The organism is Couchioplanes azureus (assembly GCF_014648355.1).
Lineage (GTDB): Bacteria > Actinomycetota > Actinomycetes > Mycobacteriales > Micromonosporaceae > Actinoplanes > Actinoplanes azureus.
Genome location: NZ_BMQY01000009.1, coordinates 169,213 through 224,562 on the forward strand (window position 1 = coordinate 169,213; position 55,350 = coordinate 224,562).

At 72.4% G+C, this 55,350-nt stretch carries 58 protein-coding genes, 1 tRNA gene and 1 riboswitch (2 of these 60 cut by a window edge); of the genes, 29 read left to right on the forward strand and 30 right to left on the reverse strand.

Annotated features, from left to right (window positions below; translation table 11 throughout):
• A protein-coding gene (locus tag IEY99_RS27265) for a lactonase family protein (RefSeq protein ID WP_189206942.1) crosses the window boundary here: on the forward strand, positions 1-577 show its 3' portion. Its footprint begins 575 nt before the window's first position; 577 of the gene's 1,152 nt are visible here — the last part of the coding sequence; its start codon lies off the left edge, out of view; its stop codon occupies positions 575-577.
• 259 nt (positions 578-836) lie between these two features.
• Positions 837-2,534 (forward strand): substrate-binding domain-containing protein, encoded by a 1,698-nt coding sequence (locus IEY99_RS27270; protein ID WP_189206943.1) that lies wholly within the window; start codon positions 837-839, stop codon positions 2,532-2,534.
• Between the two features lie 62 nt (positions 2,535-2,596).
• Here IEY99_RS27270 and IEY99_RS27275 read toward each other — a convergent pair whose 3' ends face one another.
• Positions 2,597-3,727: a PP2C family protein-serine/threonine phosphatase gene (locus IEY99_RS27275; protein ID WP_229799295.1), complete on the reverse strand. Its 1,131-nt coding sequence runs from the start codon at positions 3,725-3,727 to the stop codon at positions 2,597-2,599.
• Between the two features lie 49 nt (positions 3,728-3,776).
• Between IEY99_RS27275 and IEY99_RS27280 the strand changes: the two genes are divergently transcribed.
• The 4 genes from IEY99_RS27280 (at position 3,777) to IEY99_RS27295 (ending at position 8,345) form a co-directional block, all read left to right on the forward strand.
• Positions 3,777-4,250 (forward strand): MarR family winged helix-turn-helix transcriptional regulator, encoded by a 474-nt coding sequence (locus IEY99_RS27280; protein ID WP_189206945.1) that lies wholly within the window; start codon positions 3,777-3,779, stop codon positions 4,248-4,250.
• Positions 4,251-4,314: 64 nt separating this feature from the next.
• Positions 4,315-5,490: a xylose isomerase gene (xylA, locus tag IEY99_RS27285; protein WP_189206946.1), complete on the forward strand. Its 1,176-nt coding sequence runs from the start codon at positions 4,315-4,317 to the stop codon at positions 5,488-5,490.
• Positions 5,491-5,497: 7 nt separating this feature from the next.
• A complete protein-coding gene (xylB, locus tag IEY99_RS27290; RefSeq protein WP_189206947.1) occupies positions 5,498-6,913 on the forward strand; it encodes a xylulokinase in 1,416 nt (471 codons plus the stop codon).
• Positions 6,914-6,917: 4 nt separating this feature from the next.
• Complete coding sequence (locus IEY99_RS27295; RefSeq protein WP_229799314.1) at positions 6,918-8,345, forward strand: MFS transporter; 1,428 nt, start codon at positions 6,918-6,920, stop codon at positions 8,343-8,345.
• On the opposite strand, the gene IEY99_RS27300 is transcribed toward IEY99_RS27295, so the two are convergent.
• The 7 genes from IEY99_RS27300 to IEY99_RS27330 all read right to left on the reverse strand — a co-directional run bounded on the left by IEY99_RS27300 (position 8,323) and on the right by IEY99_RS27330 (position 13,644).
• Positions 8,323-9,954: a glycoside hydrolase family 13 protein gene (locus IEY99_RS27300; RefSeq protein ID WP_189206949.1), complete on the reverse strand. Its 1,632-nt coding sequence runs from the start codon at positions 9,952-9,954 to the stop codon at positions 8,323-8,325. The genes IEY99_RS27295 and IEY99_RS27300 overlap by 23 nt on opposite strands.
• A gap of 9 nt (positions 9,955-9,963) precedes the next feature.
• Positions 9,964-10,659, reverse strand: a complete 696-nt coding sequence (locus tag IEY99_RS27305; RefSeq protein WP_189206950.1) for an HD domain-containing protein — start codon at positions 10,657-10,659, stop codon at positions 9,964-9,966.
• Between the two features lie 66 nt (positions 10,660-10,725).
• Entirely contained in the window at positions 10,726-11,634 is a 909-nt protein-coding gene (locus tag IEY99_RS27310; protein WP_189206951.1) for an MHYT domain-containing protein, read from the reverse strand.
• A gap of 183 nt (positions 11,635-11,817) precedes the next feature.
• On the reverse strand, positions 11,818-11,964 hold the full coding sequence (locus IEY99_RS27315) for a GPGG-motif small membrane protein (protein WP_170047466.1): 147 nt from the start codon (positions 11,962-11,964) through the stop codon (positions 11,818-11,820).
• A 99-nt stretch (positions 11,965-12,063) separates the two neighbouring features.
• Positions 12,064-12,807 carry a metallophosphoesterase family protein gene (locus IEY99_RS27320; RefSeq protein ID WP_189206952.1) on the reverse strand — a complete coding sequence of 248 codons (744 nt, stop codon included), beginning with the start codon at positions 12,805-12,807 and terminating at the stop codon, positions 12,064-12,066.
• Entirely contained in the window at positions 12,804-13,058 is a 255-nt protein-coding gene (locus IEY99_RS27325; protein ID WP_189206953.1) for a hypothetical protein, read from the reverse strand. Before IEY99_RS27325 ends, IEY99_RS27320 begins: the two co-directional genes overlap by 4 nt.
• A gap of 1 nt (position 13,059) precedes the next feature.
• Positions 13,060-13,644: a nucleotidyltransferase family protein gene (locus IEY99_RS27330; protein ID WP_189206954.1), complete on the reverse strand. Its 585-nt coding sequence runs from the start codon at positions 13,642-13,644 to the stop codon at positions 13,060-13,062.
• Between the two features lie 183 nt (positions 13,645-13,827).
• Here IEY99_RS27330 and IEY99_RS27335 point away from each other — a divergent pair, with 183 nt between their 5' ends.
• The gene (locus tag IEY99_RS27335) at positions 13,828-14,622 is read left to right on the forward strand and encodes a dTMP kinase (protein ID WP_189206955.1); all 795 of its coding nucleotides are present in this window, start codon (positions 13,828-13,830) and stop codon (positions 14,620-14,622) included.
• A gap of 9 nt (positions 14,623-14,631) precedes the next feature.
• On the opposite strand, the gene IEY99_RS27340 is transcribed toward IEY99_RS27335, so the two are convergent.
• A complete protein-coding gene (locus tag IEY99_RS27340; RefSeq protein ID WP_189206956.1) occupies positions 14,632-15,315 on the reverse strand; it encodes an SDR family NAD(P)-dependent oxidoreductase in 684 nt (227 codons plus the stop codon).
• Between the two features lie 596 nt (positions 15,316-15,911).
• Here IEY99_RS27340 and IEY99_RS27345 point away from each other — a divergent pair.
• Complete coding sequence (locus IEY99_RS27345; protein WP_071809785.1) at positions 15,912-16,913, forward strand: sigma-70 family RNA polymerase sigma factor; 1,002 nt, start codon at positions 15,912-15,914, stop codon at positions 16,911-16,913.
• Between the two features lie 151 nt (positions 16,914-17,064).
• Here the strand turns inward: IEY99_RS27345 and IEY99_RS27350 are convergent, their stop codons facing one another.
• From IEY99_RS27350 to IEY99_RS27360, 3 genes are all read right to left on the reverse strand, one after another.
• Entirely contained in the window at positions 17,065-17,991 is a 927-nt protein-coding gene (locus IEY99_RS27350; RefSeq protein WP_229799296.1) for a C40 family peptidase, read from the reverse strand.
• 45 nt (positions 17,992-18,036) lie between these two features.
• A riboswitch (cyclic di-AMP (ydaO/yuaA leader) is annotated at positions 18,037-18,165 on the reverse strand.
• 210 nt (positions 18,166-18,375) lie between these two features.
• Positions 18,376-18,705 carry a DUF3817 domain-containing protein gene (locus tag IEY99_RS27355; protein ID WP_189206957.1) on the reverse strand — a complete coding sequence of 110 codons (330 nt, stop codon included), beginning with the start codon at positions 18,703-18,705 and terminating at the stop codon, positions 18,376-18,378.
• Between the two features lie 11 nt (positions 18,706-18,716).
• Complete coding sequence (locus tag IEY99_RS27360; RefSeq protein WP_189206958.1) at positions 18,717-19,160, reverse strand: hypothetical protein; 444 nt, start codon at positions 19,158-19,160, stop codon at positions 18,717-18,719.
• Between the two features lie 124 nt (positions 19,161-19,284).
• On the opposite strand from IEY99_RS27360, the gene IEY99_RS27365 reads away from it, so the two are divergent.
• Both IEY99_RS27365 and IEY99_RS27370 read left to right on the forward strand, forming a co-directional pair.
• Positions 19,285-19,530 (forward strand): DUF6158 family protein, encoded by a 246-nt coding sequence (locus IEY99_RS27365; RefSeq protein WP_189206959.1) that lies wholly within the window; start codon positions 19,285-19,287, stop codon positions 19,528-19,530.
• A gap of 10 nt (positions 19,531-19,540) precedes the next feature.
• Positions 19,541-20,131 (forward strand): DUF1360 domain-containing protein, encoded by a 591-nt coding sequence (locus tag IEY99_RS27370; RefSeq protein ID WP_189206960.1) that lies wholly within the window; start codon positions 19,541-19,543, stop codon positions 20,129-20,131.
• Positions 20,132-20,219: 88 nt separating this feature from the next.
• Here the strand turns inward: IEY99_RS27370 and IEY99_RS27375 are convergent, their stop codons facing one another.
• The gene (locus tag IEY99_RS27375; protein ID WP_189206961.1) at positions 20,220-20,408 is read right to left on the reverse strand and encodes a hypothetical protein; all 189 of its coding nucleotides are present in this window, start codon (positions 20,406-20,408) and stop codon (positions 20,220-20,222) included.
• An 8-nt stretch (positions 20,409-20,416) separates the two neighbouring features.
• Positions 20,417-20,617, reverse strand: coding sequence for a hypothetical protein (locus IEY99_RS27380; RefSeq protein WP_189206962.1), 201 nt, complete (start codon positions 20,615-20,617; stop codon positions 20,417-20,419).
• 339 nt (positions 20,618-20,956) lie between these two features.
• Here IEY99_RS27380 and IEY99_RS27385 point away from each other — a divergent pair, with 339 nt between their 5' ends.
• Positions 20,957-21,160 carry a hypothetical protein gene (locus IEY99_RS27385; RefSeq protein ID WP_189206963.1) on the forward strand — a complete coding sequence of 68 codons (204 nt, stop codon included), beginning with the start codon at positions 20,957-20,959 and terminating at the stop codon, positions 21,158-21,160.
• A 47-nt stretch (positions 21,161-21,207) separates the two neighbouring features.
• Positions 21,208-22,305, forward strand: coding sequence for a GAF and ANTAR domain-containing protein (locus IEY99_RS27390; protein WP_189206964.1), 1,098 nt, complete (start codon positions 21,208-21,210; stop codon positions 22,303-22,305).
• A 22-nt stretch (positions 22,306-22,327) separates the two neighbouring features.
• On the opposite strand, the gene IEY99_RS27395 is transcribed toward IEY99_RS27390, so the two are convergent.
• From IEY99_RS27395 to IEY99_RS27415, 5 genes are read right to left on the reverse strand one after another with little or no spacing between them, the layout of a single operon-like run.
• Positions 22,328-22,630, reverse strand: coding sequence for an antibiotic biosynthesis monooxygenase family protein (locus IEY99_RS27395; RefSeq protein WP_189206965.1), 303 nt, complete (start codon positions 22,628-22,630; stop codon positions 22,328-22,330).
• Between the two features lie 48 nt (positions 22,631-22,678).
• Positions 22,679-24,319 carry an MDR family MFS transporter gene (locus IEY99_RS27400; RefSeq protein ID WP_189206966.1) on the reverse strand — a complete coding sequence of 547 codons (1,641 nt, stop codon included), beginning with the start codon at positions 24,317-24,319 and terminating at the stop codon, positions 22,679-22,681.
• Positions 24,316-24,798, reverse strand: coding sequence for a MarR family winged helix-turn-helix transcriptional regulator (locus tag IEY99_RS27405; protein WP_189206967.1), 483 nt, complete (start codon positions 24,796-24,798; stop codon positions 24,316-24,318). The genes IEY99_RS27400 and IEY99_RS27405 overlap by 4 nt, the downstream gene beginning before the upstream one ends.
• A 34-nt stretch (positions 24,799-24,832) precedes the next feature.
• Positions 24,833-25,471: a class I SAM-dependent methyltransferase gene (locus tag IEY99_RS27410; protein ID WP_189206968.1), complete on the reverse strand. Its 639-nt coding sequence runs from the start codon at positions 25,469-25,471 to the stop codon at positions 24,833-24,835.
• A 59-nt stretch (positions 25,472-25,530) separates the two neighbouring features.
• Complete coding sequence (locus IEY99_RS27415) at positions 25,531-26,196, reverse strand: AfsR/SARP family transcriptional regulator (protein ID WP_189206969.1); 666 nt, start codon at positions 26,194-26,196, stop codon at positions 25,531-25,533.
• Between the two features lie 240 nt (positions 26,197-26,436).
• On the opposite strand from IEY99_RS27415, the gene IEY99_RS27420 reads away from it, so the two are divergent.
• Positions 26,437-27,099, forward strand: a complete 663-nt coding sequence (locus IEY99_RS27420; RefSeq protein WP_189206970.1) for a response regulator — start codon at positions 26,437-26,439, stop codon at positions 27,097-27,099.
• Between the two features lie 555 nt (positions 27,100-27,654).
• On the opposite strand, the gene IEY99_RS27425 is transcribed toward IEY99_RS27420, so the two are convergent.
• The gene (locus tag IEY99_RS27425) at positions 27,655-27,966 is read right to left on the reverse strand and encodes a hypothetical protein (protein ID WP_189206971.1); all 312 of its coding nucleotides are present in this window, start codon (positions 27,964-27,966) and stop codon (positions 27,655-27,657) included.
• A gap of 37 nt (positions 27,967-28,003) precedes the next feature.
• Between IEY99_RS27425 and IEY99_RS27430 the strand changes: the two genes are divergently transcribed.
• Positions 28,004-28,972 carry a hypothetical protein gene (locus tag IEY99_RS27430; RefSeq protein WP_189206972.1) on the forward strand — a complete coding sequence of 323 codons (969 nt, stop codon included), beginning with the start codon at positions 28,004-28,006 and terminating at the stop codon, positions 28,970-28,972.
• A 58-nt stretch (positions 28,973-29,030) separates the two neighbouring features.
• Here the strand turns inward: IEY99_RS27430 and IEY99_RS27435 are convergent, their stop codons facing one another.
• Both IEY99_RS27435 and serA read right to left on the reverse strand, forming a co-directional pair.
• Positions 29,031-30,389 carry an FAD-binding oxidoreductase gene (locus IEY99_RS27435; protein WP_189206973.1) on the reverse strand — a complete coding sequence of 453 codons (1,359 nt, stop codon included), beginning with the start codon at positions 30,387-30,389 and terminating at the stop codon, positions 29,031-29,033.
• Positions 30,386-31,600 (reverse strand): phosphoglycerate dehydrogenase, encoded by a 1,215-nt coding sequence (serA, locus tag IEY99_RS27440; protein WP_189207048.1) that lies wholly within the window; start codon positions 31,598-31,600, stop codon positions 30,386-30,388. Before serA ends, IEY99_RS27435 begins: the two co-directional genes overlap by 4 nt.
• 187 nt (positions 31,601-31,787) lie before the next feature.
• Here serA and IEY99_RS27445 point away from each other — a divergent pair, with 187 nt between their 5' ends.
• From IEY99_RS27445 to IEY99_RS27455, 3 genes are read left to right on the forward strand one after another with little or no spacing between them, the layout of a single operon-like run.
• Positions 31,788-32,768 (forward strand): ATP-binding cassette domain-containing protein, encoded by a 981-nt coding sequence (locus IEY99_RS27445; RefSeq protein ID WP_189206974.1) that lies wholly within the window; start codon positions 31,788-31,790, stop codon positions 32,766-32,768.
• On the forward strand, positions 32,765-33,610 hold the full coding sequence (locus tag IEY99_RS27450) for an ABC transporter permease (protein ID WP_189206975.1): 846 nt from the start codon (positions 32,765-32,767) through the stop codon (positions 33,608-33,610). Before IEY99_RS27445 ends, IEY99_RS27450 begins: the two co-directional genes overlap by 4 nt.
• Entirely contained in the window at positions 33,607-33,819 is a 213-nt protein-coding gene (locus IEY99_RS27455; RefSeq protein WP_189206976.1) for a hypothetical protein, read from the forward strand. The genes IEY99_RS27450 and IEY99_RS27455 overlap by 4 nt, the downstream gene beginning before the upstream one ends.
• Before the next feature lie 73 nt (positions 33,820-33,892).
• On the opposite strand, the gene IEY99_RS27460 is transcribed toward IEY99_RS27455, so the two are convergent.
• The 5 genes from IEY99_RS27460 to IEY99_RS27480 form a co-directional block, all read right to left on the reverse strand.
• The gene (locus IEY99_RS27460; protein WP_189206977.1) at positions 33,893-34,087 is read right to left on the reverse strand and encodes a hypothetical protein; all 195 of its coding nucleotides are present in this window, start codon (positions 34,085-34,087) and stop codon (positions 33,893-33,895) included.
• Positions 34,088-34,248: 161 nt separating this feature from the next.
• Entirely contained in the window at positions 34,249-34,986 is a 738-nt protein-coding gene (locus IEY99_RS27465) for a DUF4352 domain-containing protein (RefSeq protein WP_189206978.1), read from the reverse strand.
• 56 nt (positions 34,987-35,042) lie between these two features.
• Entirely contained in the window at positions 35,043-36,101 is a 1,059-nt protein-coding gene (locus tag IEY99_RS27470; protein ID WP_229799297.1) for an SPFH domain-containing protein, read from the reverse strand.
• Between the two features lie 219 nt (positions 36,102-36,320).
• Positions 36,321-36,396 (reverse strand) — tRNA-Arg (locus IEY99_RS27475).
• Between the two features lie 48 nt (positions 36,397-36,444).
• Complete coding sequence (locus IEY99_RS27480; protein WP_189206980.1) at positions 36,445-37,518, reverse strand: alpha/beta hydrolase; 1,074 nt, start codon at positions 37,516-37,518, stop codon at positions 36,445-36,447.
• A 170-nt stretch (positions 37,519-37,688) separates the two neighbouring features.
• Here IEY99_RS27480 and ssb point away from each other — a divergent pair, with 170 nt between their 5' ends.
• The 9 genes from ssb to IEY99_RS27525 all read left to right on the forward strand — a co-directional run bounded on the left by ssb (position 37,689) and on the right by IEY99_RS27525 (position 48,798).
• Positions 37,689-38,642: a single-stranded DNA-binding protein gene (gene ssb / locus IEY99_RS27485; RefSeq protein ID WP_189206981.1), complete on the forward strand. Its 954-nt coding sequence runs from the start codon at positions 37,689-37,691 to the stop codon at positions 38,640-38,642.
• A 481-nt stretch (positions 38,643-39,123) separates the two neighbouring features.
• Positions 39,124-40,137 (forward strand): cobalamin biosynthesis protein, encoded by a 1,014-nt coding sequence (locus tag IEY99_RS27490; RefSeq protein ID WP_189206982.1) that lies wholly within the window; start codon positions 39,124-39,126, stop codon positions 40,135-40,137.
• Positions 40,134-41,669 carry a cobyric acid synthase gene (locus IEY99_RS27495; RefSeq protein WP_189206983.1) on the forward strand — a complete coding sequence of 512 codons (1,536 nt, stop codon included), beginning with the start codon at positions 40,134-40,136 and terminating at the stop codon, positions 41,667-41,669. Before IEY99_RS27490 ends, IEY99_RS27495 begins: the two co-directional genes overlap by 4 nt.
• Positions 41,662-42,246 (forward strand): uridine kinase family protein, encoded by a 585-nt coding sequence (locus tag IEY99_RS27500; RefSeq protein ID WP_189206984.1) that lies wholly within the window; start codon positions 41,662-41,664, stop codon positions 42,244-42,246. The genes IEY99_RS27495 and IEY99_RS27500 overlap by 8 nt, the downstream gene beginning before the upstream one ends.
• Positions 42,247-42,267: 21 nt before the next feature.
• Positions 42,268-43,338, forward strand: coding sequence for a M48 family metallopeptidase (locus IEY99_RS27505; RefSeq protein WP_189206985.1), 1,071 nt, complete (start codon positions 42,268-42,270; stop codon positions 43,336-43,338).
• A gap of 74 nt (positions 43,339-43,412) precedes the next feature.
• A complete protein-coding gene (locus tag IEY99_RS27510; RefSeq protein WP_189206986.1) occupies positions 43,413-44,765 on the forward strand; it encodes a dipeptidase in 1,353 nt (450 codons plus the stop codon).
• 1 nt (position 44,766) lies between these two features.
• Complete coding sequence (locus IEY99_RS27515) at positions 44,767-46,317, forward strand: FAD-dependent monooxygenase (RefSeq protein ID WP_189206987.1); 1,551 nt, start codon at positions 44,767-44,769, stop codon at positions 46,315-46,317.
• Positions 46,318-46,638: 321 nt separating this feature from the next.
• A complete protein-coding gene (locus IEY99_RS27520) occupies positions 46,639-46,845 on the forward strand; it encodes a hypothetical protein (RefSeq protein WP_071808124.1) in 207 nt (68 codons plus the stop codon).
• Positions 46,846-47,244: 399 nt separating this feature from the next.
• Positions 47,245-48,798 (forward strand): ATP-dependent DNA ligase, encoded by a 1,554-nt coding sequence (locus IEY99_RS27525; protein WP_189206988.1) that lies wholly within the window; start codon positions 47,245-47,247, stop codon positions 48,796-48,798.
• A gap of 219 nt (positions 48,799-49,017) precedes the next feature.
• Here IEY99_RS27525 and IEY99_RS27530 read toward each other — a convergent pair whose 3' ends face one another.
• The gene (locus IEY99_RS27530) at positions 49,018-49,341 is read right to left on the reverse strand and encodes a hypothetical protein (protein ID WP_189206989.1); all 324 of its coding nucleotides are present in this window, start codon (positions 49,339-49,341) and stop codon (positions 49,018-49,020) included.
• On the opposite strand from IEY99_RS27530, the gene IEY99_RS27535 reads away from it, so the two are divergent.
• Positions 49,325-49,699, forward strand: a complete 375-nt coding sequence (locus IEY99_RS27535) for a hypothetical protein (protein WP_189206990.1) — start codon at positions 49,325-49,327, stop codon at positions 49,697-49,699. The genes IEY99_RS27530 and IEY99_RS27535 overlap by 17 nt on opposite strands.
• On the opposite strand, the gene IEY99_RS27540 is transcribed toward IEY99_RS27535, so the two are convergent.
• Positions 49,672-50,475, reverse strand: coding sequence for an SURF1 family cytochrome oxidase biogenesis protein (locus tag IEY99_RS27540; protein WP_189206991.1), 804 nt, complete (start codon positions 50,473-50,475; stop codon positions 49,672-49,674). The genes IEY99_RS27535 and IEY99_RS27540 overlap by 28 nt on opposite strands.
• A 104-nt stretch (positions 50,476-50,579) precedes the next feature.
• On the opposite strand from IEY99_RS27540, the gene IEY99_RS27545 reads away from it, so the two are divergent.
• A complete protein-coding gene (locus IEY99_RS27545; RefSeq protein WP_229799298.1) occupies positions 50,580-52,271 on the forward strand; it encodes a cobyrinic acid a,c-diamide synthase CobB in 1,692 nt (563 codons plus the stop codon).
• 137 nt (positions 52,272-52,408) lie between these two features.
• Positions 52,409-53,011: a TIGR03086 family metal-binding protein gene (locus IEY99_RS27550; protein WP_189206992.1), complete on the forward strand. Its 603-nt coding sequence runs from the start codon at positions 52,409-52,411 to the stop codon at positions 53,009-53,011.
• Positions 53,012-53,223: 212 nt separating this feature from the next.
• Here IEY99_RS27550 and IEY99_RS27555 read toward each other — a convergent pair whose 3' ends face one another.
• Positions 53,224-55,350: the 3' portion of a transglycosylase domain-containing protein gene (locus tag IEY99_RS27555; protein WP_189206993.1), read on the reverse strand. It continues 93 nt past the right edge of the window; 2,127 of the gene's 2,220 nt are visible here — the last part of the coding sequence; the start codon falls outside the window, past its right edge; its stop codon occupies positions 53,224-53,226.

Consider the following 55,350-nt stretch of genomic DNA (forward strand, 5'->3'; position numbering starts at 1 on the left):
GGCCGTCGCGGAGCCAGGCACCGGTCCCCGGCACCTGCTGCGGACGAGGGACGGCGCGCTGCTGGTGGTCGGCGAGCTGGGCGCGGACCTGAGCTGGTTCCGGCCGGGCAGCAGCGGCGCCCTGGAACGCGCCGGCGCCTGCCCGGCGAGCACCGCGGCCGAAAAGGCGGACGCCGATGGGAGGGCGGGCGCCGATGAGAAGGTGAGCGTCGACGGGCAGAAGGCGGGCGGTGCGGGCAAGAAGGCGGGAGCTGCCCGGTGGAACCAGCCGTCGGAGCTGGTCGCGGGGCGCGACGGCCGCTTCGTCTATGTCGCCAACCGCGGCCCTGACACCGTTTCCGTCTTCGCGTGGGAACCCGCCGGCGGCACGTTCGTGGCCGAGGTGGCGGCCGGCGGGGAGGGCCCGCGGCACCTCGCGCTGCTCGCCGACCACCTCTATGTAGCAAATGAACGTTCACATTCTGTGACGAGATTCCGGATCGACCCCGACTCCGGCATTCCGCATCCGGAGGGGGGACCGGTTTCCGGCGGCAGTCCGACCTGTCTGCTGCGGTGGACGCCCACCCCGGCGCCGTAAAGGATTCGGCGGACGGAGACGGACACTGCCGGAGTGTCGTGATCTTCTGGGGATAAACGGCAAGGCCGGCGGGGGTGTCGCCACGTACCGAGATGGCGACACCACGCTGAGTTAATTGAGTATGCGGAATTTCCAATCCGAGTAAGTTTCGTCCGAACGTATATGGCATTCGGCTCGGCAGATGCGCAGTATGGAGCGCGTGTCAGGCCGCCATCGCAGAAATTTCACGCTCCGAGGAGCCGGCGTCGTCGCGTCTGCGATGGCGATCGTAGTAGTCCTTGCCGGAACCTGGCTGGGCTACCAGAAGCTCGCCGACAACGGCTGCTCGGGTCAGATCAAGCTCAACGTCGCCGCCGCGACGGAGATCGCGCCCGCCGTGGAGCGGGCCGCCCAGCGGTGGATGACCGACGGTGCCCAGGTCAACGGCACCTGTGTCGCCGTGACCGTCGCCGGCTCCAGCTCGAGCACCATGGCCGCGACGATCGCGGCCAAGCACGGTGTCGCGCTCACCGGCCTCGGCGCCGCCGGCAAGGCCACCGCCCCGCCGGACGTCTGGATCGCCGACTCCACCACCTGGCTGCTGCGCCTGCGCAACGAGGCCTCCGGCTTCGTGCCGACCGACGGCAAGTCCGTGGCCACCAGCCCGGTGGTCGTCGCCATGCCGGAGCGCGTGGCGCAGACCATCGGCTGGCCCGACCGCAAGCTCGGCTGGAACGACCTGCTCAAGAAGATCACCACCGCGAACTCGCTGCGGACCGGCATCGTCGACCCCACCCGGGACGCCGCCGGCCTGGCCGGCCTGCTCGCCCTGGGCAGCGCTGCCGGCGGCGGTGTGGAGGCCAAGACCCAGCAGGTCGGCGCGATGCGCGCCCTCGCGGCCGGCAGCTCGTCGCTGCGCGAGGACCTGCTCCAGAAGTTCCCCCGCTCGAACGACCCGGCCGACCTCGCCACCGGCATCAGCGCGGCGCCGCTGTCCGAGGAGGACGTCGTGGCGTACAACGCGGAGAAGCCGCCGGTGCCGCTCGCCGCGCTGTACCTGGACCCGCAGCCGCCGTCGCTGGACTACCCCTACGCGGTCATGCCCGGGGTCGACCTGACCAAGGCGGCCGCCGCCACGGGCCTGCGTGAGGCGCTGCAGCAGCCGGAGTTCAAGAACGAGCTCGCGAAGGTCGGGCTGCGAGCGCCGGACGGCACCGTGGGCGCCGGCTTCGCCGCTCCGGTCGGCGCGCCGAAGGCCACCCCGGCGGCCACGGCCCCGTCGACCGGCACCGAGGGCACCGCCGCCTCGGGCCTCGACGCCGGAGCGATCAACCGGGCGCTGGGCAGCTGGGCGGCCATCACGCTGCCGGGCCGGGTGCTCGCCGTCTTCGACGTGTCGGGCTCGATGAAGACGAAGGTGCCCACCGCCGGCAACCTCGACCGGGCCGCCGTGACCCGGGCCGCCGCCGTCCAGGGCCTCACCCTCTTCGACGACAAGTGGGAAGTCGGCACCTGGGTGTTCTCCACCGAGATGGACGGCGACAAGCCCTACAAGGAGATCGTGCCGATCACGCCGCTGACCTCCGGCCGGGCGCAGGTCCAGGCGTCGGTCTCGGAGATCGTGCCCAAGGAGGGCGGCAACACCGGCCTGTACGACACGGCGCTGGCCGCGTACAAGGAGATGCAGGACAACTGGGTGCAGGGCAAGGTCAACTCGGTCCTGCTGTTCACCGACGGCAAGAACGAGAACGCCAACGGCATCTCGCGGGAGACGCTGGTCGCCGAGCTCAAGAAGATCCGCAAGTCCGACAAGCCGATCCGCATGGTGATCATCGGTATCGGCACCGGGGTCGACGCCGACGAGCTGGAGGCGATCACCGCCGCGACCGGCGGCGGCGTCTTCATCGCCCCGGACCCGGCGAAGATCTCCGAGATCTTCCTCGAGGCGATCTCGTCCCGCTCCGGCGCCGCCCGCTGACCGGAGGACCGCAGAAGGCACCGACAGGACGTGGGGAAGCCGCTCCGCAACGGGGCGGCTGCTCAGTGACCGGGGCCGCTCCAGTCCAGGCAGACGGCGACCGCGTCGTCGTCCAGGTCCCCGCTCACGAAGGCCCGCAGATCGCCCAGGAGCGAGCGCACCGCCTGCAGCGGCGCCAGCGCCGCGGTCCGCCGCACGAACCGGTGCAGGGCCGAGTCGCCGTACCGCCCGCTCTGCCCGGCGGCGTCCGCCACCCCGTCGCTGACGACGACGAGGCGATCGCCCGGGGACAGCCGCAGCGAGCGGGTCTCGTAGTCCGACGTCTCGAACATGCCGAGCGGGAACTGCGACTCCAGCGGATGGTCCACCACCTCCCCGGCGCGCAGCATCATCAGCCGGGGCGACCCGGTGTCGACCATCGTCAGCGCGCCGGAGAGCGGGTCCAGCTCCAGCAGGAGCGCCTCCACGTGCGCCTCGCCGCGGTGCTGGGCGAAGATCGCCTGGTCGGCGAGGGCGGCCTGGTCGGCCAGGCAGAGCCCGGCACGGCGGGCGTTGCGCAGGGCGTTCACGGCCAGCGAGGTCAGGAGCGCGGCGGTCACGCCCTCGCCCATGCCGTTCAGCACGCTCACGAAGAGCCTGCCGTCGTGCTCGGACCAGTCGAAACCGTCGCCGCGGACGGCGTACGCCGGCTCCAGCTGTCCCGCCAGGCTGAACTCGCGCCCGACGCGGCACCGGCCGGGCAGCAACTGCCACTGCATCTCCGCCGCCAGGGTCAGCCGACGGGTCCGGGAGGCCACGGCGTAGCGGTCGGTGCCGGCGCCGGCCGCCTGCAGCTCGTGCGCGAGCAGCGTCGCGATCTCGGCGAGCTCGGCGCGTTCCACCTCGGTCGACGGTACGGGAGAGCGCCGCAGCACCCCGAGCCGTTCGCCCCGGGCGGTCACCGGCAGGTAGGCGACCTGCCCCGCCGTGACCTCGGCCTGATGGTCGAAGGAGCGCCACGCGGGGTCGCCGGGGCGGGTGATCGGCGGGCCGGTGAACAGGGGCAGCAGGGCCGCGAGCCGGTAGTCGACGAGGAGCAGTTCGAGGTCGCCGGCGGCGTACTCCTTGGCCACGACCTCGGCCAGGCATTCCACCACCCGGTCGGCGGGAGCGTCGGCCAGGGCGCGTCGTACGGCGGTGAGCCGCTCTGACACGCTTTCACCCCCTCGACATGTGCATCGTACGGGTAGTCTCTGCTGCACCATGGCCGAACACCATGGGCCGGATGGGCCACTCCATGCCGCGGCGGTCGACGACGCCGCGCCCGCCCTGCTGGCCGCGTGGGACGCCGCTCGCGAGCGGGCCACTCCGCGGCTGTCCTGGCCCCAACTCAACGCCCTGCTGGTGGTGGAGCGCCAGGAGGGTGTCAATCTGCGCGGCCTGGCCGGCGAGCTGAAGATGATCCTGTCCTCGGCGAGCCGGCTGTGCGACCGCCTGGTGGCGTCGGGCATGGTGGAACGCGTTCCGGGCCGGGCCGACCGGCGGGAGATTGCGCTCTATCTGACGCCGTCGTCGCGGCAGCTGCTGGACGACCTGCGCCGGACCCGCCGGGAGATCCTGGCCGAGGTGCTGCGCCGGATGAGCCCGACCGGCCGCGCGGCGCTGATCCGCGGCCTCACCGAGTTCGGTGCCGCCGCGGCCACCGCCGACGGGGATCCACAGGCACGGACGGCGTGAGTCGCCCTGGCGGCCGGCGCCCGGGATACTGCGGTGAGGAAGTCTCGCCCCCGTGGAGGTAGCCGTGCCGCTCCAGCCCACCCGCGACGACAAGTTCTCCTTCGGCCTGTGGACGGTCGGCTGGCAGGCCCGGGATCCGTTCGGGGAGGCGACCCGGGGCCCGCTCGACCCGGTGGAGGCCGTGCACAAGCTTGCCGAGCTGGGTGCGTACGGAATCACCTTCCACGACGACGACCTCGTGCCGTTCGGGTCCGACGCGCGCTCGCGCGACGGGATCCTCGCCGGTTTCCGCAAGGCGCTCGACGAGACCGGCATGGTCGTGCCGATGGTGACCACCAACCTCTTCACCCATCCGGCGTTCAAGGACGGCGGCTTCACCAGCAACGACCGCGGCGTGCGCCGCTACGCGCTGCGCAAGGTGCTCCGCAACATGGACCTCGCCGCCGAGCTGGGCGCGAAGACCCTGGTGCTGTGGGGCGGCCGGGAAGGCGCCGAGTACGACGTCGCCAAGGACGTCCACGCCGCCCTCGACCGCTACCGCGAGGCCCTCGACGTGATCGCGCGGTATTCCGAGGACAACGGCTACGGCCTGCGTTTCGCCATCGAGCCGAAGCCCAACGAGCCCCGCGGCGACATCCTGCTGCCCACTGCCGGGCATGCCCTCGCTTTTCTGCACGAGCTCGAGCGCCCCGAGCTGTTCGGGATCAACCCCGAGGTCGGCCACGAGCAGATGGCGAACCTGAACTTCGCCCACGGCGTCGCCCAGGCGCTCTGGCACGGCAAGCTGTTCCACATCGACCTGAACGGCCAGCACGGCCCCAAGTTCGACCAGGACCTGGTCTTCGGCCACGGCGACCTGCTCAACGCCTTCGCCCTGGTCGACCTGCTGGAGCACGGCGCGCCCGGCGGCGGCCCGCGTTACGACGGGCCCCGCCACTTCGACTACAAGCCGTCGCGCACCGAGGACTACACCGGGGTCTGGGCGTCCGCCGCGGCGAACATGCGCATGTATCTGCTGCTCAAGGAGCGCGCCCAGGCATTCCGGGCGGATCCCCGGGTGCAGGCCGCCCTGACCGAGTCCGGGGTGCTCGAGCTGGCGCGGCCGACCCTGGACGAGGGCGAGACCTACCGGGACCTGCTCGACGACGACAGGGGGTTCGACGCCGATGCGGCGGGTGCCCGCGGCTACGGCTTCGTGCGGCTGCACCAGCTCGCCGTCGACCACCTGCTGCGGGCGTGAGGACGGCATGGCCCTGGTCGCCGGGATCGACAGCTCCACGCAGTCCTGCAAGGTCGTCGTCCGCGACGCCGAGACCGGCGAGCTGGTCCGGCAGGGGCGCGCCGGCCATCCCGAGGGCACCGAGGTGCACCCCGACGCCTGGTGGGCCGCCCTGCGGCGGGCCGTCGAGGAGGCGGGCGGCCTGGACGACGTCGCCGCCGCCTCGGTGGCCGGCCAGCAGCACGGCATGGTCGTCCTCGACGAGGGCGGCGCGGTGGTCCGCCCGGCGCTGCTGTGGAACGACACCCGCAGCGCCGGCGCCGCCGCCGAGCTGATCGAGGAGCTGGGCGGCGGCGACGCCGGGCGCCGCGCCTGGGTCGACGCGGTCGGCATCGTCCCGGTCGCCAGCTTCACCCTCACCAAGCTGCGCTGGCTGGCGCGGCACGAGCCGCAGGCGGCGAAGCGCGTGGCGGCGGTGTGCCTGCCGCACGACTGGCTGACCTGGAAGCTGTGCGGCGCCACCGGCCTGGAGGTCCTGCGTACCGACCGCAGCGACGCCAGCGGCACGCTGTACTGGTCCGCCGCGACCGGCGCCTACCGTCCCGACCTGCTGGAGCTCGGTTTCGGGCGGCGCGTCCACACGCCCGAGGTGCTCGGCCCGACCGGCGTCGCCGGACGCCTGCCCACCGGCGCCCCGCTGGGTCCGGGCGCCGGGGACAACGCGGCGGCGGGGCTCGGCACCGGCGCGCTGCCCGGCGACGTCGTGATCTCCATCGGGACGTCCGGCACGGTGTTCGTCTCCTCCGACGTCGCCCCGGACGACCCGAGCGGGACGGTGGCCGGGTTCGCCGACGCCACCGGCCGGTTCCTGCCGATCGTGGTCACCCTCAACGCGGCCCGGGTGCTCGACGCGGCGGCCCGGCTGCTCGGCGTCGACCACGCGGAGCTGTCGCGGCTCGCGCTGACGGCGCCCGCCGGGGCCGACGGGCTGGTGCTGGTCCCGTACCTGGAGGGCGAGCGCACCCCGGACCGGCCGGACGCCACCGGGGCGATCCACGGCCTCACGCTGCGCACCTCGGATCCCGCCCACCTGGCCCGGGCTGCCGTCGAGGGCATGCTGTGCGCGCTGGCGGACGGGCTGGACGCCCTGGTCGCGCGGGGTGCCGCCGTCCGGCGGGCGGTGCTGGTGGGCGGCGGTGCGCGCAGCGAGGCCGTCCGCCGGATCGCCCCGGCGCTCTTCGGGCTGCCGGTGCTGGTCCCGCCGCCGGGCGAGTACGTCGCGGACGGCGCCGCCCGCCAGGCCGCCTGGGTCCTCGCGGGCGGCGCCGCGCCGCCGGGGTGGTCGTCCGCAAGCCCCCAGGTGTACGAGGACGACAGCGTTCCGTTGATCCGGGAGCAGTACGCGGCCGCCCGGGACAGGGTCGTCGACCGCGCCGCCCGCTAACCTTCTGCGAGTGACCGGAGGAGGCTCGGCGCACCGCGCGTACAGCGTGGTGGTCTTCGTCGTCCTCGCGTCGCTGGACAACGTCGCCATCGGCCTCGTCCCGCCGCTGTACGGCAGCATCGGCGCGGACTTCGGCGTCGGCGAGGCGCACATCGCGCTGGCCACCACGGTCATGTTCCTGATCAGCGCCGTCGCCGCGGTCGGGTGGGCGTACGCGGGCGACCGCACCGACCGCAAGCCGGTGCTGATCGCCGGCACCGCCATCTGGGTGGCCGGGACGGCCTGGTCCGGCCTGGCCGGGAGCTATCCGTCGTTCCTGCTGGCGCAGGTGCTCGCCGCGTTCGGCCTCGGCGGCGTGGCCAGCGTCAGCTTCTCGGTGGTCAGCGACCTCATCTCGCCCCGGCGCCGGGGCCTGGTGATGAGTTTCTGGGGACTGGCGCAGGGCGTCGGCACGCTGGCCGGGACGATGGTCGGCGGCCTGCTCGGGGCGGGCGACTGGCGGCGGCCGTTCCTGGTGGTCGCGGCCGCCGGGGTGGTGGCGGCGCTCGCCTACCTGCTCACCTACGACGTGCCGCGCGGCGACAGCCAGCCGGAGCTGCGCGGCGTCGAGTACGACGAGCGCATCCACCACGATCATCTGCCCCGGATCCTGGCGCGGCGCACCAACATCTGGCTGATCTTCCAGGGCCTCTCGGCGCAGATCGCGTTCGGCTCCCTGGTGTGGCTTCCGGTGCTGTTCCGGGCGCGGGCCGAGGACCAGGGCTACTCGACGCCGACGGCCATCGTCGTGGGCAGCGTCTTCGCGAGCCTCTTCCAGCTCGGCGGCGCCCTCTCGATCATCGGCGGGCTCGTCGGGGACCGCCTGCAGCGCCGGACGCCGCGGGGCCGGGCGCTGGTCGCGGCGGCCGGGGTGCTGGCCGCCGTACCGTTCTACGTGGTGCTCTACTTCGTGCCGTTCCGCATCGACGTCCCGGACGGCGGCAGCACCGGCGCGGTGATCCGGGCGATCCTCGCCGACGTGCTGACCGAGCCGACCGTCGGTCTCAGCCTCGCCACCGCCGTCTTCGCCCTCGCGCTGACCTCGGCGAACTCGCCCAACTGGTTCGCCATGATCGCCGACGTCAACCCGCCCGAGCACCGCGGCACCGTCTACAGCCTGGGCAACCTGGCCAACGGCGTGGGCCGGGCCGGCGGCAACGCGCTGGTCGGCGTCGCCTTCCGCGCGCTGTCCGGCGCCTTCCCGCCCCCGCTGAACTACGCGGTCGGGCTGGCGGCGTTCCAGTTCTTCTTCGTCCCCACCGGGATCATGTACTGGCTCGCGAGCCGGACGGTGGCCAGGGACATGGCGGACACCCATGCGGCCCTGGCCACCTACGCGGACCATGAGCAGGTGAGCCGGGAGACGCCTGCTACCCGCGCGCCCAGACCGTGACGTCCTGCGGCACCCGGCCGTCGGAGGTCAGGGGTTCGCTGGCCAGCAGCACCCGGGCGCCCAGCGGCAGCTCGGCCGGCGCGGCACCGAAGTTGGTCAGGACCAGCATCTCGCCGTTGCGGAACGCCAGCACGTCGGCGGGGGTGTCCTGCCAGGTCAGCGTGCCCGAGCCCAGCGCATGCTCGGCGCGCAGGCGCAGCGCCGAGCGGTAGAGCTCGTACGTCGAGCCGGGCACGTCCCGCTGCCGGTCGAGGGCGTACTCGGCCCAGGACTCGGGCTGGGGCAACCAGCTCGCGTCGGTGGGGCCGAAGCCGTACGACGGGGCGTCCGCCTCCCACGGGATCGGCACCCGGCACCCGTCCCGGCCGCGCTCGGCGTGCCCGGAGCGTTCCCAGGCCGGGTCCTGCCGCAGCTCGTCGGGGATCGCGGTGTGCTCGGGCAGACCCAGCTCCTCGCCCTGGTAGAGGTACGCCGAGCCGGGCAGTGCGAGCATCTGCAGCGAGGCGGCCCGGGCCCGGCGCAGGCCCAGCGGCGCGTCCGGCTGCGGGTCGTCGGCTCCGATGCCGTGCCGGCGGGGCTCGCCCACCGGATAGCCCAGCCGGGTCGCGTGCCGCACCACGTCGTGGTTGGAGAGCACCCAGGTGGTCGGGGCGCCGACGGCGGCGTTGGCGGCGGTCGTGGTGTCGATGACCCGGCGCAGCGGGTCGGCGGACCACGGGGTGTCGAGGTACTCGAAGTTGAACGCCTGGTGCATCTCGTCCGACCGCACGTAGCGCGCCAGCCGCTCGGCGGGCCGCACCCAGGCCTCGGCGACGAGGATCCGGTCACCCTCGTACGCGTCCAGCACCGCGCGCCACTCCCGGTAGATGTCGTGCACGCCGTCCTGGTCCCACATCGGCGGCGGCGGGGCGCCCTCCGGTGCCAGACCGCCGAGGATCATCTCGTCCGCGTACTCGTAGTCGGCGAGGTCGGCGTCCTTGATCAGGCCGTGGGCCACGTCCACGCGGAAGCCGTCGACGCCCCGGTCGAGCCAGAAGCGCAGGATCGCCGAGAACTCGGCCCGGACGCCGTCGTCGCCCCAGTTCAGGTCGGGCTGGGAGACGTCGAAGAGGTGCAGGTACCACTGGCCGTCGTCGACGCGCTCCCAGGCGGGACCGCCGAAGACGCTGCGCCAGTCGTTCGGCGGCTCGGCGCCGTCCGGTCCGCGGCCGTCGCGGAAGATGTAGCGCTCGCGCTCGGGGCTGCCCGGACCCGCGGCCAGGGCGGCCCGGAACCAGGCGTGCTCGCTCGAGGTGTGGTTGGGCACCAGGTCGACGATGACCTTGAGGCCCAGCGTCCGCGCCTGGGCGATCATCTTGTCGGCGTCGCCGAGGTCGCCGAAGCGGGGGTCGACGGAGCGGTAGTCGGCCACGTCGTAGCCGGCGTCGCGCTGCGGCGACGGGTAGAACGGCGACAGCCACACCGCGTCCACACCGAGGTCGCGCAGGTCGCTCAGCCGCGCGGTGATGCCGGGCAGGTCGCCCATGCCGTCGCCGTCGCCGTCGGCGAAGGAGCGCGGATAGATCTGGTAGATGACGGCGCTGCGCCACCAGTCACTGGGGGATGGCATGCCACCAGGCTATCCGTCCAGGATGGCGGCGAACCGCTGCTCCGCGAGGTCGAGCTGGTCGAGGATGTGGTCCTTGGCGGCGCGCGACAGCGGGGTGTCCGCGCGTGCGACGAGCTCGCGCAGCTTGGGCACCAGCGGCCGGTACTTCATCGCCGAGCTGCGCGCCTTGTCGTCCGTCGTGTGGATCACCCCCAGCCCGTTGTCGGTGAAGTCGCTGACCTTGATGATCCGGGCCCACGGATCCCGTTCCAGGCTGGCCGCCACGTGCGTGCGGTACTGCTCGTGGCGGTCGCGGTGCGGGTCGTACTCCGGGTTGGTGACCGAGCGGACCAGCTCGGCCACCCGCGGGTTGTAGCGTTTGGCCAGCGCGGCGACCGCCGAGTCGGTCAGTTCCCGATGGCTCAGGTCGGCGGGCAGCTCGGCCAGCTCGGCGGGATGGTCCTCGACCGCGTCGTGCAGCAGCGCCGCGGTCAGCACGTCGACGTCCCGGATGCGGTAGTAGCCCACGATGCGGATGGCGACCCGCAGCAGATGGTTCAGATAGGGCTCCCGGACCCGCCGGTCGTGGGCGTGCAGCCGGGACGCGAGCGCCAGCGCGTCCTCGAGCTGCCGCCGGTCACCGTCCGGGAGCCGCGCGATCTCGAGGTGGAAGCGGTCCCGCAGGCCGGCCTCGCCGTACACCTCGGTGATCGCGTGTAGCGGCATCGACAGCAGCATCCTTGGCGCCACCCGAACAGGTATACCGGACGCGGCCATCCCGTGGGGTCCGGCTCAGGAAGGAACGTCGATCAGCGGCTCTTCCGCGGCCGCCGGGCGCGGGGGTACGGGACGCGGCGACGGCCGGCTCCCCGGCGTACGCCGCACGGCCGACAGCGACGCCTGCTTGAGCGACCACGGGTGGTGGTTCTCGGCGTGCACGCCGCGCCGCGGGATGCCGGCGCCGTCGGTGAACTCCTCCTCGGTCATGGCCTGCAGGGCGCTGAGCGCCACCCCGAGGATGGTCGCGGCGCTGATCAGGGTGATCGGCACGATCATGAGCAGCGGCCGGATGCCGGTCGCCTGGCCGGTCACCTCGGCGAGCTCCACGTCCATGGCGGCCATGCCGGTGTAGTGCATGCCGCAGACGGCGATGGCCATGATCCCCGCGGCGCCGAGCATCGGCGCCCATCCCTTGACGGAGACGGTGAACCACAGGGCGGTGGTGGACGCGACCACCGCGATGATGGCGGAGGCGACGACCATGGGAAGGTCATAGTGGATCGTGCCGGAGACGTGCATGCCGGCCATGCCGGTGTAGTGCATCGCCAGCACGCCCGCGCCGGTGAGCGTCCCCGCCATGACGACCCGCGGCAGGCTGCGCCGGCCGTGCCCGACCACCATCAGGCCGAAGCCGACCGCGAGGACCGCCAGGCCGAGGCTGAGCATGGTCAGCTCGGGGCTGTAGCGGACCGGGCTCTGCGGGACCTCGAAGCCGAGCATCGCGGTGAAGTGCATGAGCCAGATGGCGGCGCCGCCGATGGAGAACGCCGCGATGATGAGCCATCGGCTGCGCCGGCCGCGGGTCCGCGCGGAGCGGGCCCGGCCGGTGGAGAGCAGGCCCAGGAAGGACCCGAGCATCGCCACGAGGAAAGCGGCGATCGGGTTGAACGCACCATAGGTGAAGTGATGTACCTCGGCCACAGCCGGACACCTCGCGAGGATCGGGGGGATCGATTCGCTGTGGATTCAGCCATGAGTCCGATCTACGACATCGCACTTCGTGTGCGTGTCACTACATAGTGAACCGGGGCCACCGTAGAGCTGCCTGCGAGAGACAGCGCTACGGCGACCCCGGTGCGGGTCGGGGGTTCGGGTTCGGGGGGCCTAACTGCTGAAGATGCTCACACCGCCGGGGCCCACGAGCAGGCCGACGACGATCAGCACGACGCCCCAGAGGATCTGCCGCCGGAACAGCGCGAGGACGCCGGCGACCACGAGTACGACTGCGAGAATCCAGAGCAAAAGTTCCATGACCTGCTGATACCCGAGTGGCAGAAATTGAAAACACGGGTCTACACACGACGGAGGCCCCGTCCCTTCGAGGGGTGGGGCCTCCGGAGCAAATCGGGATCAGGCGGGCACGAGATCGGCGTCCACATTCTCCGACAGCAGCTGGTAGACGTTGTAGGCCTGCTTGATGACCGCGTGGGCGACGTTGCGGACGGGCACCCCGCCGGGCGTCCGCCCCCGCTCCGAGCCGTGGTGCGCGTGCCCGTGCAGGGCCAGCGCGGTCGGCGCCGAGTCGATCGCCTGCCCCAGCAGGTACGACCCCAGGAACGGATAGATCTCCAGCGGCTCGCCCACCAGCGTCTCGGGCACGGGGGAGTAGTGCGTGAGCGCCACCAGGGCGTCGCACTCCAGCCCGCGCAGGGCTGCCCCGAGCTTCTCCGCGATCGCCTCGGTGGTGCCGACGAAGTCCTTCATCTCCCGCTCGCCGAACGCGCTGGCGCATGCCCCGGCGAACCCGCCGCCGAAGCCCTTGGCGCCGGCGATGCCCAGCCGGTGGCCGTTGAGCTCGAGCACCGTGCCGTCGCCCTCCAACACCGTGATCCCGGCGTCGGTGAGCACCCGGGTGACCTCGGCCTCCTGGTCGCTCTGGTGGTCGTGGTTGCCGAGGACGACGACGACCGGCACGGCCAGCCCGCCGAACTCGGTCGCCATGCACCTCGCCTCCTCGACCGTGCCGTGGCGGGTGAGGTCGCCCGCGATCAGCAGCGCGTCGGCGACCTCCGGCAGGCGGTCCAGCGCGGGCCGGTAGCGGCCGAGCACATCCTTGTCCACGTGGACGTCGCCCACTGCGGCGATCCGGATCATGAAATCTCCTCCACCTCGGTGGGCGCCGCGGCGCGCACGATGCCGATGTCACAGGCGATCTCGACGTCCGGGAAGTGCGTCGAGATCTGCCGGCAGATCTCGTCGCGGCGCTCGGTGCTCTCGACATCGCCGCCGAGCACGAGCAGGTGTTCCCGGCGCTGCAGGGTGATGCCCTGCTCGCAGACCGCGCCGGTCTCGGTCAGGAGGCGCTGGATCTCCGCCTCCGTGTACTCGTCGATGTGTGTTGTCATCTCATCCCCCCACGGTCAGCTGGGCACTACCCGGCTCCGGTACCACCTCGAGGCGGTCCAGCAGCACCAGGAACGCCTCCGCGTACGGCGACTTCTGGGTGTCCTGCCGTACCCGGTCCCAGTCGATCTGCTCGCGCAGCGAGCGGGCCACGGGCAGGCCGGTGGCGAAATCGCAGTAGTGCTGGGTGTAACTGAGCAGTTTGTGCACCATCAGCTGGGTCGCCGACAGCACGGGCATGCTGATCGCCTCGACCGGGCGCATCACCGTGTCTCGCAGGGTGGCGTCGGTCACCGGCGACTCGACCGGGCGGTAGATCAGGTCCACCATCCGGCCCTCGTCGTAGACCTTGACCAGCCAGTCCTCCGGCGGCTGCGCCACCTCGAAGCCGACCGCGGACAACTCGGCGAGGGCGCGTTCCTTGTCCTGTTCACGGATGAGGAAATCGACGTCGTGATCGCTGGAGTGCCCGCCGTGGGCGTACACGGCGAAGCTGCCACCGAGGGCGAACGGGATCTCGGCCTGCTTGAGCACGGAGGCCACCCGTTTGAGCGTGTTCACCAGGCCCTCGTCCACCCGATACGGCATGGCGTCTCCCTGTGTCGATTGATGTCCGTTTCCAGACGGAACGACTACCCCTCACGGCCTCGTTCGTAACGCGGGGCACCCGCTGGTCAAGGTCAAATTCAACTACTAGGACCCATTTTGTACGTCCGGAGCGCCCCGTCGCCGAGGAACCGTCCGTGACACCCGGGGCTACCCTCGGTGGGTATGGTCCCCGGCCCAGCCCTCGTGCCAGCGTCCGCCGCCTCCGTCCAGCGTCCCCGCACCATCGCCCTGGTCGGTATCGACGGCTCCGGAAAGACGACCCAGGCGCACCTGCTCGCGGCCGCGCTGGCGGCCCATGGGCTGCCGGCGAGCTACCGCCGCAACGCCGGCGGCCGGCGCTGGTTCGGCCGGCTCGCCGCCGCGCTGGGCCGGCGCGACGGCGACCATCTGCTGGGCCGCAAGGCCATGCTGGTGGTCGAGTCGGTGCTGCGCTGGCTGGCCATCCTGCGTACCCTGCTGCGCCGGCGCCTCACCGGCGAGGTCGCCGTCATGGACCGCTATGCCGTGTGCCAGTACGCCAGCATCCGCGCCCACGCCAAGACCCCGCGCCCCGAGCGGCTCAACCGGGCCGAGCGGCGGGCGCGGCTCGCCTACCGGATCTTCCCGCGTCCCGACGTCACCTTCCTGCTGGCGGTCGATCCGGCGGTCGCCTACGACCGCATCGAGCGCCGCGGATACGACCACGAGGAGATGTCCTACCTGCGGGCGGCGTCCGCGGCCTACCGGTCGCTGCCGGAGTACGGCGACTTCGTGGTGATCGACGCGAACGGCACACCGGAGCAGGTCCAGGCCGCCCTGCTGGCCCACCTCCGCGTCCCCGACCCGCTCGCCCGCCGGGATGCGCCGGTCGCGTCCGGCCCGCCGCCGGCCTCGCACACTCGCGCCGTGCTCGTGGGAGCCGCGGCGCTGACCGCGGCGGTGGCCGCCCTCACCCTGCAGCTCGCCGAGGTCTTCTAGGCGGCGTCGCTAGGCCTTGCCGTAGACGGGGATGGTCGCGCCGCTGGTCGGTGCGGACTCGTCGCCGGCGAGGAAGGCGATCACCCGGGCGATCTCCGCGGGGATGACCCAGCGGGTGTGGTCGGCGTCCGGCTGCTGCCGGCGGTTGAGCGGGGTGTCGATCACGCTGGGCAGCACGGTGTTCGCCCGTACCCCGTCCTTGCGGTACTCCACCGCGACGGCGTTGGCGAACGCGAGCACCGCCGCCTTGGCGGTGACGTATCCGGCCGCTCCGGGAAACGGTGCGACGGCGGCACGTGACGAGACACACACCACGGAGCCCCCGCCGGCCGCCACCAGGTGCGGCAGCGCCGCCGCCGTCACCAGGTACGTGGGCCGCAGGTTGAGCCGCAGCATCGCCTCGAAGTCCTCCACCGGGGTCTCGTGCACCCGGGCGCCCATCGCGAAGCCGCCCACCAGGTTGACCACGGCCGTCAGAGGTGCGCCCGGCTCGCCGGCGGCGACCGCGACGGCCCCGGCGGCGTCGTCGGGCACCGTGAGGTCGGCCTCGACGCCCGTCACGCCCGCGGGCAGCCGTCCCGTCGCTCCGGCCCGTACGGGCGCCACGACGCGCCATCCCGCGTCGCGCAGGGTCTCCGCGACCGCGCCGCCGAGCCCGCCGGCCCCACCCGTCACCACCACGCTGCGCTCCATGGGCGTCACCGTAGCCGGGGCGGCGACGGCGCGCGCCGGCCCCGCGCCACCCTTGTCGGGGCTGTGTTCTCCATCACTGTCCGTGTAGTCAGCCCGGTTGGCGGAAACGACGAGAGAACCCGATGGTCGCCCGGGCGGGGGTCACCCGGACGGGCTAGTGATCTGCGGCGGGATGTGCCGCATGGTGTCAGGGGTTCCCCGGCCCCGAGCGGTGCCGGGATCTTCGCCATGGCGTTTGCATCAAGCTTGGCGGCAACCTGTCGATGCTGGACGTGAACCCAACTGGCTACCGAGCCGTACTGGGTAGTGATGAGCGTCGCAAAGCAATCCGTGACGCCCGTCGCTGTGACGGATGAGGGGCTGATGGTGTCATGTATGGGGCGAAGGGTACGCGGCGTTGCGCGCAACCCGCGCCGGACGCGACTCCGAATGCCTTCCCTGGGAGCGCTCTTCAGTAAGTATCCACGCAGCTCTCAGGTGACGCTCAGGCATTCGTGTCACTTTCGACCCACCAGCCGGAATCAGTGCAGGGCGCCACTTGTTGTGTAGGTGTCAGCACCGCAATGCACGAACTGCGGACGTTACGGGGAGGGCTGATGGACGCAGGAATTGCCCGTAACAGGGTTAGTGAAGGCAATGAGGGGACCGTGGGCAACGTGGAGAAGAACACCGTGATGCGGACGGACGAAGTCGCCGAGGAGCGCGACCTCGTCGGCGTCTACCTGCACGAGATCTCCCGGACGCCGCTTCTGGATGCCGCCAGGGAGGTCGACCTCTCCAAGGCAATCGAGGCCGGCCTCTATGCCGAGCACCTGCTCGACAGCGGTGACGTCCGTCGCGGCGTGAGCCGGGAGGAGCTGGAGCGCCTGGTCGTCGAGGGCGAGCGGGCCAAGGACCTGTTCATCCGGGCCAACCTGCGACTGGTGGTCTCGATCGCACGCCGGTACGTGCGCTCGGGCATGCCGATGCTCGACCTGATCCAGGAGGGCAACACCGGCCTGGTCCGCGCCGTGGAGAAGTTCGACTACGAGCGCGGCTACAAGTTCTCGACGTACGCGACGTGGTGGATCCGCCAGGCGATCAGCCGGGCGATCGCGCAGCAGGAGCGCACCGTGCGCCTGCCCGTGCACCTCGTCGAGGATGTCAACCGGATGCGCAACGTCACCCGCCAGCTCGTCCGCGAGCTCGGCGCCGACCCGGAGCCGGCGCAGGTCGCCGCGGCGCTGGGCGTGACGGTCGAGCGCGTCACCGAGCTGACCCGCTGGGCCCAGGACACCGTGTCCCTGGACACCCCGGTGGGCGACGACGGCGACACGAACCTCGGCGACCTGGTCGCCGACAGCGACGCGCCGTCGCCGGAGGAGATCGTGCTCACGGCGCTCGAGCGCCAGCGCATCGAGGGCCTGCTCAACCACCTCGACGACCGGTCGGCGGGCATCATGCGCGCCCGCTACGGCCTCGAGGACGGGCGGGAGCACTCGCTGACCGAGGTGGCGTCGCGCTTCTCGCTGTCGCGGGAGCGGATCCGTCAGCTCGAGATCCAGGCCCTGGGCCGGCTGCGTGAGCTGGCCCGCGCCGAGGGTCTGCAGGCCGCCTGAGCCTGCGACCGCAGCCCACCTCCCCGTCCGACGGACGAAGGCCGGTGTCCCGCAGGGGGCACCGGCCTTCGCCGCTTCCCACGGCAGACGAAAGGCCGGTGTCCCCTCGGGGAGCACCGGCCTTCCGCGGTCGTGCGTTATTGCGGCGTGGTCATCTCACGCGGCCGTATCCGTACGGCGGCATGATGTCGATCGACACCTTGCTGATCGGCTCACCGGGCACCGAGGCGTGGATGATCTGTCCGCCGCCGACGTAGATGCCGACGTGCGCGAGGGCGCGGTAGAACACCAGGTCGCCGGGCTCGAGCTCGGACCGGTCGATCCGGCTGGTCTCGCTGAACTGTGCCGCGGCGTTGTGGGACAGGCTCTTGCCCGCCGCGCGCCAGGCCGAGGAGGTCAGGCCCGAGCAGTCGAAGGCGCCCGGACCGGCGGCACCGAACGAGTACGGCTTGCCGATCTGGTTGTACGCGAACGTCACGGCAGCGCCGGCGTCGCCCGAGATGTCGGGAATGTCGCCGGTGTAGGCCGAGCCGCTCTCGGTCGCCCGGCCGTACGCCGCGGTGCGCATGGCGTACAGCTCCTTGAGGTCGCCCTCGATCTTCTTCTTGCGGGCGGCGAGCTCCTTGACCTCGGCCGCCTGCTTGTCCTGGGTGGCCTTGAGGGCGGCCTGACGCTGGGAGAAGGTCTGCGTCGTCGTCGTGTAGGTGTCGATGTCGCGCTGCCGGCTGCGGGACAGCTGCTCCAGAATGGACATGCGGTCCATCAGGCTGTCGGTGCCGTCGAGCACGACGTTCATGGTGCCGACCCGGCCGGTCTTGTACGCCGAAGCCGCGATGACCTGCATCTGCGAGCCGGCCGCCTCGAGCGCCGCCTTGGCGGGCGCGAGCGATGCGGCGAGCTTCTTCTCGTCGGCCTTCGTCTTGTTCAGGCTGAGCCGCATCTTGTTGTACGACTCGACGACGTCCTCGAGCTGGTGGGACGCCTTCTCGATCTTCTTCGTCAGCTCCGTGGTGGAGGGTGCCGCGTGCGCGGCCGGGGCGACAGAGCTGGAGATCACGATCGCCAGGGCGGCGACCACCAGGGTGCGTAGCCTCGTGCGGGCGTGTGGCAACGGTACGTGGCCTTTCTTCCGCTGTGCCGCCTACCGGGTTAGCTGACGGATTCGGGCGGGAAGAAGGCCCTACCGCGGAACGCGGATTCACCCCAGGTGCTACTTCGGTGGTTCCCCGGATCGTCGAGGCGGTTGCGGAGCCCCGGGGGAGGGGGTCTCCGTTTCCGCCGTCGAGACTCGGCGGCGTCGGCCGGCGCCACCGGTGTGGCTGCGGACCGGACCAACCGCATCAACTTATCGGCGATCGCGATTAACACAAGAGCCGGAAGAGTGACTTGCGCCGATAATCACAATGATCCGAATGATCCCGATAACCGACCGCGATGCGCTCGATTCGCAGGGTTACTTTCTCTATTTCTCCGCCAGCGCGGCCGCCGGGGCCATCGGCCGTACGGCCCACTTGCGAGTGACGACGTGCTCCGCCCAGAACGACAGCAGCGGCACCGTGCCCGCGAGCATGACGAGCAGCATCCGGCCGAGCGGCCAGCCCGCACGGCGGCTCAGGTCGAAGGTGGCCACCAGGTAGAGCATGTAGAGGAAGCCGTGGAACGGTCCCACGGTGGCGACCACGGTGGGGTCGTCACCGGCGTACTTCAGCGGCATGCCCACCAGCACGAGCACGACGAGGACCACGCCGACGATCCAGGCGATGATCCGGTAGCGGGTGAGGGCTCCCTGCACGATCCACGTCCTTACTTGATGCCGCTCTTGCGTCCGGGGTAGTCGCCCGGCCGCGCCCCGGGGTGGGCGTTGAGCCAGGCGAGATAGTCGTTGTAGGCGTCCAGCTCCGGGTCGCTGCCGGCCTGAGCCGCCGGCCGGTTCACGGCGGCGCGCACCGGCCGGCGCACCGTCACCGGCGTGTCCGCGGCCGGGCCGGCCGGGCTCGGGACGTCCGGCTCTTCCGCGGGCTTCCCGGCCTGCCGGCGGTGGGCCTTGAGCTCCTGCTGCACCTCGCGGAACCACAGGAAAGCGACGAAGGCCGCGAAGACCGGCCATTCGAAGGTGTAGCCCCAGCTGAGGGTGTTGCCGCCGGTGGCCCGGCTGAACTGCCACCAGCCCAGGCCCAGGAAGCCGGCGATGAGCACGAGGGCGACCACGTGGCGGGCGATCCACGCCGGGGTCCACAGCGCTCTCATGCGTCGAGCGTACCGGCAGGCCTGTCCGCGCCGAGCCGGTGCCGCCGGGGGCCGGTGTGCGGGCGGGGTTTGACCCCAGGCCGCTCGGGCAACCGTTGCGGGAAGCACGAGAGAGGAAGAGATCATGAGCGACTCCGAGGTCGGCGACCGCGTCGGTACCGAGCAGGGCATCGACCCGTCGGGTCTCGCCGACGACGACCTGATCCGCGAGCTGGGCAGCCTGCACCGGACGCGGCTCGCGACGCTGCGGCACGGCCCCGACGCGGCGCTCGCCAACCACCTGCGGCGTACGGCGGAGCTGGAGACCGAGTACCTGGCCCGCCACCCCGGGCGCGAGGTCGACCCGCACCGGCTCACCCAGGACTTCTGAGAGGAACCGCATGACTCCCTCGGTACGCGCCCGGCTCGACCGGCTGCGCCGGCAGTACGCCCCGCACGAGCACCGGCCCCTGGACGGATACGCGGCCACGATGACCGCCTTCGGGGTGCTCGCGGGCAGTCTGGGCGTCGCCGCGAAGATCACCGGCCGGACCGTGCCGGAGCGCCCGGCCCTCGCGGACGTGGTGCTGATCTCGATCGCGACCCACAAGCTGAGCCGCCTGATCGCCAAGGATGCGGTCACCAGCCCCCTGCGGGCACCCTTCACCCGCTACGCCGAGCCCGGCGGCAGCGCGGAGGTGAACGAGGAGGTACGCGACCAGGGCAGCCCCGTGCGCCACTCGATCGGCGAACTGATCAGCTGCCCCTTCTGCCTGGCGGTGTGGGTGGCCACCGGGCTGACCAGCGGCCTGGTGTTCGTTCCGCGGTTCACCCGGCTGGCGGCCACCGTGTTCACGGCGACGGCGGCCTCGGACTTCCTGCAGATGGCGTACTCGCTCGCCAAGGAGGCCGCGGAGGGCGGCCCGGCGGAGAGTGCGGACGAGGAGCGGCTCGGGCAGCCGGCGGGCGGCCGGGTGACCGCGCGGGCCTGACCGAGCCCCGCGCGGGACAGGCCGTCCGGCCGCGAAAGCCCGAGGCCGCACAGGCCTCGGGCTGCTCGACCAGGCGACCGGGACGGCCTCAGGGCGGGCCGTCCTGCTCCATCCCCGACCAGCCGCGCGGGCTCTCCTGCTCGCCCGGGTCGCGGTCCTCGACGATGCCGGGCTCCACGGCCGTCGTGTCGTGCTCCCCGGCGAAGTCGCTCGCCCCGTCGGGGGTGCCGTCGTCGTCACCCAGGGCGGGCAGGCGTTCGTTCTGCTGCTGGGTCATGTCGCTCCCTAGACGTCGAGGTTGCGCAAGGCCTCGGCGGCCTCGTCCTGGGCGTACTCGCCCTCGGGCAGTGCGTCGATGCGGGTGAGGGCCGCCGCGGGAAGGTTCCCGGCCACGGCGCCGCGCTGGAGGTCGGCGCTGCTGAGCCGTTCCTGGCCGGAGTAGGCCTCGTCGAGATAGTCGTCCAGAATCTGCAGGTCGTCGCTCACGGCAGTCGACTACCCGGGCCGTGGGCGTGCAAACGGCGGCGCGACGCGTACGGCCGGAGTTCTGTGGTACAGGTCACAATGACTCGCGGAATCGCGGGCGACTGCCGACGGTTGAGGGCAGATGCCGGTGTGCCCAGTGTCCCCGGGCCTCACCCTTAGCCTTCGCGGAATACCGTTCGGCTGGAGCCGCGTTGAGCCACTCGCCGCGAGGCGACCTGCACACCGGCATCCTCGTCACGCCGCCCCCGGCCCACCGGCCGGGGGCGGCGTCGTCTCGCCTGGCGTCCGAGCCGGGATCGCCGAGTTTTCGAGGTCGCCGATCGCGGGTACCCGGCGGATATGAGTGATGATCGCGTGCGGCGGCGGGCGGTCGACCTGCTGCCGGAGGAGCAGGCCGCCGGCAGTGCCGACCCGGGGGCGCAGGCCGAGGCGATTCTCGCCGAGTCGGACGAGCGCGAGGCGGACCAGGGCGCCGCGCCGAGCACATTCCTGGAACATCGCGCGTCGGGCCAGACGGTTACGCCCGCGGACGGCACCCGTTAGTGGACACCACTTTCGTGTTCACGGATGAGCATGGCAATATCGGGCAAATGTCTGCCCCGGAACGGAGCACAGAGCGCCGGTCGGCGTCGCGTCGCGGCAAGCCGGCCAACGCCGCGGGTACGCCGGACTCCAGCCGGCTCCGCGGGCGGTCCCGGCGCGGCGCCGGGACGGCCCTCTCCGTCGCCGCCCTGCCCGCCTCCGACGGCGCTCGTGCTGGAGCGGGAAGTGCCGGGGCCTCGCCGGCTCCCGGCGACGCACCGGGCGCCAACACCACCGGCCGGCGGCGGCGCCGGCGGCGCAACGGCCGGCGGGGCGGCGGCCACAACGCGCGGCGGCCGGTCCGCAAGGCCCAGCGCGGCCGCCAGGAGGCCAGCTTCGCCAGGGACACCCGAGGGGCCGGGGACCGTGCCTCGTCGCTCCACGGCGACGGTGGCGGCGTTGCCGCGCTGCCCGCCGGGGACGGCCGATCGGCGCCGCATCCGGTCGAGGTGGCCGGGCTGCTGCACGAGCTGTCCGCCCTGTTGCTCGGCACCGACGACGTCGCGCAGGCGCTCGACCGGCTGGCCGTCTTCACCGCGAACGCGGTGCCGGGCGCGCTGCGCTGCTCGGTGGCACTGATCGGCGAAGGGGGCCCGCCCACCTTCGCCGCGTCGGATCCCGGGGCGCACGCCCTCGACGACCTCCAGTACGCGACCGGTGACGGCCCCGGCCTGGAAGCGGCGCGGACCCGCGCGGTCGTCGTCGTCCCCGACCTCTCCGCGGACGGGCGCTGGCCCGAACTGGCCGAGCGGGCGCGGGCCGAGGGCGTGCAGGCCGTCGCGTCGATCCCGCTGGATCTGCGGCGGTCGGCCGTCGGCGCCGTGACCTTGTTCGCCGAGCGGCCCGGGATCGAGCCGGAGGCTCTGCTCACCGCGATGGCGGTGGTCGGCCAGGCCGAGCTGCTCGTCGGCGAGGTCCACCGCCGGGCGGGGCAGTGCGCGGGATCGACCGTCGACCGCGCCGCCGGCGTCATCATCGCCCAGCGCGGCTGCGGCGTCCGGGAGGCCTACGACGTGCTCCGCGACACCTCCCAGCGGCTCGGCCTGCCGCGCGAGGAGGTCGCGGAGCGCCTGATCGCCGCCGCCGCCCGCAACGCCGACGCCTGACCTGCCGCCACGCGGCGGCGGGTCAGCGGGAAACGCTCTGGACGACCTCGAACTCGAGCAGCTCGGCCCCGGAGGCCACCGGGCGGGCCCGCTCACCGGAGTGTGCGGCCCGGCCCATGCCGGAGGACCACGCCTGGAAGTGTTCCTCCGTCTCCCAGCGGGTGTAGACGAAGTACCGGGTCTCGCCGGCCACCGGCCGCAGCAGTTCGAAGCCCAGGAACCCCTCGGCCTGCTCCACCGCACCCTGCCGGGCCGCGAACCGCTTCTCCAGCTCGGGGCCCGCGCCCTCGGGGACGTCGATCGCGTTGATTTTCACCACTGCCATACGACACAGGGTACGAGCGCGTGCTGCGCCCGTACCCCGTGGAGGTCGTCAGTGGGCTGTTCCGCCGGCCGCGGCGGCGGCCGCGTCGTCGGCGCGCTGCTGCTGTGCCGAGCGCTGCGACAGCGCGATCTCCGGCAGGAAGAAGACGACGACCAGGCCGACCACCATGACCGCGAGCGCCAGCAGATAGACGATCTGGATGCCGTCGGAGAAGCCGACCTTGAACGGATGCGCGAGCGCCTCCGGCAGCTTGCTGACGAACGACGTGTCGCTCAGGTCGGCGCCGCCGCCCTGCGGCGCGGGCACCCCGGCCTCCGTGTACGCCTCCCTGATCTTGGTGGGCAGCACGTTGAAGAGCACGGACAGGAAGACGGCGGTGCCGAGGGTGCCGCCCATCGACCGGAAGAACGTCACCGAGCTGGTGGCCACGCCGATCTCCCGCGGCGACACCGCGTTCTGCACCGCGGTGATCATCGGCTGCATGTTGCCGCCGAGGCCCAGCCCCATCAGCACCATGATCAGCATGGTCTTCCAGAGCGGGGTGTCCGCGCCGATCAGGGCGAACAACCCGAGCGCCGCGGTCATGAGGACGCTGCCGACGATCGGGAAGATCCGGTAGCGGCCGGTACGGGCGATGAGCTGGCCCGAGGTGATCGAGCCGGCCATGATGCCGACCACGAACGGGATCATCTGCAGGCCGGCGACGGTGGGGGAGCTGCCCTTGACGATCTGCAGGTACAGCGGGACGGTCATGAGGCCGCCGAACATCGCCATGCCGAGGATCGTGCTGGAGGCCGCGCCCACGGCGACCGTACGGTTGCCGAACAGCCGCAGCGGCAGCAGCGCCTCGTCCTTGTACGCCCGCTCGGCCAGCACGAACGCCACCAGCCCGACGGCGCCGATCACGTAGCAGGCGATCGCGCGGGTGGAGCCCCAGCCCCACTCGCGTCCCTGCTCGGCGACGGTCAGCAGCGGCACCAGGCCGACGATGAGCGCGACCGCGCCCGGCCAGTCGATGCGGTGGTCGGTGCGGTGGTGCGGCAGGTGCAGCACGCGGGCCACCACGATCATCGCCGCGATGCCGATGGGGACGTTGATGTAGAAGACCCAGCGCCAGCCGTCGACCCAGAGGATCTTGTCGGCGCCGGCGAAGAAGCCGCCGAGGATCGGGCCGATGACGCTGGCCGTGCCGAAGACCGCCAGGAAGAAACCCTGGTACTTCGCGCGCTCGCGGGGCGGGACGATGTCGCCGATGATCGCGAGGGCCAGCGACATCAGGCCGCCGGCGCCGATGCCCTGGATGGCGCGGAAGGCGGCCAGCTCGTACATGCTCTGCGACAGCCCGCACAGGATCGAGCCGAGGATGAACACGCCGATCGCGAACAGGAAGAACGGCCGCCGTCCGTAGATGTCGGAGAGCTTGCCGTAGAGCGGGGTGGAGATCGTCGAGGTGATGAGGAACGCCGTCGTCGCCCAGGCCTGCAGGTTGAAGCCGTCGAGGTCGTCGGCGATGGTCCGGGTGGCGGTGGCCATGATGGTCTGGTCGAGCGCCGCCAGGAACATCCCCATCATCAGGCCGATCAGCACCGTGATGATCTGGCGATGGGTGAATTCCCCGGTGGGTTCGGTGCCCTGGGTGCCGGCTCCGGGCCCGGACTCCGCCGCTGCGGTGGTGCTGGAGTTGGTCACGCGCTCTCCCGTGCTGATCCGGCTGGGTCGTTGCGCAGGCGCGCCTCGACGGAGCTGTTGAATTCTTCGAAGAGGCCGGCGAAGGCGCTCACCCGCTCGGCCGGCCAGCCGCTGAGCGTCTCGCTGATCAAAGCGTGCCGCGCCTCGTGCAGGCGCTGGCAGGCGCTGAGCCCGGCGTCGGTGACGGCCACCCGGGACGCGCGCCCGTCGGCCGGGTCCGCCTCCCGGCGCGCCAGGCCGGCCTTGACCAGCTGCGCCGCCTGCCGGCTGATGGTGGAGGGGTCGGCGCCCTTGACCTCGGCGAGCTCGGTGACCCGCAACGGACCCTGACGGCACAGCGGGAACAGCAGCATCAGCGCGGAGAACTCGGCGCCGAGGTCTCCGGTGTCGAGCATGCTCTTGGCCCGCGCGCCCAGGCGGAAGAACCGCTGAACTTCGTCGGCCAGCCGGGCGGTGGCGTCCTCGCCGTCCTGCCGCATCCCCGCACCTCCCCCCGATGAAGATGTGTGCAGCCTACAACTTGTTGGTTGGTGAAAGCATTGTGTTCCGCATCTCCCAGACGGCCGTGACCAGCGACTCCGTCTCCTCCAGCGCCGCGGTCACCGGCACGGTGTACTCCGCCTTGCGGATGAACAGCCGCTCGGGGAAGTACCCCCGCCCCGGGTCGCCAACCAGGATCAGCGCCCCCGAAGCGGCGAGCCGGCGCAGGGCGGAGGTCATCCGGTCGGCGACCGAGCGGGTGTAGAACACGTCCCCGGCCAGCACGACGTCGGCCGGGCCGGCGTCGGCGACGTCCGCGGCCCGGACCTCGACCGTCACGCCGTTGGCGGCGGCGTTGCGCCGGGTCGCCCCGGCCGCCGCGGGATCCAGGTCCAGCGCCTCGACGCCGGCCGCGCCCGCCCGGGCGGCCGCGATGGCCGCGACGCCGGATCCGGCGGCGACGTCCAGTACCCGCCGGCCTGCCACGGTTTCGGGATGATCCAGGATGTACCGGGCGAGGGCCTGGCCGCCCGCCCACACGAAGGCCCAGAACGGCGGCGGGACGTCGCTGCGGAACTCGCCTCCGGTCGCGTCGAACAACCCCGTGTCACCGCCGGCGAGGTGCAGGGAGATCTCCGGGGCCAGGGGTACGGGAAGAAGCTCGGTACGCACCCGGGCATTCTCGGCGCCGCAGCACGGGGACGCGCGGCATTCAGCCGTACGGTGCGGGCTTATGCGGTGATTTTCTCCGGAGCCGGCGCCTCCGCGTGGCGCGTCTCACCCAGCGCGCGCCGGGCGTTCTCCATGATCGTCCGGGCGCGCTCGGAGGCGGCGTCGACGCCGAGCGCCTGCTCCGACAGGGCCAGTGCCGTCCGCGGGTCGCCGACCGCCGAGGCGTGCCCGGCCGCGTCCAGCAGGGCGGTCACCACCCGCACGCGGTAGCGCTCGCGGGCGTCCGCGGCCCATCGTGGCTGGTCGACGTCCTCCAGCAGCGGGCGGGCGGCGAGGTGCGCCGCCGCCGTCAGCGGGCGCAGGGCGCGGCTCGCCGTACGCCCGGACGCGGCGGCCACCAGCTCCTCGAAGCGGGCGACGTCGACGCGCACCTGCTCGGCCACCAGGGCGTAACCGCCGCCGGACGTGGCGATCACCGACTCGGGATCGGCATCCGGATCGAGCCGATGGCGCAAAAGGGACAGATGACCCTCCATCGTGTCCTCCGCGGCGACCGGTGGCCGTCCGGCCCACAGCATGTCGGCCAGCTCGTCCTTGCGCAGCGCGCCGTGCAGCGCGAGCAGGGCCAGGATCTGCCGCGGCTCCGCGCCGCCGAGGTCCTCGCCGGAGAGCCGCATTCCCCGGGTGCGAACCTCGAGGCGACCGAAAAGCTGGATTTCGTACATGGGGTATCACCCTGGACGGGGGACGGTCGTGCGACAAGCCACCGCGACGGTGAACCGAACCCCGAAAGCGAGGGGTGGGTTCCGCCGAAGATACGAGTTTTGGCGGCCGCTCGTCCCCATCCGCGCGGCGGGCGGGCACCGCGGTCCGCTTGGCTCGGATGTGCTGTCAGACTGTTGGTACGCCTTGGCTGCGCGACACGGACACATAGACTTCCAGCGCTGGCGGATCAGGAGGCGTGAATGGTGAGCGAGGCGATCACGGTGCTCGTGGTGGACGGGCATCAGACGTTCGCCGAGCTGCTCGGTGTGGCGCTGGCCGGGCAGCCCGAGCTGCACTACCTGGGTCATGCGCGTACGGGTGAACAGGCCATCCGGATGGTCCAGGAGCTGCGCCCCAACGTGGTGCTGCTCGACCCGGACCTGCCGGACGCGGACGGCATCGCCATCGCCGAGCTGCTGCGGCACCGCCTGCCCGACACCCGCTTCGTGATACTGACCGCGAACAACGAGTCCGCGCTGGTCGGACGCGCGACCGCGGCAGGGGCGTCGGGCTTCCTGTCGAAGAACGGCCCGCTCGGCGACGTGATGAACGCCATCCGCACCGCCCACGGCGGCGGCATGACCGTATCGACCGACATCCTCGCGCGGCTGCTGCGCAGCACCGCCCCGGTCGTCGGGCCGCGGGCCGGTGGGCTCACCGCGCGTGAGCACGAGGTGCTCGTGCTGATGGGTTCCGGCCTCGACCCGCGGGCGATCGCCCGGCGGCTCGGCATCAGCGTGCACACCTGCCGCGGCTACGTGAAGGCCGTGCTGGGCAAACTCGGCGCGCACAGCCAGCTTGAGGCGGTCGCGGTGGCCACCCGGCGGGGCCTGCTGCGGCCCGACGGAAATAACGCAGAGTAGTTCATTCTCTCACTCATCCGCGAGGCTGCGGAATCCGTACCACTCGCCGGAGCGCGCCGGGAAGCAGGCGCCGCGGGTGGGAGGGATTCGCGTGGAACGTCTGAGCAGCGATTCGTCCGATGTGTCCGCGGTGCTGGCCAGCCTGCCGGCCAACTCCGGTGCCGACTGGGCCAACAGGGACAAAAGATCGTTGAATCGCGGTCCCGGAGCCGACCCGCTGCCGTACCGGCGACCGCCGGCGGACAGCTCGCTCCGTGACGAGTGGGAGGACAACATGGCCGACTCCGGGAGCTGGAACGCTTTCGCCGCGCCCTCGGAGGGTGGCCGCCCACCCGCGCCCGAGCCGGAGTTCGGTCCGGCGCCGCCGGCCACGGGCGGACGGGCGTCGTTCGGCGTGAGCGCCGGGCCGATCAGCGGCCACTGGCGTGACGGCCGGCCGACCTCCGGCGGTCCGGGCGGGTCCACCTCGTCCGCGTCCGGGCCGGCTACGGCTTCCGCGTCCGGGCCCGTCTCGGCACCGGCGTCCGGACCCGCTCCGGGGTCCGCCCCCTCGCCTCACTCGTGGGCCGGGTCGCCGTCGCATGCCGCGCCCTCGCACGCCGCCCCCTCGCACGCCGCGCCGTCGTCGCATACTGCGTCCTCGCATACTGCGTCCTCGCACGCCGCGCCGTCGTCGCACGCCGCGCCGTCGTCGCACGCCGCGCCGTCGTCGCACGCCGCGCCCTCGCATGCCGCGCCGTCCTCGCATGCCGTGCCGGGTTCGCAGGCTTCCTCGTCGCAGGCCGTCCCGGGCTCGCATGCCGCGGCGCCGCATTCGCATGCCGCGCCGGCGGTTCCTCCGGCGCCGGACCACCACTGGGCGGACATGTCGGGTACGTCGCAATCGCGCGATCGGGCATCCGGTGTGGACGAGTGGTTCGACGCCGCCAACCCGGCGCGCACCGTCAGCGCCCAGTCCGTGCTCGACCGCTCCCGCCGTCCCCTGGCCGGATTTCCCCCCGCCGGCGCGGACGACCACATCGGGGACGTCCTCGACGGGCCGGGCCGCGAGATCCGGCCGCACCGGGCGCCCAAGCACCCCGCCGAGCCGGCGCCGGCGCCCGGGATGCCGGCCCCGCCGCGCCGCAACCGGGGCGTCATGGTCGCCGGCCTGGCGCTCACCGCCGCCGTGCTGCTCGGTGGCACGGTCGCCGGCGTCACCTACTTCTCCGGCTCCGACTCCGACCTCACGTCCGTGCTCGAGCTCGGCGTCGGCGCGACCTCGCAGCGTACGGTCACCGGGCCCCTCGAAGGCCGCACGGCGGCGAGCCTCGACCTGGTCAGCGCGGCGAAGCGGGTGACCGTGCGCAGCGAGGACCTCGGCGACAGCCTTTACAAGATGACGACGGCCGAGGATTCCGGCTTCCTGCCGAAGGCGGCGGTCGCGCAGGACGCCGTACGGCTGGAGCTCACTCCGGACGGCAAGGGCGACACCGGCACCGTGGAGGTCGTGCTCTCCGCCAAGGTCGTCTGGACCCTGCGCTTCTCCGGAGCCGCCGAGGAACAGGTCCTCGACCTGCAGTCCGGCCGGATCGCCGGAATCGACCTCATCGGCGGGGCCCGGCGCGCCCAGATCCAGCTGCCCGCCGCGGCCGGCACCGTGCCGCTGAAGGCCAGCGGCACGGTCGAGGAGCTCGCCATGACCTCGCCGGCCGGGAACCCGGTCCGGGTCCGGGTCAAGGGCGGCGCGACGACCGTCGCGGCGGGCGACAAGACGCTGCGCGACGTGCCGCCCGGGTCCACCGTGACGCCGAAGAACTGGGCGACCAACGACCGTTACGACGTCGAGGCCGACTCCCGGCTGATCCTCCTGTCGATCGACACCGCCCAGTGAGCTCCTCGATCGCCGCCATCCCTCGCTGAGTGGCGCCCCGGAGTGCGTCGGCTCGCCCTCACTCGCTGAGGAGCACTCCCGGGTTCAGCAGGCCTGCCGGGTCGAGCGCCGCCTTGATGCGGCGCATCGCGGCCACCTCGGCCGCCGAGCGCGACAGCGGCAGCCACCGCGCCTTGGCCCGGCCGACGCCGTGCTCGGAGCTGATGCTGCCCCGGCGGGCCGCGACCAGCCGCAGCACCGCGTCGGTGACCTCCTCGGCGTGCGCGCCGGCGTCGAGCACGTTGACGTGCAGGTTGCCCTCGCCCAGGTGACCGAAGATGATCGGCCGGGCGCCGGGCGCGGCCGCCGCCACCGTGCCGGGCAGGTCGGCGACGAGCCCGGCCAGCTCGCGCAGGGGCACGGAGACGTCCAGCTTCACCGGTACGCCGGCGGCGCTGATCGCCTCGGTGTGCGTCTCCCGGTACGCCCAGAGCCGCGCCACGCCCGTGACGTCCGAGGCCACCGTCGCGTCGCGCACGGCCTCGCACTCGCCGAGCACCTCGAGCAGGTCGTCGGTGGGATCGGTGCGCGCCGCGCACTCCAGCACCACGTACGCCGGGTGCGCCTCGGCGAACGGGGCGGCGAGGTTGCCGTGCGCCCGTACCAGATCGAGGCCCTCGGAGAGGAAGAGCTCGGCCGCCGCCAGGGCCGGAAGGCCGGCGCGTGCCGCGGCCAGCAGGTCGAGCGCGCCGGCGACACCGTCGACCGCGACCAGCGCGACCGCGCGGGCGGGCAGCAGCGGGACGAGCCGGAGCCGGACCTTCGTCACGATCGCCAGCGTGCCCTCGCTGCCGGCGAGCAGCTGGGCCAGGTCGTACCCGGTGTTGTCCTTGGCGAGGCCGACCAGCCGGCTCACCACGCTGCCGTCCGCGAGGACGGCCTCGATCCCGGTCACCTGCTCGCGCATGCTGCCGTAGCGCACCACCCGGATGCCGCCCGCGTTGGTGGCGACCAGGCCGCCGACCGTGGCGGCGGACCGGGCCGCGAGGTCGACGCCGACGTCCAGGCCGTGCGGCCGGGCGTGCTGCTGGAGCCGTTCCAGCGTCACGCCCGCGCCCACCGTCACCTGGGCCTCCAGCACGTCCACGCCCTCGAGGGACGTCAGCCGGCCGAGACTCAGCAGCACCTCGCCGCCGGCCGGCACGCCGCCGCCCACCAGACCGGTGTTGCCGCCCTGCACGGTCACGGCCACGCCGGCGGCGGCGCAGGCCCGCACCACCGCGGCCACCTCGCCGGTGTCCGCCGGCCGCACCACGCAGCGGGCCTGGCCGGAGAAGCGCCGGGTCCAGTCGGTCTGATACTGCGCCTTGAGGTCCTCGTCGACGAGGACGTGCTGGTCGCCGACGACGCCGCGCAGGACGTCCTCGAGATCGCTCACGACAGCACCCGGAGGCGGACCGTCTGGTTCATGCCGCGCAGCTGGTCCAGGACGTCGGCGCTGTACTCGCCGCTGATGTCGGTGATCAGGTAGCCGTACTCGCCGCGGGTGCTGAGCAGTTGACCCTCGACGTTGACCTGGTGCTCGGCGAGGATGCTGTTGACCTGGGCCAGTACGCCGGGCATGTTGACGTGCACGTGCACGATGCGGCTCATGCCGGGCTGGGCCGGCAGGGCGACGCTGGGCAGGTTGACGCTCAGCGTGGTGTTGCCCTCGTGCACGAAGTGCGCCAGCTTGTTGGCCACGAAGTCGCCGATGTCGGCCTGGGCCTCCTCGGTGGAGCCGCCGATGTGCGGGGTCAGGATGACGTTGGGCAGGCCCCGCAGCTCGGAGACGAACTCGTCGCCGCGGCCCTTGGGCTCCTTGGGGAAGACGTCCACCGCCGCGCCCGAGAGGTGGCCGCTGGTCAGCGCCTCCCGCAGGGCGACGTGGTCGACCACGATGCCGCGGGAAAGGTTGAGGAAGATCGCGCCCTGCCGCATCCGGGCGAACTGCTCCGCGCCGAAGAAGCCCGAGTTGCCGGGGCGGCCGTCGACGTGCAGGGTGACCACGTCGGCGGACTCCAGCAGCTCCTCCAGCGAGCTGCACCGCTGGGCGTTGCCGAGCGCGAGCTTGTCCGCCGTGTCGTAGAAGGACACGTGCATGCCGAGGTTCTCCGCCAGCACGGAGAGCTGGGTGCCGATGTTGCCGTACCCGACGATGCCGAGCCGCCGGCCCCGGACCTCGTGGCTGCCGTTGGCCGCCTTGTCCCAGACGCCGGCGTGCATGAGCTCGTTCTTCTCGGTCAGCCGCCGCGTCATCGCGATGATCTCGGCGAGCGCCAGCTCGACGACCGAGCGGGTGTTCGAGAACGGGGCGTTGAACACGGCGATGCCGGCCCGCGAGGCGGCGCCCAGGTCGATCTGGTCCGTGCCGATGCAGAAGGCGCCGATCGCGACGAGGCTGTCCGCGGCCTCCAGCACCTTGGCGGTGACCTGGGTCTTCGACCGGATGCCGAGCAGGTGCACGCCCGGGATCCGGTCGATGAGCTCGACCTCGTCGAGAGCGTTGCGCAGGGACTCGACCTGGTAACCCTCGGCTTCGAGCCGGGAGACCGCGTCGGGGTGGATGCTCTCGAGCAGCAGGACTCGCACCTTGGCTTGGTCGATCATCACTGTCCGTTTCCGTGTGGGGAATCGCTTCACCCGGGCCGCCACGCCGAAGCCCAGTTCACAGGCGTCCCAGCCTAGTGGCCGCCGGTCGAGGCGAACTCGACGGTGTGCTCGGTCCCACCCTCCGGGCGTCTCCTCTTCACCGCCTTCGCCGGAAAATGTCACACCGTCGCGGCAGGATGCGTCCATGCCCAACACGCCCGCCGTGGAGACCTCGGGTCTCGTCAAGGTATTCGGAGACAACCGCGCGGTCGACGGCGTCGACCTCACCGTTCCGCAAGGCACCGTGTACGGCCTGCTCGGCCCCAACGGCGCCGGCAAGACGACCGTCGTGCGTATGCTCGCCACCCTGCTGAGACCCGACGGCGGCCAGGCCCGGGTGTTCGGACACGACGTGGTCCGCGAGGCCGACGCGGTCCGCGGCCGGGTCAGCCTCACCGGGCAGTACGCCTCGGTCGACGAGGACCTCACCGGCACGGAGAACCTCGTCCTGCTCGCCCGCCTGCTCGGCCACGGCAAGCCGGCGGCCCGGGCCCGCGCCGCTCAGCTGCTCGAGGCGTTCGGCCTCACCGAGGCGGCGGACCGGCAGGTGAAGAAGTATTCGGGCGGGATGCGGCGGCGCATCGACATCGCCGCCAGCATCCTCAACACCCCCGACCTGTTGTTCCTGGACGAGCCGACCACCGGCCTCGACCCGCGCAGCCGCAACCAGGTCTGGGACATCGTGCGGGTCGTGGTCGCCCACGGCACCACGGTCCTGCTCACCACGCAGTATCTCGACGAGGCGGACCGGCTCGCCGGCCGGATCGCCGTGATCGACCACGGCAAGGTCATCGCGGAGGGCACACCGGGGGCGCTCAAGGCGTCGATCGGCGCGGGCACCGTGCACGTACGGCTGCGCGACGCCGCGCGGCGTCCCGAGGCCGAGCGCCTGCTGGCGGCGGTGCTGGGCGCCGGCGTGCAGGCCGGGGCCGATCCGGTCGCGCTCACCGCCCGGGCCGGTGCGAGCGGCTCCGAGCAGGGCGCGGCCGAGCAGGCGTCGCGGGCCCTCGCCGCGCTGGCCGGCGCCGGCATCGTGGTCGACGACTTCTCCCTGGGTCAGCCCAGCCTCGACGAGGTCTTCCTCGCGCTGACCGACAAGCCGCTCACCGAGGAGGCGACCGCATGACCATCACGACGACCGAGGCCACCGCCGTCTACACGCCGTCGGCGGAGACGCTGGCCGCCGTGCTCGCCCGCGAGGAACGCCCCAGCCGCCCCGGCGCGCTGGCCGCGTCGCTGACCTTCGGGTGGCGGGCGATGCTGAAGATCAAGCACGTCCCCGAGCAGCTCTTCGACGTGACGGCCTTCCCGATCATCATGACGCTGATGTTCACGTACCTCTTCGGCGGTGCGCTGGCCGGCTCGACCCGGGAATACCTGCAGTTCCTGCTTCCCGGCATCATGGTCACCAGCGTCGTGATGATCACGATGTACACCGGCGTGGGGCTGAACACCGACATCGAGAAGGGCGTCTTCGACCGTTTCCGCTCCCTGCCGGTCTGGCGGCCCGCGGCCCTGGTCGGCATGATCTTCGGCGACGTCCTGCGCTACGTCCTGGCCGCGACGACCATCATGATCGTCGGCCTGGTCCTCGGCTTCCGCCCGTCCGGCGGCTTCGCCGGCGTCGCCGCGGGCGTGGGCCTGCTGGTGGTCTTCTCCTTCGCCTTCTCCTGGATCTGGACCATGTTCGGCCTGTTCCTGAGGTCGGAGAAGTCGGTCATGGGCGTGAGCATGCTGGTGCTGTTCCCCCTGACGTTCCTGAGCAACGTCTTCGTGGACCCCGGCACGATGCCCGGCTGGCTGCAGGCCTTCGTCGAGGTCAATCCGATCACCCACCTGGTCGCGGCGGTCCGTTCGCTGATGGCCGGCGACTGGGATTCGGGCGAGACCCTGTGGGTCCTGATCGCGAGCGCGGTGCTCGTCGCCGTCTTCGGCCCGCTCACCATGCGCCTCTACAACCGCAAATGACGACGTCCGCGGCTCCGGCGGAGGAGTGGCGGCTGTGGCTGCAGGCTCGCGCGGAGGAGACTCGGCGGCGCCGCACGGCCGCCGCGGCGGCCCGGCGCGACCGCTGCCGGCGCCGTGCCCACGGCCTGGCGGCCCGGCACGCGTCGCGGCTGGCCCGGCTGCACGAGGACACGCACCCGTTTCCGCCCGACCCGGCCTGCTCCGACTAGAGAGGCCCTCCGGCGCTTGGCGCCGTGACCCCGCTGTGGCAGCGTCCCGGCGCGGCGACGCTTCGGCGACCAGCTACGGCGTGTCAGCCTGGGACGACTGGAGGGCCCGGCGGCGCGGTGCCAGAAACGTCCGGTCGTGCGCCCAGCGTGCCGGGGAGAGCCCGTGCTTGCGCATGACCCGCAGCGCCTCCTCCACGACGAAGACGCCCAGCATGCCGGCAAGCCCGGCCAGCAGCGTCTGCGCGATGTCAGCCCAGGAAACAAGCACTTGGTGATCCCCCTACCCGTCGTTGGTCCTCAGTCTCGATCCGGCGCGTAGCCGGATGCGAAGCGACCCGGTTGCAGGATGGATGCGAGCGTCCCGGCCCGCGGCGGCCGGCAACGCCCGCAGCGTCCGGGCATTCCAGGCGGCCGGCCGGACAGCGGCGACTACGGGCCGACCTTCACTTTGATGGTGGATCCGGCGGAATAGCTGTCAGAAATCTGCAGGTATGCGAGGGTCGTGTCGGACGGCACTTCGAACACCAGAAGCTGATCCACGGTCTTTCCGGGATCGATCGGTTCCTTGAGGCTGCTCCCTTTGTTCGCGTAGTCCTCAGCGACCACGTCACTGTAGAGAACGCGTTCCGTCGGGCTCGTGGCCTTCAGGCTCAACGTCGGATAGGTGTCGGTCTTCTCGCCGACGTTCTTCGCCGAGAACGAGACCACGCAGAACTTGCCCTTGGCCTTCTGGGTCGCGGTGTCGTCGTAGGGCGTCGACGGGTCGTCGGGCTTGGTGATCGCCTTCTTGCTGCAGTCGACGCTGCGGACCGTCGCCTCGAACGAATTGACTCGTGCCGTGGTGCCGACCGCCACCTCTTCCACCTTGTCGGACGATCCCAGAAAGTCGCCGCCGGAGTCGGAGAACATGGACGAGAACATCAGCACCAACATGGTGCCCATCGCCAGCACGGCTCCCACGGCGTAGATCAGCACCATCAGCTTCTGGCGGCGGATCGCCTCGGGCGTCTGGGTGAACGTCCGAGCGGTGCTGATGGTGATGTTCGGCATGCCCGCGCCGCCCGGGCCGACCGGCCAGCCGGTCCGCGCGGCCTGCGGCGCCGGCATGAGCACCTCCCGCCGGCAGTACGGGCACCGCAGCACACCCGCGCCGTGGTCGACCTCCATCCCGGCTCCGCAGGACGGGCAGCTGGAGGAGACGGCGGCGGACTTCCCCGGGCCGTTCATCGGGGCATCGGGGGCGGCATGTGGGCGAACAGGTGCGCGAGCTCGGGTACGTCCGCGGCCCGCGCCCACTGAGCCATCCCGGCCCGCCACACCAGCGTCTCCCGGGTGATCGCACCGGCGCCCACCTGGCCGGTGAGGGTGCCGAGATCGAACGGTCCCTGCTGACTGCCGTGCACACCCACGTACCACTGCGGGGTCACCGGCAACGGAGGCGGCTGTACGGGTGCGGGCGCGTGACCGGCGGTCCCGTCGACGGCCCCGCCCAGGCGCTGGCCGAAGAGCATCCCGACGCCCAGCCCCGTGCCCAGGCCCGCCGCTCCGGGGTTCCGGGCGGCGTCCTCGATGGCGTTGGCGGTCTGGAACGTCGTGTACCGCTGCAGGTCGCCGATGATGCCCATCTGCGTACGCCGGTCGAGCGCCTGCTCCACCTCCGGCGGCACCGAGATGTTCTGCACGATGACGGTCGGAATCCCCAGCCCCATCGGGGCGAGCTGCTCGGCGAGCGCCGCGGTGAGCTGCGTACCGATGGCCTCCTGGTGGGCCGCCATGTCGAGCAGGGAGACGTGGGCGGTGGCCAGCGCGGAGGTCAGCCTGCTCACGATCATCTGCTGGAGGTAGCCGGCGACCTCCTCGGAACGGAACTGCGGGTCCGTGCCCACGAGCTCGGTGAGGAGCCGGCGCGGGTCGACGACCCGCAGCGCGTACGCGCCGTACGCGCGGAGCCGGACCATGCCGAATTCCGGATCCCGGACGATGACGGGATTCTGGGTGCCCCATTTGAGGTCGGTGAACTGCCGGGTGTTGACGAAGTACACCTCGGCCTTGAACGGCGACTCGAATCCGTACTTCCAACCCTTCAGGGTGGACAGTACCGGCAGATTCTGGGTGTTCAGGACGTGCGTGCCGGGACCGAAGGCGTCCGCGATGGTGCCCTCGTTCACGAAGACGGCCATCTGGGATTCGCGCACCACGAGGCGGGCGCCCATCTTGATCTCGTTGTGATACCGCGGGAACCGCCAGACGATCGTGTCGCGGCTGGCATCCAGCCACTCCACGATATCGATGAATTCACCGCGTATCTTATCCAGCATCGCCATTCGGACCTACCCGACATCTCCGAGCCGGCCGGTGCTCGGCCCGCGTCATCCGGCGGCATGATATCAACCATGATCAACGCCGCCGCACGCCTTTCGGGCAGCTCCCGCGGCCCTCGCCCCGGCGGTGAACAGGGAAGATCGAGGAGTCGGGCACATTGCAAAGAATGCGGCGAGTAATGGCGCGCCCGGCAGGATTCGAACCTGCGACCGACGGATTAGAAGTCCGTTGCTCTATCCGCTGAGCTACGAGCGCCTGGCCTGCACATACTAGAGTCCTCCCGGCCCCGAGGCGAGCCGGATGTCAGGCCGTCGGTGTGTCCGCTTTGCCCCCGGTCGTCTCGCCGGCCCTCGTCGCCTCCGCCTCCACCCGGGCCGTCGCCTCCGGGCTGTCCTCCGGGGCGGGCGGGATCTCCTCCAGCGGCGTGCCCCGCGGCGGCAGGAAGGCGTCCACCCAGCGTCCCAGCTCCCGGAACACTTCCTCGCGGACCTCCTTGCCCGACAACGTCAGGTCGTGCATGCCGCCGTCGAAGCGGGCGATCGTCACCCGCGGCCCGAGCCGCGGCGCCCACCTGACGATGTGTTCCACATCGAGAACCGAGTCGGTCACCCGGGCGTCCTCCGACCACGCTCGGCCCCGGAACGTACGGGTGGAGCACGCCACCAGCACCGGGGCGTTGATCGCCAGCCCGGCACGCAGCCGGGCCTGGCCGCGGCGGATCGCCTCCAGCCAGCCCATCCGTACGGGGAAGCCCAGCAGCGGCTTCCAGTCGAGCTCGTACGTCCACTCGCCACGGTGGTCCGAGTGCAGGCTCTGCCCGTACACGCCGAGCGTGCCGACCGGCAGGACCCGGTAGGGGTTGCGTGCGCTCGTCCGCCCGACGAGCTGGATCAGCGGGCGGCGTAGCAACCACGGCACGTTGAAGTCGAAGAACGGGCTGTTGAGGAAGAGGCCGTCGACGATGCCCCGGTCGCTGCGGGCATGCGACCACAGCGAGGTGATCAGGCCTCCGGTGGAGTGGCCCGCGACCAGGAGTTGGTCGTGGCCGTCCTGTTCGCGGATGATCCGGGCCGCCTCGTCGAGCTCCGGGAAGTATTCCGTCAGGCTGCGGGCGAAGTTCGGCGTCTGGTGGGGGAGCAGGCTGCGGCCGTACTTGCGCAGGTCGAGCGCATAGAAGTCCCAGCCGCGCTCGACGAAGAAGTCCGCCAGGTGGGTCTGGAAGAAGTAGTCGACGAAGCCGTGCACGTACAGCACCGCGCGCCGAGAGGGGGTCTCCCCGCGGCGCCGCACGAGGGTCGCGACCACCGGGCCCTCGTCGTCGGTGCCCAGGTCGATGGTGTGCCGCTCGTACGGCGGGCCCAGGACGTCGGTCTCCACGCCCGTAGGTTACCCGCGCGTAGGGGTAGGTGCGCCATAGCAGGATCGGTCGATCTTCGTGAGTTTTCCCCAACGTGCCGTCGTCCACAGGCCGGCGGGGCACTTTCTGCGGCCGCGGCGGTCTGCGCTGCACGCTTCTCCCCACGAACTCGACCGATTGAGGAGAAGCGATGTTCGACACCAACATTGTCGTGATCGGCAACGTGCTCACCGCGCCGGAATGGCGGCGGACGGCCAACTCCCAGACGCTCGTGGCCAACTTCCGGGTCGCGTCGACGGCACGCCGGCTGGACAAGGAGACCGGCCGCTGGGTCGACGGAAACCACCTTCGCGTACGCGTCAACTGCTGGCGCCGTCTCGCCGAGGGCGTGGCGTCCTCGGTCACGGTCGGCGACCCGGTGGTCGTGGCGGGACGCCTCTACACCCGCGACTGGACGGACTCGGAGGGCAATCTGCGCACGACGTACGAGATGGAGGCCGTCTCCGTCGGTCACGACCTGTCCCGCGGCCGCGCCAAGTTCTTCCGCACCAAGCCGGCCGCGACCGCGGCGGTGGAGAACCCGGAATCGGGGGACAAGGTGCGCGGCGAGGCGGCCACCCCGATCCCGGACGAGGACGCCCCCGCGGTGTACGGCGACGGCCTCCCCGACGGCGACGAACCGGCCTTCGCCGACGTGCCGGTCCGCACCCCGGAAGGGTTCGACCCGGTGGCGGCGCTCCGCGGCGGGGGCTTCGAGCCGTTCGACACGGGAATCACGGTTCCGCCCGCCGCGGCCGACATGTCGTCCGGCGCGGAGTCCGAGCGGCTCAGGCGGGAGGCGGAGATGCTCGTCGACCCGCTCGTCGGCGACGCGCACTCCACCGCACCGGCCACCGAGTCCACTGATGAAGCGGTCTCCGCGCGGCCGGCTCGTGCCGAGCAGGCCTCGGTCGAGCGGGCCTCGGTCGAGCGGGCCTCCGTCGAGCGGGCCTCGGCCGAGCAGCCCTCCGTCGAGCAGCCCTCCGTCGAGCGGGCCGCCGCGGAGCAGGCCTCCGCCGAGCCGGGCGGCGCGCGGGCGACGGCCGAGCCGAGCCCCCGGCGCATGCGGGGACGGGCTCCGCGCCGGCAGCCGGTCGCCGTCTGACCGGCCATGGACCGCCGCCGTTGCGCGGCCGCCTTCCCCCCGCGGCCTCGGAACGGCGGCACCAGCCCAGCCCCTGCCCCCGACGAGACGGGCCGATCCGGCCGGCGCCCGAACCTCCGCGGTCGCCGCCGATCGCCCGGTCGGGCGCGGCGCGGGGCTGGGAGCCGGAGCCCCGCGCCAGGGTCGGGCGCGCGGCATCCGGCCCGCCCGGGTGGGTGTTCGGTGGTCGGCACCCGCCTGGGCGGCATAGCCGCTCGTCGCACGGGAGCGAGCGAGCGGCCCGGCCCGGTCGCCGTGCCTCGGCGGCGACCGGGCCTCCCACCCCACCCGGCCGCGGCGGCGTGCCCGAGCGCGGCGGCCGGTCCGGCACGGCGGCGGGGAGCTGGCCGCCGGCCCGGGTGGTGGCGGGAGACGGCGGCCGGGGTGGGGCGGATTCCGGGCACTGCGAGACGGCGCGGCGGCGCTCACTAGGGTGGTCAGGATGGGACGAGCAAGGCGGGCCGCGATCGTCGCCGACGCGGCCGGGATCGTGGCGGGTTACCTGCTGGATTCCGTGTTCGGTGATCCGCGGCGTTTCCACCCCGTGGCCGGCTTCGGCCGCGCCGCCGCCGCGCTCGAGCGGCGTCTCTACGCGCCGACCCGGCGTGCCGGCACGGCCTTCGCCGTTGTCGCCGTGGGCCTGCCCGTGGCGGCGGGAGCCGGCCTTTCCGTGGTGACGCGCCGATGCCCGCCCGCGCGGGCGGCCTTGACGGCCGCGGCGACCTGGACCGTGCTCGGCGGGCGGACGTTGCGGCGGGAGGCCCGGGTCATGGCCGGTCATCTGGAGCGTGCCGAGCTCGACGCCGCCCGGGGACGGCTGAACCATCTCTGCGGGCGTGACCCCTCCGCCCTCGACGAGCCCGAACTGGCCCGCGCCACCGTCGAGTCCGTCGCCGAGAACACCTCCGACGCCGTCGTCGCCCCGCTGCTCTGGGGTGGTGTCGCCGGACTGCCGGGGCTGCTCGGCTACCGGGCGGCGAACACCCTGGACGCCATGGTGGGGCATCGCTCCTCCCGGTACGCCCGCTTCGGCACCGCGTCCGCCCGGCTCGACGATGTGCTCAACCTCGCGCCCTCGCGGCTGACCGGTGTGCTGACCATCGCCGCCGCGCCGCTCGCTCGGGGGTGGCCCGGGGAGGCGCTGCGGGTGTGGCGGCGGGACCGGCTCGACCATCCGAGCCCCAACGCGGGCCAGTGCGAGTCGGCGATGGCCGGGGCGCTGGGCGTGCGGCTGGGGGGACGCAACGTCTACTTCGGACGTACGGAGGTCCGGCCCTTCCTGGGCGACGGACCGCGACCGTCGGCCGCCCACGTGCGCAGGGCCGCACGCCTCTCCGGCGCGGTCGGGCTGGCGGCGGCCGGGATCGCTGCGGGAACGGCTCTCGCCCGGGGCCTCGCCCGAGAATCCCGGCGCCGTGGCCGGAACGCCCCGGATGCCGACGGGGGACGTCGATGAGCGGCGGCCTGCTGGTCGCCGGGACCACTTCGGACGCCGGCAAGAGTGTGCTCACCGCCGGGATCTGCCGGTGGCTGCGCCGCCAGGGGGTCAAGGTGGCCCCGTTCAAGGCGCAGAACATGTCGAACAACTCGGTCGTCGTAGTGGGCGCCGACGGGCGTGGCGGGGAGATCGGGCGGGCGCAGGCGATGCAGGCCGCCGCCTGCGGGATCGCGCCGGACATCCGGTTCAACCCGGTGTTGCTCAAGCCGGGCAGCGATCTCTCCAGCCAGGTCGTGCTGCTCGGCGAGGCCGTGGACACGGTCACCGCGGGCAACTACCGCGCGTTGCGGCCGAAGCTCGCCGAGACCGCGCATGCCGCTCTTGCCGCCCTGCGTGCCGAGTACGACGTCGTCATCTGTGAGGGTGCCGGGAGCCCGGCCGAGATCAACCTGCGGGACGGCGACTTCGTCAACATGGGTCTCGCGCGCCAGGCCGGCCTTCCGGCGATCGTGGTCGGCGACATCGACCGTGGCGGCGTCTTCGCCGCGCTGTTCGGGACCGTGGCCCTGCTCAGCCCCGAGGACCAGGCGCTGGTCAGCGGTTTCGTCATCAACAAGTTCCGGGGCGACCTCGGCCTGCTGCGCCCGGGACTGGACATGATCACCGCGGCCACGGGGCGGCCGGTGCACGGAGTGCTGCCCTTCGACCTCGACATCTGGCTCGACGCCGAGGACTCGCTGGCGTACGGCCGGACGCTCGGGCGGCCGGCTCAGCCGCGCGGCACCGAATGGTTGCGCGTGGCCGTGGTGCGGCTTCCGCGGATCTCCAACGCCACCGACGCCGAGGCGCTGGCGACCGAGCCGGGCGTGCGGGTGCGGCTCACCGTCGAGCCCGCCGAGATCGCGGAGGCCGATCTCGTCGTCCTGCCCGGATCGAAGGCCACCGTCAGCGACCTGGCGTGGCTGCGCGAGACCGGGCTGGCCGACGCGATCCGCGCGCACGCCGCCGCCGGCAAACCGCTGGTCGGGATCTGCGGCGGCTTCCAGATGCTCTCCGAGACCATCCACGACGAGGTGGAGAGCCGCCGCGGCACCGTTCCCGGCCTCGGGTTGCTGCCGGTCGAGATCACCTTCGGCGCGCGCAAGACCCTGGCCCGGTCGCGCGGCGCGGCCTGGGAGCAGGTCCCGGTCGCCGGCTACGAGATCCATCACGGGTACGTCTCCCGCGGCGCACCGGAGCCGTTCCTGCACTACGCGGACGGTACGCCGGAGGGAGCCGTGGTCGGCGCCGTCCGGGGCACGCACTGGCATGGTGCCTTCGAGTCCGACGAGTTCCGCCGGCGCTTCCTCACCGAGGCCGCGCGGCAGGCGGGCCGGCACGGCTTCGTGGTGGCTCCCGGCACCCGCTTCGCCGCCGTCCGCGAGAAGGCGCTCGACACCCTCGGCGACCTCGTCGAGGAGCACCTCGACACGGACGCGCTGTGGCGCCTGATCGAGTCCGGCCCACCCGGCGGACTGCCGTTCATCCCGCCGGGAGCGCCCGGTGGGTAGCTTCTCCGCGCTCGCCGCGCGGATTCTGGCGACCGAGCCCCGGCTCGGGTCCGTACGGCTCGTGGCCGTCGACGGGCCGAGCGGCGCGGGCAAGAGCTGGTTCGCCGGCCGGCTGGCGCAGGCCGCCGGCATCCCGGTCGTGCACACCGACGACCTGCTGGACGGCTGGGACGACCAGTTCACCTTCTGGGCCCGGCTCGAGGAACAGGTGCTGGAGCCGCTGCGCCACGGCCGCTCTGCCAGGTATCTGCGCTACTCGTGGGAGCGGCAGTGCTTCTCGGGAAGCCCTGTCGTCGTCGAGCCTGCTGCGGCCGTACTCGTCGAAGGGGTCTCGTCCGCGCGCCGGGCGATCCGGCCGGAGCTTTCCTTCTCGGTCTTCGTGACGGCTCCCGCCGATCTGCGGTGGCGGCGGGCCTTGGCACGTGACGGGCGCGACGATGTTGCCTTCCGGGCGTATCTTGAGCGCTGGCGCGCCGCCGAGGACGAGCACTTCGCCGCGGAGGGCACCGCCGCACAGGTGGACCTGGTGGTCGACGGTGCCGCCGAGGGGTTCGCGGACCGTTACGAGGCTGTGTGAGCAGCGGGAACGGGGACGACGATGACGACCGACGACGACAACCGGCCGACGCGGCGGCGGGTGACGCTGACCGGCATCAGTTCCCGGGCGTGGGAGCATCCCGCCGACCGCGGCGCGCTGACGGCCCTGCGTGAGCTGCGGGGTTTCGACGACGTCGTGAAGGCGTTCTTCGGCATGTGGAACGAGCGCGGATTCCGCCTGCAGTTCCTGGCCGGTGCCATCCGGGTCGACCACCGTCAGTATCCGCGGGTCTACCAGCGTTTCACCGAGGCGGCCTCGGCCCTCGACGTCGCCGAGCTGCCCGAGCTGTACGTCAGCCAGGAACCCGTGATCAACGGGCAGGCGATCGGCATGGACAAGCCGTTCATCGTGATCACCTCCGCTGCCGTGGAGAAGCTGGACGACGACGAGCTGCGCGCCCTGCTCGGTCACGAGGTCGGCCATGTCCGCAGTGGCCATGCGGTCTACAAGACGATCATGATGATCCTGACCCGGTGGGCCGCCAACCTGAGCTGGCTGCCGGTCGGGGCGATCGCCCTGCGCGCGATCATCGCGGCGATGTTCGAGTGGTGGCGCAAGGCCGAGCTGTCCGCGGACCGCGCGGGCCTGCTCGCCGGTCAGGATCCGGCGGCCTCCACGCGGCTGCTGATGAAGCTGGCCGGCGGCGGCGACCTCTCACAGATCGACACGGCCGCGTTCCTGGAACAGGCCGCCGAGTACGAAAGCGGCGGCGACCTGCGCGACAGCATCCACAAGCTGGGCATGACCGCGTGGAGCAGCCATCCCGTACCCGTCGCGCGCGCCGCCGATCTGCGCAAATGGATCGATTCCGGCGCGTACGGACGCATCCTCGGCGGCGACTACCCGCATCGCGACTCCGACGGCGACGCCTCGGTCACCGAGGACGTCAAGGCGGCCGCCGACTCGTACCGGCAGACCTTCAGCACGTCCCAGGATCCGCTGGTCGGCCTGCTGCGCAAGCTCGGCGACGGTGCCACGGACCTGGCCGGATCGGCGGTCCGCGGCGCTCGTGACTGGGCCTCCAGCGCCGGCCGTCGGCGCGGCGAGGACCCGCCACCACCGCCGAACTGACGCACCCGCCCGGTTGTCCACAGGCCCGCGAAGTGGCCCGCCACCCGCCCGGACCACAGGCCTAGGATCAGGGCATGAGCCTCACTGAAGACGAACTGCGCGCCGCGATCGCGCGGGAGCTGCCCGGTGTCCGCGCCGATCTCGAACGGCTGGTCCGCATTCCGGGGATCGCGTTCGACGGCTTCGACCACTCGCACGTCGAGCGGTCCGCGGAGGCCGTCGCCGAGCTGCTGCGCGGGTGCGGGCTCGAGGTGCAGATCGTCCGGGCCGGCGCGGGCCACCCCGCCGTCATCGGCCGCAGGCCCGCGCCGCCCGGGGCTCCGACGGTCCTGCTCTACGCGCACCACGACGTCCAGCCGGCCGGCGACCCCGCACTCTGGACCTCCGACCCGTTCGAGCCGGTCGAGCGCGACGGGCGGCTCTACGGCCGCGGCGCCGCCGACGACAAGGCCGGCGTGATGGCGCACGTCGCCGCGCTGCGGGCCTTCGGCGACGAGTTGCCGGTCGGGGTCGTGCTGTTCATCGAGGGCGAGGAGGAATACGGCTCCGACTCCCTCGACGAGCTCGTCCAGACCCACAAGGAGCTGCTGCGCTCCGACGTGATCGTGATCGCCGACTCGGGCAACTGGGACATCGGCGTGCCCGCCCTCACCACGTCCCTGCGCGGCCTGGTCAACTGCTTCGTCGAGGTCAGCACCCTGGAGAACGCCGTGCACAGCGGCATGTTCGGCGGGCCGGTTCCCGACGCGCTCACCGTGCTCTCCCGGCTGATCAGCACGCTGCACGACGAGGACGGCGAGGTCGCGGTCGACGGTCTGATCGGTCGCGAGGGTGCCACGGTCGACTACCCGGAGGACCGCCTCCGCCACGAGGCGGGCGTCCTCGACGGCGTCAAGCTCCTCGGCAGCGGCCGGCTCACCGACCGCATCTGGACCAAGCCGTCGATCGCGGTGCTCGGCATCGACGCCCCGCGCACCAGCGAGGCGGCCAACGCCCTGGTGCCCAAGGCCAAGGCCAAGCTGAGCGTACGGCTGGCGCCCGGCGACGACGCGGTCTCCGCCTATGCGGCCGTCCGCGCGCACCTCGAGAAGTACGTGCCGTGGGGCGCCCACGTGGAGGTGACGTTGGAAAGCGGCGGCGCCCCGTGCGTGATCGACGCGACCGGCCCGGCGTTCGACGCCGCCCGTGCCGCGTTCACCACCGCCTGGGACGGCGTCGCGCCGGTCGACATGGGGGTGGGTGGCTCGATCCCGTTCATCGCCACCTTCCAGGAGCTGTTCCCGCAGGCGGCGATCCTGGTCACCGGCGTCGAGGACCCCTATGCCGGGGCGCACGGGCCCGACGAGAGCCTGCATCTCGGCGAGTTCGCGCGGGTCTGCCTGGCCGAGGCCCTGCTGCTGCGCAACGTGGCAGAGCTGGAACGGTGACATGACGACCCCGGCCCCGGGCGGACCCCGGCAGAGCTGCGACGTACTGGTGGTGGGCGCCGGCCCCACCGGGCTGATGCTGGCGAACTGGCTGGTCAGACTCGGGGTCAGGGTGATCGTCGCCGACGGCAAGCAGGGTCCGACCCGCGAGTCGCGCGCGCTGGTGGTGCAGGCCCGCAGCCTCGAGGTGTACGACCAGCTCGGCATCGCCGACAAGGTCCTCGCGGCGGCACAGCGGGCCCGGGCCCTGTCGCCGGGCTTCGGCGGCCGGGTGTTCGGCCAGATCCCGCTGGGGCCGCTGGGCGATGGCCTCACGCCGTACCCGTTCATCGAGGTCCTGGAGCAGAGCCGCAACGAGGAGATCCTCTACGAGAACCTGCTGGCGCTCGGCGGCTCGGTCCGCTGGGGCGCCGCGGTGTCGTCGCTCGCGCCCGCGCCCGGCGACGATGGGTCCGTTTCGCCGTCCCCGGGCGGCGCGGGTGGCGTTGCGTCGTTGCCGGGCGGTGGTGGCGTCGAGGCGGTGGTCGGCGGTGAGACGATCACCGCGCGGTTCTGCGTCGGTGCGGACGGCGCCAACTCGATCGTCCGCAAGGCGCGCGGCATCGGTTTCGACGGCGTGACCAACCCGCACCTGTTCTACGTCATCGACGCGACTGCCGTCACCGGGCTGGTCGAGGACGCGATCAACGTGCGGCCGGGCACCGACGACTTCCTCCTCGGCTTCCCGATGACCGGAGGCGGCAACTGGCGGCTCATCGGCCTCGTCCGCGACGACGACGGCGACGGCACGGTGGGCGAGCAGGACGCCCGGGCCCGGATCCGCCGCGACTTCTCCGTCACCTATGGCGACGCCCGCTGGTTCGCCACCTACCGGGTGCACCACCGCGTCGCGGCGGCCTTCCGCCAGGGCCCGTTCTTCCTGGCCGGCGACGCCGCCCACGTGCACTCGCCGGTCGGTGGGCAGGGCATGAACACCGGCCTGCAGGATGCCCACAACCTGGCGTTCAAGCTCGCCGACGTCATCCACGGCCGGGCGGGTCAGTCGTGGCTCGACCGCTACGAGGCGGAGCGCCGGCCGGTGGCCCGTACGCTCGTCGCGACGACCGACCGCATCTTCGGCTTCATCACCTCACAGCGGGCGTCGCTGCGAGCGCTGCGCCGGGCGATCGTGCCGCTGCTGGCTCCGGTCGGCGTCCGCACGCTGCCGGGTTCGTCGGGCGGGTCGCGCCTGTTCCAGTACGTGTCCCAGACGCGCATCCGCTATCCCATGCTGCCGGACTCGCCCCGGGACGCCGTGGTGGGGCGGCGGCTGCCGTGGACGGGCGACAACTACGCGACTCTGCGGGCTCTGGAGTGGCAGATCCACACGTACGGCGGAGTGGGCTCCACACCGGACCTCGGCTTGCCGGTCCACGTCTTCGAGCCCGCTCCCCGGACGCCGCTGAAGCCCGAGTTGCTCTACCTGGTGCGGCCGGACGGCTTCGTCGCCGCGGCCGCGCCGCCGGAAGAGGCTGCGGAAGCGTTCCGCCGGGCCATGCCGTCGCGGATCTGATCGGGCAGAAGCGTTCGGCGCGGTGCCGTGTCGCGGTCGGACTGACGCGGTGCGTTCGCTCGGCCATGCCGTGCCGTGTCGCCGTCGGACTGACGCGGGCGTTCGCTCGGGCGTGCCGTGCTGCCGTCGGACTGATGCGGTGCGAGCGCTCGGCGGTAGGGAAACGTGGTGACCCAGATCTTCATCAAGCCCCCCCGAGGCGACCCGGCGCACCGCGCGATGGCAGTGAAAGCCGCGAATCGGTTCTGATCGCCCGCCCTGGGTTCACTTGATCGGATGAGTCGGCTGTGGAGCGGAGATCGTTCTTGATAGCATTCGAACATGAGTTCGAATGATGCCATCGAGGCGCTCCGCGCCGCCGGCAGTGCTCTGGGGGACGTCGACGTCTCCGGGTGGGACGACACTCTTCTCACCGACCAGCTCGCGGAGCTCTCCGCGGTCCTGTGCCAGCTCGACGCGCAGCTCAGCCGCGTCGCCGACGCCGTGCGAGCCCGTGGCTTCCGCATAGCGGAGCCGCTCGCCGCCTGATCTTCGTCCCTCTCTCAGGCCTGCCTCCGGCCGCGGACCCGTCACCCCTGGGTTGCGCGGAGACGGATCGGCAGGGAACGCCGCTGTGCCGGCCGGCCTTCGTCGCCACGGAGCCGGATGGCACAGCGGCGGACCACCGGGTCCTTGCCGACCCGGTGGTGGTCCGGGCCGGCCCGCATGTCCCAGACGGCCGGCCCGGCAGCCTTGTTCCGGGTCGGCTGCACCTCCCGGCCGGCCCGGCAGGCTTTCCGGGACCGGCCCGCATGGTGCTGACGGTCCGGGCAGCCGGCCCGGGTCCGGAAGGCCGGTCCGCAGGTTCCCGGGCCGTTCGACGTGTTTCACGGGGGAGCGCGTCTCGACGGCCCGGAAATTGTCGGAGGTGGCTGCCAGGATGAGTCCGTGCAGTTCTCGGACCTGGCAGCCACCTCGGCAGCCGTCACCGCCGTCTCGGGCCGCAAGGCGAAGATCGACCTGCTCGCCGACGCCCTGCGTCGCCTCGACCCCGGTGAGATCGCTCCCGGATCCGCCTACCTCGCCGGCGAGCTGCGGCAGCGGCAGACCGGCGTCGGCTATGCGAGCCTGCGAGATCTGCCCCCGCCCGCCGCCGCACCCAGCCTCACCGTCGCCGAGGTCGATGCGCGCATCGCCGAGATCTCCGTGGTCTCCGGTGCCGGTTCGCAGGCCCGCCGTCGTGAGCTGCTCAGCGCGTTGTTCGGCCGGGCCACCGCCGACGAGCAGCGGCACCTCGTCGGGCTCTTCGGCGGTGAGCTGCGCCAGGGCGCCCAGGCGGGCCTGCTCGCCGACGCGATCGGCCGGGCCGCCGAGGTGCCGGTCACCGCCGTCCGGCGGGCGCTGCTGCTCTGCGGCGACCTCAAGCAGGTGGCCGTCGCCGCCCTCGCCGGCGGTGCGCCCGCGCTGGCCGGGATCAGCTTGCGGGTCGGCACGCCGCTCAGCCCGATGCTGGCGAGCAGCGCTCCCGACGTCGGCGCGGCCCTGGAAGCGACCGGCTCGCCGGCCACCGTGGACGTGAAGCTCGACGGGATCCGCATCCAGGTGCACCGCTCCGGCGACGACGTGGCAGTCTTCACCCGCAGCCTCGACGACATCACCGCGCGGCTGCCCGAGGTCGTCGCCGCGGCCCGCGCGCTGCCCGCCGGCGACATCGTGCTCGACGGCGAGGCGATGGCCCTCGACGCCGCCGGGCGGCCCCGCCCGTTCCAGGAGACCTCCAGCCGGGCGGCGACCCGCGGCGCCCGCCGGGGTGCCAAGAACGGTGCGGCGGAGTTGCCCGCGCTCGTGCCGTTCTTCTTCGACGTGCTCCATATCGACGGCACCGACCTGCTGGACGAGCCGGGCCGCGTCCGCTGGGCGGCGCTCGCGGACGCGCTGCCGGCGGGGCTCATCGTCGGCCGCCGTACGGTCGAGACTCCGGAGCAGGCGCAGGAAGCCTTCGCCGCCGCGCTGGCCGCCGGCCAGGAAGGCGTCGTGATCAAGGCTCAGGAGTCGGCGTACGACGTGGGCCGTCGCGGCGCCGCCTGGGTCAAGGTGAAGCCCCGCCACACCCTGGACCTGGTGGTGCTGGCGGTCGAGTGGGGGCACGGCCGCCGCAAGGGGTGGCTGTCCAACCTGCACCTGGGTGCGCGCGACCCGCGGACCGGTGGCTTCGTGATGCTCGGCAAGACCTTCAAGGGCCTGACCGACGAACTGCTGCGCTGGCAGACCGAGCGCTTCAAGGAGCTGGCCGTCGACGACTCGGGCTGGGTGGTGACGGTCCGGCCCGAGCAGGTCGTCGAGATCGCGTTCGACGGGGTGCAGACGTCTCCCCGATACCCGGGCGGGGTGGCGCTGCGGTTCGCGCGGGTCCTCCGCTACCGCGACGACAAGCGAGCGGAGGAGGCGGACACGATCGACACAGTCAAAGCGATCGGCACCCCGGCGCCACCGGATGCCTGACGCCGGCGCATCCCGGCCCTTGACCGCGGCGTGTCCCGGCGTCTGATGGCGGCGTGTCGCGGCGTCTGGCGGCGGCGTGTCGCGGCGTCTGGCGGCGGCGTGTCGCGGCGTCCGGCGGCGGCGTGTTCCGGCGCCTGGCGGCGTCGCTGGATCGTGCGCGGTGCCCCTGTGGCCTCTGTCGGGGACGTCCAGGAACTGACCGCTGCTGCGGGATCGGGGTTACAGGGCGGCCAGCGATCTGACGTAGTTGACCTGCTGGTGGACGAACGTGACCTGTGCCTGGTCCGTCACCGGTATCCGGGCCACATACTGCCGGGTCCCGTTCGTCAGACTCACCTGCACCGTTCCCCGCGGGATCGTCACCTTGACCAGCAGGAACAGCAGGCTGAACACCGTGAGGACACAGAACCCCACGATCGACGCCACGATCGCCCAGGTCGGGATCTTCGTCTCGTGGTGCCAGTAGTCGCTGACCGTCCAGGTCGACCCCGCGAGCGGGATGTCTCCGGCCGGGGTGTGGACGACCGTGGACGTCACCCCCATGTCGCCGATCTGGACGATGACCGGGCCCGGCGCGGCCCACGCGTCCGAGGCGGGCACGGACGAGGCCAGCGGCGATGCGGGCGGCGGCGAAGCGGACGGAAATGAGACGGGTGGTGAGGCCGCCGGGGGATACGAGGCGGGCGGCGAGGAAGCGGGCGGAAACGAGGCGGGCGGTGGTGAACCGGGCGCCGGTGAAGTGGGCGGGAACGAAGCGGGCGGGGGCGGGGCGGGCACGCTCCACGGGTCGCTCGGGGCCGGATCCTGGGGGAACGTCACCCCCAAAACCCTAGCCGGGCACGAGAACACCCGAAAAGCCCAGCGGGCACCGGATCAGGACGGCGCGGCCCCGGCGCGCTGATCGGCCTCCTCCACCCGGTCCAGCCGCTTCTTCGGCGTGTCCCCGTGTGCCTCCTTGCGGGCCTGCCACCCGTACGCCAGGAGCGCCATCACCGCGAACGTCCACCACTGGACCGCGTAGCCGCCGTTCTGCCACGCGTCCTCGTGGTTGATCGGGATCGGGGAGTACCCCTCCGCCGGCTCGCTCTGCAGGATGTAGGCGCCGTACACGGGATAGGGAAGCTTTTCCGCCAGCCCGGGCAGCGCGATCCGGCGGGTGTCGATGCGGCCGTCCCGCTGCGTGATCGGCGCCGGGCGGCTCTCCGAGAGGTGGAGCCGGCCCACCACCGTCACCTCGCCCGCCGGGGGAGGGGGTGCCACCGGCGGGGACACCGCGTCGCCGTTGGCGGAGGGGACCCAGCCGCGGTCCACCAGCACCGCCGTCCCGTCGGTGAGGACCAGCGGGGTCAGGATCTCGAAGCCCACCTTGCTGCTGACCGTACGCCCGCGGGCCTGGATCTCGTGCGTGGCGTCGTACCGTCCCGTCACGGTGACCTTCGTCCACGCCTTGTCCTCGCCGGGCCGCTCGCCCAGCGTGCCCGTCGCGGTGGGCTTGGCCAGCACGGACGTCAGCGGCGCCGGTGGCGTCGCATCGGCGGCGTCGATGCGCTCGTTGACCGCTTTGCGCTCCTGGTACCGGTGGAGCTGCCAGTTGCCGAGGAACACCATGGCCACCGAGGCGGCCACGGTCAGCGCCGCCGCGGCGAGCCAGCGGGGGGTCAGCAGGAACCGGTACACGACCCGAGGCTACCGACGCGGGCTGGCGGTTGGCAGGTAGGGTGCGACTTCCGGCGGCCAATATCACGTCGGCGGCGTTTTCCGTATCCCCGAGGGAGCCACTGATGACCACCCAATCACGTCTGGTGGTGAGCGCCCCCTCGTCCGGGCACGGGAAGACCGCGATCGCGGTGGGGCTGCTGGCCGCCTGTGCCGCGCGAGGTGTGCCCGCGGCCGGCTTCAAGGTGGGCCCGGACCACACCGACGCCGCATACCTGGGTCTCGCCGCCGGCCGGCCCGGCCGCAACCTCGATCCCCGCCTGGTCGGCGCGCACCGCGTCGCCCCGCTGTTCGCGCACGGCGCGGCCGGCTCGCAGGTTGCCGTCATCGAGGGCGCGATGGGCCTGTTCGACAGCCTGACGGGCCAGCCCGAGATCGACGGTACGGCGGCGGTAGCGGCCGCCCTGCGCGCCCCGGTCCTGCTCGTCGTGGACGTCGCCGCGATGGGGCATTCGCTCGCCGCGCTGGTGCACGGCTTCCGGATGTTCGACGAGATGGTGCACCTCGGCGGCGTCGTGCTGAACCGGGTGGCGTCGCCGCGGCACGAGGAGATGCTGCGTACCGCCCTGGACGACATCGGGATGCCCGTGCTCGGCGCGCTCCGCCGCGGTGACCTGCCCGCGATCCTGCCGGCTCGCGCGCAGGGCCCGGTGCCGGTCGCCCACCGTACGGTGGAGGCCGTCCGCGCCGTACGCCGACTGGGTGAAATCGTCGCCGAAGCCCTGGATCTCGACCGCATCATGGCGCTGGCGAACACCGCTCCGGCGCTGCCCGGCGCGCCCTGGTCCCCGGCGGACGCCCTCGCCGAGGCCACCGGCGAACCACCGCTGCGGCCGGAGCACCGCCCGGTGATCGCCCTCGCCGGCGGTCCGGGCGCGCCGTACACGTACGTGGAGACCGCGGAGCTCCTGACGGCGGCCGGCGCCGACGTCGCGGTGATCGACCCGCTCCGTGACGAGGCCCTCCCGCCCGGGACCCGGGCCCTCATGATCGGCGCGGGCCTCCCGGAGGAGTACGCGGAGGAGCTCTCCGCGAACCGCCGCCTGTGCGCCGCCGTCGCGCAACTCGCCCACGACGGCGGCCCGATCATCGCCGAGGGGGTCGGCCTGCCCTGGCTGACCCGCGACTTCGACGGCCGCCCGATGTGCGCAGTCCTCGACGCGTCCGCGACGACGGCCGCCCAGACGGTGGCCGGCTACCGCGAGGCGACGGCGCCGGCCCCGTCCGCCCTCGCGCCGGCCGGGGTGCGGATCACCGGTTACAAGCAGCACCGCGCGATCGTCACGCCGCGTGCCGGGCAGGTTCCGGCGTGGACGTGGTCGGGAGGGCATCCCGAGGGCTTCGTCTGGCGGCAGGTGCACGCCTCGCAGCTGGGGCTGCACTGGGCGGGTGCGCCGGAGATCGCCCGCCGGGTCGTCGCAGCGGCGTTGCCGGTCGCGGTCCAGGCCCCGGCGACCGTGCAGGTCTCGGTTCCGGTACCGCCCGGGATGATCGCCGGTTCACCGGCAGGTCCGGCGGCCGCCGGCCAGCTGGGTGCCGCACCACAGAGTGCCGGGCCGTTGCATGCCGGTCCGCAGGGTGCCCGGCCGCAGGGTGCCGGTCCGCAGAGTGCCCGGCCGCAGAGTGCCGGTCCGCAGGGTGCCGGGCCGTCGGGCCCGGTGCCGGCTCAGCCGGCCTCTTCCCCCGCCGGCTCACCCGGCGACGACCCGGGCGAGGTCACCCTGTCGCTCTCGGCCGTGACACCCACCAACCCCTGACGGGTACGGCCGGAGTCCCGCTTCCGGAAGGTCGGTCTCCGCTCGTGGCGCACGGCGTGTCGGGGCTCGACACACCGTCCGGCAATTGTCGGAGAGCGGCTTTACGGTGGGAGGGTCAGCGAGAAGGGAGAACGGCCGTGGCAGATCGTGTGCCCCTGGACTTCGACCCGCCGGTCCGTCGGATCCGGGCACTGCTCTTCGGCGTCACCGACGAGCATCTCACCGCACCGACGCCCTGTCCCGAGTGGTCGGTCGGCGACCTGCTCGATCACCTGATGGGTCTCTGCTGGGCGTTCACCCAGGCGGCGCAGAAGAAGACCGACGCCGTCACCGCCTCGCCGCCGCCCCCGCCTTCCGCGGCGAACCTCTCGCCCCACTGGCGCAGCCGGCTCCCCGTGGTCCTCGAAGACCTCTCCACCGCCTGGAAGCAACCGACCGCCTGGGAAGGCACGGCCCAGGCCGGCGGCGTCACCATGCCGGCCGCCGCCATGGGCACCGTGGCGATCAACGAGCTCGTCATGCACGGCTGGGACCTGGCCCGCGCGACCGGCCAGGAATACGCCGTGGACCCGCGCATCCTCGAGCACCTGATCGAGTTCCTGTCCCAGGGCCCGGAGGAGGGCACCCCCGGCCTCTTCGGCCCCGTGATCGACACCGACGACGAGGCGACACTCCTCGACCACGCGGTCGCCCTCGCAGGCCGCAACCCCCACTGGCGCCCCGCCCCAGCCGCCCGCTGACAGATCCGGGCTCCACCATCCGGCCCACTCCTGGTGTGGCTCGGCGGCGCGTGCGCGAGGCGGCGCGCGGACGAGGCCGCCGGGTGGGCTCGGCCCGCGGACCAGAACGCCGGGTTCGGCTCGGCCACGCGCAGACCAGAACGCGGGTCCCGCTCGGCCTCGCGCGGACCAGAACGCCGGGTGAGGCCCAGCGGGGTGCGGAAGAGGCCGCGTCAGTCGCCGTCGCGCCAGTTGCCGTTGCCGTCGCCGTCGCCGTCGCGCCGGTCGTTGTTGTCGCGGTTGTCGTTGCCGTGGACCATTTCCGCGGGTGGTGGGGTGAACTTGGCCTTGGGGAGGCCCTTGAGGGCGTCCTTCAGCGTCTCCGCCACCGTGAACTTCGAGATCGTTCCCCGACTGGTTCCCACCGTGTTGTCCGGGTTGTCGGGATCGGCCACGAAGGCCGCCGCCGCCAGCTGCGGGGTGTAGCCGCAGAACCAGGCGCTCCGGTTGCTGTCCGTCGTCCCGCTCTTGCCGGCCACCGGCCGCCTCAGGGTCGCGTGCACCATCGGCGAGGTCGACCAGCCCCCGCAGCCTCCCTCGGCCGCGCCGTAGCCCGTCACGCAGCGGGCCGCGTCGGTCGCCGCCTGGGCCACCTGGGGGCTCAGCTCCTGGTGGCAGCGCGGCCCGGCGACCTTCTTGCCCTCGAACTCCAGGCTGGCCCCGTCCCGGGTGTTGATCATCTGGACCGGGATGGGCTGGCAGTACTTGCCCTCGGCCGCCAGGGTGGCGAAGACGTTGGCCATCTCGATGGGCGTCGCGTCGCTCACGCCGAGGGTGAACGCCCCCCAGCCGCTGGCGTGCTCGGGTCGCGCGTACTTCTGGTCGATCTCCGTACGCCACTTCAGGCCGAGCCGTTCCGCCATCCGGACCGCCTTCTCCGCGCCCACCTTCTGCTCGAGCTGGACGAAGTACGTGTTGACCGACTTGCCGAAGCCGCTCCACATGGTCTGCCGGCCGGTCATCGACTTGCTGGAGTTCTTCGGGCACCAACGGATGCCGCAGGTGGCCGGGCCCGGCGCGGTGATGTACTTCGTCACGAAGCGCTGCGGGGAGTAGAAGCTCGTGCTCAGCGGCATGCCCTCCTCCAGCGCCGCCAGCATGGTGAAGATCTTGAAGGTGGATCCGGCCTGGTAGCCGGCCATGTCGCCGCCGCCGAGGAGCGGGTTGACCGTGTTGGGGTAGTTGCCGCGGACCTGGTCGCGCCGGCGGCGGTCGCTGTGCTCGCCGTTGTCGCTCTGGTCCAGCGAGTAGCGGCGGTTCACCGCCATCGCCCTGATGCGGCCGGTGCCCGGCTCGATCACGACCTCGCCGTGGGCGTACACGCTGCGGCGCTTCTCCTTGTCCAGGATGTGCTTCATCGCCGACGCCTGGATCTTCGGGTCGAGGCTGGTGACCACCTTGTAGCCGCCGCGGCGCAGGTTGGCGAGGCGTTCCTGCGCGCTGGCGCCGAAGGCGGGCTGTTCCATCCACCAGTTGCGCAGGTAGTCGCAGAAGAAGCCCCAGTCGTTCTCCTCCTGGGGCACCGACACGCAGTCGTTCGGCGGCGACGTCAGGTTGAGCCTGATCTTCGCCTTCTGGGCCGACCGGGCCTGCGCCTGGGTGATCGAGCCCATCTCGAGCATCTGGTCGATGACGTAGTTGCGCCGGTCGGTCGCCGCGCGCTGGTCGTTGACCGCGGGGTCGTACGCCGAGGGTGCCTTGACCAGGCCGGCGAGCAGGGCCGCCTCGGTCAGGCTCAGGTCCCTGGGCGTCTTGGAGAAGAAGACCTCCGAGGCCGCGAAGATTCCGTACGCGCGGTGCCCGAAGTACGCCGAGTTCAGGTACCGCTGCAGGATCTCCTGCTTCGAGATGCGCTGCTCCAGTTCGATGGCGAGGCGCATCTCGCGCAGTTTGCGCTCGGTGGTCTGCTCGGTGGCCTCGAGCGCCTCCTTGGGCGTCTTCGCGCCGTCGCGCAGGGCCATCCGTACGTACTGCATGGTCAGCGTCGACGCGCCCTGCGAGACGCCGCCGGCCTGCTGGTTCGCGACGAAGGCGCGGGCGACGCCCTTGGGGTCGACGCCGTTGTGCTGGTAGAACCGGGTGTCCTCCGAGGCCACGATCGCGCTCGTGATGAACGGCGACATGTCCTCGATCTTGGTCGGCTTGCGGTGCTCCTCGTAGAACATGGTGAGCAGCGTCTTGCCGTCCCTGGCGTACACGTAGGTGGTCTGCGCCGACGGCACGACCGTGAGCTGCTCGGGCATGCTCTGCAGGGCGTCCGCACCGGTCTTCGCCCCGACGCCGGCGAGGGCGACCAGCGG

Coding starts and splice junctions, on each gene's coding strand:
- IEY99_RS27270 (WP_189206943.1), top strand. CDS start 837: ATGGCGATCGTAGTAGTCCTTGCCGGAACCTGGCTGGGCTACCAGAAG.
- IEY99_RS27280 (WP_189206945.1), top strand. CDS start 3,777: ATGGCCGAACACCATGGGCCGGATGGGCCACTCCATGCCGCGGCGGTC.
- xylB (WP_189206947.1), top strand. CDS start 5,498: ATGGCCCTGGTCGCCGGGATCGACAGCTCCACGCAGTCCTGCAAGGTC.
- IEY99_RS27300 (WP_189206949.1), bottom strand. CDS start 9,954: ATGCCATCCCCCAGTGACTGGTGGCGCAGCGCCGTCATCTACCAGATC.
- IEY99_RS27305 (WP_189206950.1), bottom strand. CDS start 10,659: ATGCCGCTACACGCGATCACCGAGGTGTACGGCGAGGCCGGCCTGCGG.
- IEY99_RS27315 (WP_170047466.1), bottom strand. CDS start 11,964: ATGGAACTTTTGCTCTGGATTCTCGCAGTCGTACTCGTGGTCGCCGGC.
- IEY99_RS27320 (WP_189206952.1), bottom strand. CDS start 12,807: ATGATCCGGATCGCCGCAGTGGGCGACGTCCACGTGGACAAGGATGTG.
- IEY99_RS27325 (WP_189206953.1), bottom strand. CDS start 13,058: ATGACAACACACATCGACGAGTACACGGAGGCGGAGATCCAGCGCCTC.
- IEY99_RS27330 (WP_189206954.1), bottom strand. CDS start 13,644: ATGCCGTATCGGGTGGACGAGGGCCTGGTGAACACGCTCAAACGGGTG.
- IEY99_RS27335 (WP_189206955.1), top strand. CDS start 13,828: ATGGTCCCCGGCCCAGCCCTCGTGCCAGCGTCCGCCGCCTCCGTCCAG.
- IEY99_RS27340 (WP_189206956.1), bottom strand. CDS start 15,315: ATGGAGCGCAGCGTGGTGGTGACGGGTGGGGCCGGCGGGCTCGGCGGC.
- IEY99_RS27345 (WP_071809785.1), top strand. CDS start 15,912: ATGGACGCAGGAATTGCCCGTAACAGGGTTAGTGAAGGCAATGAGGGG.
- IEY99_RS27360 (WP_189206958.1), bottom strand. CDS start 19,160: ATGAGAGCGCTGTGGACCCCGGCGTGGATCGCCCGCCACGTGGTCGCC.
- IEY99_RS27365 (WP_189206959.1), top strand. CDS start 19,285: ATGAGCGACTCCGAGGTCGGCGACCGCGTCGGTACCGAGCAGGGCATC.
- IEY99_RS27370 (WP_189206960.1), top strand. CDS start 19,541: ATGACTCCCTCGGTACGCGCCCGGCTCGACCGGCTGCGCCGGCAGTAC.
- IEY99_RS27375 (WP_189206961.1), bottom strand. CDS start 20,408: ATGACCCAGCAGCAGAACGAACGCCTGCCCGCCCTGGGTGACGACGAC.
- IEY99_RS27385 (WP_189206963.1), top strand. CDS start 20,957: ATGAGTGATGATCGCGTGCGGCGGCGGGCGGTCGACCTGCTGCCGGAG.
- IEY99_RS27390 (WP_189206964.1), top strand. CDS start 21,208: ATGTCTGCCCCGGAACGGAGCACAGAGCGCCGGTCGGCGTCGCGTCGC.
- IEY99_RS27395 (WP_189206965.1), bottom strand. CDS start 22,630: ATGGCAGTGGTGAAAATCAACGCGATCGACGTCCCCGAGGGCGCGGGC.
- IEY99_RS27405 (WP_189206967.1), bottom strand. CDS start 24,798: ATGCGGCAGGACGGCGAGGACGCCACCGCCCGGCTGGCCGACGAAGTT.
- IEY99_RS27415 (WP_189206969.1), bottom strand. CDS start 26,196: ATGTACGAAATCCAGCTTTTCGGTCGCCTCGAGGTTCGCACCCGGGGA.
- IEY99_RS27420 (WP_189206970.1), top strand. CDS start 26,437: ATGGTGAGCGAGGCGATCACGGTGCTCGTGGTGGACGGGCATCAGACG.
- IEY99_RS27425 (WP_189206971.1), bottom strand. CDS start 27,966: ATGTCCGCCCAGTGGTGGTCCGGCGCCGGAGGAACCGCCGGCGCGGCA.
- serA (WP_189207048.1), bottom strand. CDS start 31,600: ATGATCGACCAAGCCAAGGTGCGAGTCCTGCTGCTCGAGAGCATCCAC.
- IEY99_RS27445 (WP_189206974.1), top strand. CDS start 31,788: ATGCCCAACACGCCCGCCGTGGAGACCTCGGGTCTCGTCAAGGTATTC.
- IEY99_RS27450 (WP_189206975.1), top strand. CDS start 32,765: ATGACCATCACGACGACCGAGGCCACCGCCGTCTACACGCCGTCGGCG.
- IEY99_RS27455 (WP_189206976.1), top strand. CDS start 33,607: ATGACGACGTCCGCGGCTCCGGCGGAGGAGTGGCGGCTGTGGCTGCAG.
- IEY99_RS27465 (WP_189206978.1), bottom strand. CDS start 34,986: ATGGAGGTCGACCACGGCGCGGGTGTGCTGCGGTGCCCGTACTGCCGG.
- ssb (WP_189206981.1), top strand. CDS start 37,689: ATGTTCGACACCAACATTGTCGTGATCGGCAACGTGCTCACCGCGCCG.
- IEY99_RS27490 (WP_189206982.1), top strand. CDS start 39,124: ATGGGACGAGCAAGGCGGGCCGCGATCGTCGCCGACGCGGCCGGGATC.
- IEY99_RS27495 (WP_189206983.1), top strand. CDS start 40,134: ATGAGCGGCGGCCTGCTGGTCGCCGGGACCACTTCGGACGCCGGCAAG.
- IEY99_RS27505 (WP_189206985.1), top strand. CDS start 42,268: ATGACGACCGACGACGACAACCGGCCGACGCGGCGGCGGGTGACGCTG.
- IEY99_RS27510 (WP_189206986.1), top strand. CDS start 43,413: ATGAGCCTCACTGAAGACGAACTGCGCGCCGCGATCGCGCGGGAGCTG.
- IEY99_RS27515 (WP_189206987.1), top strand. CDS start 44,767: ATGACGACCCCGGCCCCGGGCGGACCCCGGCAGAGCTGCGACGTACTG.
- IEY99_RS27520 (WP_071808124.1), top strand. CDS start 46,639: ATGAGTTCGAATGATGCCATCGAGGCGCTCCGCGCCGCCGGCAGTGCT.
- IEY99_RS27530 (WP_189206989.1), bottom strand. CDS start 49,341: ATGGGGGTGACGTCCACGGTCGTCCACACCCCGGCCGGAGACATCCCG.
- IEY99_RS27545 (WP_229799298.1), top strand. CDS start 50,580: ATGACCACCCAATCACGTCTGGTGGTGAGCGCCCCCTCGTCCGGGCAC.